The 55,054-nt window shown below is 74.6% G+C and carries 51 protein-coding genes, 2 tRNA genes and 1 riboswitch (1 of these 54 cut by a window edge); of the genes, 31 read left to right on the forward strand and 22 right to left on the reverse strand.

Features of this window, described 5'->3' with window-relative positions; translation table 11 throughout:
• Positions 1–165 precede the first annotated feature (165 nt).
• Entirely contained in the window at positions 166–2,304 is a 2,139-nt protein-coding gene (locus ACFWIS_RS23195; RefSeq protein ID WP_380463855.1) for an asparagine synthase-related protein, read from the reverse strand.
• Positions 2,305–3,041: 737 nt separating this feature from the next.
• On the opposite strand from ACFWIS_RS23195, the gene ACFWIS_RS23200 reads away from it, so the two are divergent.
• The 8 genes from ACFWIS_RS23200 to ACFWIS_RS23235 all read left to right on the forward strand — a co-directional run bounded on the left by ACFWIS_RS23200 (position 3,042) and on the right by ACFWIS_RS23235 (position 13,507).
• Positions 3,042–4,469, forward strand: a complete 1,428-nt coding sequence (locus tag ACFWIS_RS23200; RefSeq protein ID WP_380463857.1) for an MFS transporter — start codon at positions 3,042–3,044, stop codon at positions 4,467–4,469.
• Between the two features lie 577 nt (positions 4,470–5,046).
• Positions 5,047–6,633, forward strand: coding sequence for a TROVE domain-containing protein (locus tag ACFWIS_RS23205; protein ID WP_380463859.1), 1,587 nt, complete (start codon positions 5,047–5,049; stop codon positions 6,631–6,633).
• A gap of 567 nt (positions 6,634–7,200) precedes the next feature.
• Positions 7,201–8,439, forward strand: coding sequence for an L-2-hydroxyglutarate oxidase (gene lhgO / locus ACFWIS_RS23210; protein ID WP_380462397.1), 1,239 nt, complete (start codon positions 7,201–7,203; stop codon positions 8,437–8,439).
• A gap of 55 nt (positions 8,440–8,494) precedes the next feature.
• On the forward strand, positions 8,495–9,325 hold the full coding sequence (gene trmB, locus ACFWIS_RS23215; protein WP_380462396.1) for a tRNA (guanosine(46)-N7)-methyltransferase TrmB: 831 nt from the start codon (positions 8,495–8,497) through the stop codon (positions 9,323–9,325).
• Positions 9,326–9,440: 115 nt separating this feature from the next.
• A complete protein-coding gene (locus ACFWIS_RS23220; protein ID WP_380462395.1) occupies positions 9,441–10,757 on the forward strand; it encodes a PrsW family intramembrane metalloprotease in 1,317 nt (438 codons plus the stop codon).
• 77 nt (positions 10,758–10,834) lie between these two features.
• Positions 10,835–10,908: transfer RNA gene (locus ACFWIS_RS23225), tRNA-Met, on the forward strand.
• Positions 10,909–11,105: 197 nt separating this feature from the next.
• Positions 11,106–11,924, forward strand: coding sequence for a hypothetical protein (locus tag ACFWIS_RS23230; protein ID WP_380462394.1), 819 nt, complete (start codon positions 11,106–11,108; stop codon positions 11,922–11,924).
• A 431-nt stretch (positions 11,925–12,355) separates the two neighbouring features.
• Positions 12,356–13,507 carry a hypothetical protein gene (locus ACFWIS_RS23235; protein WP_380462393.1) on the forward strand — a complete coding sequence of 384 codons (1,152 nt, stop codon included), beginning with the start codon at positions 12,356–12,358 and terminating at the stop codon, positions 13,505–13,507.
• Here ACFWIS_RS23235 and ACFWIS_RS23240 read toward each other — a convergent pair.
• The 4 genes from ACFWIS_RS23240 to ACFWIS_RS23255 all read right to left on the reverse strand — a co-directional run bounded on the left by ACFWIS_RS23240 (position 13,504) and on the right by ACFWIS_RS23255 (position 16,448).
• The gene (locus tag ACFWIS_RS23240) at positions 13,504–13,950 is read right to left on the reverse strand and encodes a GNAT family N-acetyltransferase (protein ID WP_380462392.1); all 447 of its coding nucleotides are present in this window, start codon (positions 13,948–13,950) and stop codon (positions 13,504–13,506) included. The genes ACFWIS_RS23235 and ACFWIS_RS23240 overlap by 4 nt on opposite strands.
• Before the next feature lie 36 nt (positions 13,951–13,986).
• On the reverse strand, positions 13,987–14,754 hold the full coding sequence (locus ACFWIS_RS23245; protein ID WP_380462391.1) for a hypothetical protein: 768 nt from the start codon (positions 14,752–14,754) through the stop codon (positions 13,987–13,989).
• Positions 14,755–14,932: 178 nt separating this feature from the next.
• On the reverse strand, positions 14,933–15,676 hold the full coding sequence (locus ACFWIS_RS23250; protein WP_380462390.1) for a sensor domain-containing protein: 744 nt from the start codon (positions 15,674–15,676) through the stop codon (positions 14,933–14,935).
• A 202-nt stretch (positions 15,677–15,878) separates the two neighbouring features.
• A complete protein-coding gene (locus ACFWIS_RS23255) occupies positions 15,879–16,448 on the reverse strand; it encodes a GNAT family N-acetyltransferase (RefSeq protein ID WP_380462389.1) in 570 nt (189 codons plus the stop codon).
• A gap of 42 nt (positions 16,449–16,490) precedes the next feature.
• On the opposite strand from ACFWIS_RS23255, the gene ACFWIS_RS23260 reads away from it, so the two are divergent.
• Positions 16,491–17,363 (forward strand): hypothetical protein, encoded by an 873-nt coding sequence (locus ACFWIS_RS23260; RefSeq protein WP_380462388.1) that lies wholly within the window; start codon positions 16,491–16,493, stop codon positions 17,361–17,363.
• A 50-nt stretch (positions 17,364–17,413) separates the two neighbouring features.
• Here the strand turns inward: ACFWIS_RS23260 and ACFWIS_RS23265 are convergent, their stop codons facing one another.
• Complete coding sequence (locus ACFWIS_RS23265) at positions 17,414–18,247, reverse strand: M23 family metallopeptidase (RefSeq protein WP_380462387.1); 834 nt, start codon at positions 18,245–18,247, stop codon at positions 17,414–17,416.
• Between the two features lie 12 nt (positions 18,248–18,259).
• Positions 18,260–18,418: riboswitch (cyclic di-AMP (ydaO/yuaA leader) on the reverse strand.
• A 196-nt stretch (positions 18,419–18,614) separates the two neighbouring features.
• On the opposite strand from ACFWIS_RS23265, the gene ACFWIS_RS23270 reads away from it, so the two are divergent.
• From ACFWIS_RS23270 to ACFWIS_RS23320, 11 genes are all read left to right on the forward strand, one after another.
• On the forward strand, positions 18,615–18,905 hold the full coding sequence (locus ACFWIS_RS23270) for a YiaA/YiaB family inner membrane protein (protein ID WP_380462386.1): 291 nt from the start codon (positions 18,615–18,617) through the stop codon (positions 18,903–18,905).
• A gap of 105 nt (positions 18,906–19,010) precedes the next feature.
• On the forward strand, positions 19,011–19,835 hold the full coding sequence (locus tag ACFWIS_RS23275; protein ID WP_380462385.1) for an alpha/beta fold hydrolase: 825 nt from the start codon (positions 19,011–19,013) through the stop codon (positions 19,833–19,835).
• A 46-nt stretch (positions 19,836–19,881) separates the two neighbouring features.
• The gene (locus ACFWIS_RS23280; protein WP_380462384.1) at positions 19,882–20,454 is read left to right on the forward strand and encodes a TetR/AcrR family transcriptional regulator; all 573 of its coding nucleotides are present in this window, start codon (positions 19,882–19,884) and stop codon (positions 20,452–20,454) included.
• A 307-nt stretch (positions 20,455–20,761) separates the two neighbouring features.
• Positions 20,762–22,897 (forward strand): SpoIIE family protein phosphatase, encoded by a 2,136-nt coding sequence (locus tag ACFWIS_RS23285; RefSeq protein WP_380462383.1) that lies wholly within the window; start codon positions 20,762–20,764, stop codon positions 22,895–22,897.
• Between the two features lie 280 nt (positions 22,898–23,177).
• Positions 23,178–24,389 (forward strand): sensor histidine kinase, encoded by a 1,212-nt coding sequence (locus ACFWIS_RS23290; protein ID WP_380462398.1) that lies wholly within the window; start codon positions 23,178–23,180, stop codon positions 24,387–24,389.
• 49 nt (positions 24,390–24,438) lie between these two features.
• Entirely contained in the window at positions 24,439–24,852 is a 414-nt protein-coding gene (locus tag ACFWIS_RS23295; protein WP_380462382.1) for a roadblock/LC7 domain-containing protein, read from the forward strand.
• Entirely contained in the window at positions 24,849–25,214 is a 366-nt protein-coding gene (locus tag ACFWIS_RS23300) for a DUF742 domain-containing protein (protein WP_380462381.1), read from the forward strand. The genes ACFWIS_RS23295 and ACFWIS_RS23300 overlap by 4 nt, the downstream gene beginning before the upstream one ends.
• Positions 25,192–25,818 carry an ATP/GTP-binding protein gene (locus ACFWIS_RS23305; protein ID WP_380462380.1) on the forward strand — a complete coding sequence of 209 codons (627 nt, stop codon included), beginning with the start codon at positions 25,192–25,194 and terminating at the stop codon, positions 25,816–25,818. The genes ACFWIS_RS23300 and ACFWIS_RS23305 overlap by 23 nt, the downstream gene beginning before the upstream one ends.
• On the forward strand, positions 25,815–27,341 hold the full coding sequence (locus tag ACFWIS_RS23310) for a cytochrome P450 (protein WP_380462379.1): 1,527 nt from the start codon (positions 25,815–25,817) through the stop codon (positions 27,339–27,341). Before ACFWIS_RS23305 ends, ACFWIS_RS23310 begins: the two co-directional genes overlap by 4 nt.
• On the forward strand, positions 27,326–28,417 hold the full coding sequence (locus ACFWIS_RS23315) for a cytochrome P450 (protein ID WP_380523978.1): 1,092 nt from the start codon (positions 27,326–27,328) through the stop codon (positions 28,415–28,417). The genes ACFWIS_RS23310 and ACFWIS_RS23315 overlap by 16 nt, the downstream gene beginning before the upstream one ends.
• A 79-nt stretch (positions 28,418–28,496) precedes the next feature.
• Positions 28,497–28,754, forward strand: coding sequence for a hypothetical protein (locus ACFWIS_RS23320; protein WP_380460701.1), 258 nt, complete (start codon positions 28,497–28,499; stop codon positions 28,752–28,754).
• A gap of 69 nt (positions 28,755–28,823) precedes the next feature.
• Here the strand turns inward: ACFWIS_RS23320 and ACFWIS_RS23325 are convergent, their stop codons facing one another.
• Positions 28,824–29,633, reverse strand: a complete 810-nt coding sequence (locus ACFWIS_RS23325; protein WP_380460699.1) for an isocitrate lyase/phosphoenolpyruvate mutase family protein — start codon at positions 29,631–29,633, stop codon at positions 28,824–28,826.
• A gap of 11 nt (positions 29,634–29,644) precedes the next feature.
• The gene (locus tag ACFWIS_RS23330; protein ID WP_380460698.1) at positions 29,645–30,118 is read right to left on the reverse strand and encodes a carboxymuconolactone decarboxylase family protein; all 474 of its coding nucleotides are present in this window, start codon (positions 30,116–30,118) and stop codon (positions 29,645–29,647) included.
• Between the two features lie 228 nt (positions 30,119–30,346).
• Here ACFWIS_RS23330 and ACFWIS_RS23335 point away from each other — a divergent pair, with 228 nt between their 5' ends.
• The 3 genes from ACFWIS_RS23335 to ACFWIS_RS23345 all read left to right on the forward strand — a co-directional run bounded on the left by ACFWIS_RS23335 (position 30,347) and on the right by ACFWIS_RS23345 (position 32,630).
• Positions 30,347–31,147 (forward strand): NRDE family protein, encoded by an 801-nt coding sequence (locus ACFWIS_RS23335; RefSeq protein ID WP_380460696.1) that lies wholly within the window; start codon positions 30,347–30,349, stop codon positions 31,145–31,147.
• A gap of 271 nt (positions 31,148–31,418) precedes the next feature.
• On the forward strand, positions 31,419–31,613 hold the full coding sequence (locus tag ACFWIS_RS23340; protein WP_380460694.1) for a hypothetical protein: 195 nt from the start codon (positions 31,419–31,421) through the stop codon (positions 31,611–31,613).
• 99 nt (positions 31,614–31,712) lie between these two features.
• Positions 31,713–32,630 carry an undecaprenyl-diphosphate phosphatase gene (locus ACFWIS_RS23345; RefSeq protein WP_380460692.1) on the forward strand — a complete coding sequence of 306 codons (918 nt, stop codon included), beginning with the start codon at positions 31,713–31,715 and terminating at the stop codon, positions 32,628–32,630.
• A 136-nt stretch (positions 32,631–32,766) separates the two neighbouring features.
• Here the strand turns inward: ACFWIS_RS23345 and ACFWIS_RS23350 are convergent, their stop codons facing one another.
• The gene (locus ACFWIS_RS23350) at positions 32,767–33,663 is read right to left on the reverse strand and encodes a sigma-70 family RNA polymerase sigma factor (RefSeq protein WP_380460690.1); all 897 of its coding nucleotides are present in this window, start codon (positions 33,661–33,663) and stop codon (positions 32,767–32,769) included.
• A 327-nt stretch (positions 33,664–33,990) separates the two neighbouring features.
• Here ACFWIS_RS23350 and ACFWIS_RS23355 point away from each other — a divergent pair, with 327 nt between their 5' ends.
• The gene (locus ACFWIS_RS23355) at positions 33,991–35,412 is read left to right on the forward strand and encodes a PLP-dependent aminotransferase family protein (RefSeq protein ID WP_380460688.1); all 1,422 of its coding nucleotides are present in this window, start codon (positions 33,991–33,993) and stop codon (positions 35,410–35,412) included.
• A 64-nt stretch (positions 35,413–35,476) separates the two neighbouring features.
• Here the strand turns inward: ACFWIS_RS23355 and ACFWIS_RS23360 are convergent, their stop codons facing one another.
• The 8 genes from ACFWIS_RS23360 to ACFWIS_RS23395 form a co-directional block, all read right to left on the reverse strand.
• Complete coding sequence (locus ACFWIS_RS23360; protein ID WP_380460686.1) at positions 35,477–35,674, reverse strand: DUF6126 family protein; 198 nt, start codon at positions 35,672–35,674, stop codon at positions 35,477–35,479.
• A 30-nt stretch (positions 35,675–35,704) separates the two neighbouring features.
• On the reverse strand, positions 35,705–36,340 hold the full coding sequence (locus tag ACFWIS_RS23365) for a helix-turn-helix domain-containing protein (RefSeq protein WP_380460684.1): 636 nt from the start codon (positions 36,338–36,340) through the stop codon (positions 35,705–35,707).
• Positions 36,341–36,459: 119 nt separating this feature from the next.
• Positions 36,460–38,172 carry a pyruvate dehydrogenase gene (locus ACFWIS_RS23370; protein ID WP_380460709.1) on the reverse strand — a complete coding sequence of 571 codons (1,713 nt, stop codon included), beginning with the start codon at positions 38,170–38,172 and terminating at the stop codon, positions 36,460–36,462.
• 142 nt (positions 38,173–38,314) lie between these two features.
• The gene (locus ACFWIS_RS23375) at positions 38,315–40,720 is read right to left on the reverse strand and encodes a glycoside hydrolase family 65 protein (protein ID WP_380460682.1); all 2,406 of its coding nucleotides are present in this window, start codon (positions 40,718–40,720) and stop codon (positions 38,315–38,317) included.
• A 100-nt stretch (positions 40,721–40,820) separates the two neighbouring features.
• Positions 40,821–41,567 (reverse strand): HAD family hydrolase, encoded by a 747-nt coding sequence (locus tag ACFWIS_RS23380; RefSeq protein WP_380460680.1) that lies wholly within the window; start codon positions 41,565–41,567, stop codon positions 40,821–40,823.
• 89 nt (positions 41,568–41,656) lie between these two features.
• Entirely contained in the window at positions 41,657–42,457 is an 801-nt protein-coding gene (locus ACFWIS_RS23385) for a VOC family protein (RefSeq protein WP_380460678.1), read from the reverse strand.
• Positions 42,458–42,691: 234 nt separating this feature from the next.
• On the reverse strand, positions 42,692–43,141 hold the full coding sequence (locus ACFWIS_RS23390; RefSeq protein WP_380460676.1) for an SRPBCC domain-containing protein: 450 nt from the start codon (positions 43,139–43,141) through the stop codon (positions 42,692–42,694).
• Between the two features lie 106 nt (positions 43,142–43,247).
• Entirely contained in the window at positions 43,248–44,999 is a 1,752-nt protein-coding gene (locus ACFWIS_RS23395; RefSeq protein WP_380460674.1) for an LCP family protein, read from the reverse strand.
• 699 nt (positions 45,000–45,698) lie between these two features.
• On the opposite strand from ACFWIS_RS23395, the gene ACFWIS_RS23400 reads away from it, so the two are divergent.
• The 3 genes from ACFWIS_RS23400 to ACFWIS_RS23410 all read left to right on the forward strand — a co-directional run bounded on the left by ACFWIS_RS23400 (position 45,699) and on the right by ACFWIS_RS23410 (position 48,729).
• Entirely contained in the window at positions 45,699–46,418 is a 720-nt protein-coding gene (locus tag ACFWIS_RS23400; protein ID WP_380460672.1) for a G1 family glutamic endopeptidase, read from the forward strand.
• A 116-nt stretch (positions 46,419–46,534) separates the two neighbouring features.
• Positions 46,535–47,110: a TetR/AcrR family transcriptional regulator gene (locus ACFWIS_RS23405; protein ID WP_380460670.1), complete on the forward strand. Its 576-nt coding sequence runs from the start codon at positions 46,535–46,537 to the stop codon at positions 47,108–47,110.
• A gap of 134 nt (positions 47,111–47,244) precedes the next feature.
• Positions 47,245–48,729, forward strand: coding sequence for an MFS transporter (locus ACFWIS_RS23410; RefSeq protein WP_380460668.1), 1,485 nt, complete (start codon positions 47,245–47,247; stop codon positions 48,727–48,729).
• Between the two features lie 200 nt (positions 48,730–48,929).
• Here ACFWIS_RS23410 and ACFWIS_RS23415 read toward each other — a convergent pair whose 3' ends face one another.
• From ACFWIS_RS23415 to ACFWIS_RS23425, 3 genes are all read right to left on the reverse strand, one after another.
• Positions 48,930–49,439: a hypothetical protein gene (locus ACFWIS_RS23415; RefSeq protein ID WP_380460666.1), complete on the reverse strand. Its 510-nt coding sequence runs from the start codon at positions 49,437–49,439 to the stop codon at positions 48,930–48,932.
• 109 nt (positions 49,440–49,548) lie between these two features.
• A tRNA-Lys gene (locus ACFWIS_RS23420) sits at positions 49,549–49,621 on the reverse strand.
• Between the two features lie 48 nt (positions 49,622–49,669).
• Positions 49,670–50,422 carry a DNA polymerase beta superfamily protein gene (locus ACFWIS_RS23425; protein ID WP_380460664.1) on the reverse strand — a complete coding sequence of 251 codons (753 nt, stop codon included), beginning with the start codon at positions 50,420–50,422 and terminating at the stop codon, positions 49,670–49,672.
• 123 nt (positions 50,423–50,545) lie between these two features.
• Here ACFWIS_RS23425 and ACFWIS_RS23430 point away from each other — a divergent pair, with 123 nt between their 5' ends.
• The 3 genes from ACFWIS_RS23430 (at position 50,546) to ACFWIS_RS23440 (ending at position 53,359) form a co-directional block, all read left to right on the forward strand.
• Complete coding sequence (locus ACFWIS_RS23430; protein ID WP_380460662.1) at positions 50,546–51,766, forward strand: DNA glycosylase AlkZ-like family protein; 1,221 nt, start codon at positions 50,546–50,548, stop codon at positions 51,764–51,766.
• Positions 51,767–51,776: 10 nt separating this feature from the next.
• Positions 51,777–52,538 (forward strand): SDR family oxidoreductase, encoded by a 762-nt coding sequence (locus ACFWIS_RS23435; RefSeq protein ID WP_380460660.1) that lies wholly within the window; start codon positions 51,777–51,779, stop codon positions 52,536–52,538.
• A gap of 125 nt (positions 52,539–52,663) precedes the next feature.
• A complete protein-coding gene (locus ACFWIS_RS23440; RefSeq protein ID WP_380460658.1) occupies positions 52,664–53,359 on the forward strand; it encodes a tyrosine-protein phosphatase in 696 nt (231 codons plus the stop codon).
• Positions 53,360–53,381: 22 nt separating this feature from the next.
• Here the strand turns inward: ACFWIS_RS23440 and ACFWIS_RS23445 are convergent, their stop codons facing one another.
• Both ACFWIS_RS23445 and ACFWIS_RS23450 read right to left on the reverse strand, forming a co-directional pair.
• Positions 53,382–53,840, reverse strand: coding sequence for an RICIN domain-containing protein (locus tag ACFWIS_RS23445; protein WP_380460656.1), 459 nt, complete (start codon positions 53,838–53,840; stop codon positions 53,382–53,384).
• On the reverse strand, positions 53,837–54,076 hold the full coding sequence (locus tag ACFWIS_RS23450; RefSeq protein WP_380460654.1) for a hypothetical protein: 240 nt from the start codon (positions 54,074–54,076) through the stop codon (positions 53,837–53,839). Before ACFWIS_RS23450 ends, ACFWIS_RS23445 begins: the two co-directional genes overlap by 4 nt.
• Here ACFWIS_RS23450 and ACFWIS_RS23455 point away from each other — a divergent pair.
• Positions 54,069–55,054, forward strand: partial view of a hypothetical protein gene (locus tag ACFWIS_RS23455; RefSeq protein ID WP_380460652.1) — the 5' portion only. 109 nt of this gene lie beyond the right edge of the window; only the first 986 of its 1,095 coding nucleotides appear in the window; it begins with the start codon at positions 54,069–54,071; its stop codon lies off the right edge, out of view. The genes ACFWIS_RS23450 and ACFWIS_RS23455 overlap by 8 nt on opposite strands.

Consider the following 55,054-nt stretch of genomic DNA (forward strand, 5'->3'; position numbering starts at 1 on the left):
ATCACCCGTCACGCCCCTCTCCGCACCCACCCCCTCCACCGCCCCCTCCCGCAGCGCGTCCCTCTCGCCTGGGGCGGATGGGAGGGGGAGGTGGGGGGCGTGGGCGGGTGGGTGGGTGCGGGGTAGTGGGGGTGGGTGGGGGCGGGGAGGCGGTGTGGCTGGTGATCAGGAGGTGAGGGCCGGGGGGTGGGGGTGGGGGAGGCCGGTCCAGCAGGCGCCGTGGCGGCGGGCGCGGAGGCGGCGGAGCCAGAGTTCGGTGGAGACCAGGTCGGCGAGGCCGGCGAGGGCGGTCGGGGAGAGCGGGGCGGTGAGGCCCGCGCGGACGGCGGGGAGGTCGATGAGGCCGGCTTCGGCGAGGAGCGGGGCGTCGAAGAGTTCGGCGAGGCCGTCGGCGGCTAGGCGCAGGCCGGCTCGGGTGGGGGCGGTGCGGTCGGGGCGGGGGCCGCGGCCCCAGTCGGGGGGCAGGTCGGTGCGGCCGGCGCCGGTGAGGACGGCGTGCAGGAGGGCGTGCCGGGCGCCGGGTTGGAGGCGGACGTCGTCGGGGAGCAGTCGGGCGGCGCGGACCACCTGGTTGTCGAGGAAGGGCGCGTGCAGCCGTTGGCCGGGCCGTTCGGCGGCGTGCAGGAGCGTGCGGTAGGAGCGTGCCTGGCGGTAGAGGGCGTGGCGGGCACGGTGCGCGCCGGGGTGTTCCTCGGGCGCCGGTCTGCGCGCCGCCAGCCGAAGCCGGAGGGCGACCGAGGAGAGCGCCTCGTCGGAGAGCCAGCGGGCGGCCGGGCCGGGGACGCACCAGGCGAGGTCGACGGCCGAGCGGTCGCCCGCGGTGCCGACGCCGTCCGGGACGTGCCGGGCGGTGAGCTTGGCGGCCGCCTCGTCCAGCGCCTCGGCGTACCGGACCCGGGAGAGCCGGTGGGCGGCCCGGACCACGGTGAGCGGGGTGCGCAGCACGCCGGCCAGCACGCCCACGGCGGCCCGGTCGGCGCCGGCCAGGGCGGCGACCGGGGGCAGGAGTTCGCGCGGCCGGCCGGCCCGGATGAGGTCGGCGAGCCGCGCCGGGTGGCCGTCCAGGACCTGGCGGGCGCCGTAGCCGGTGAGATGGTCGGTGCCGCCGGCGTCGAAGCGGGCCGCGGCGCGGGCCGCGGCGACGAGTTCGGGGCCGGGCTCGTCGGTGAGCGGGCCGGACTGCGGGTCGGTGCGCAGGACCGCGTACGGGAGGGTGTCGGGGCCGGGGTCGAGCACGGTGTGCCGCAGCCGGGGGGTGTCGGGGGCGAGCGCGAGGGTGGTGGGCGGTTCGGTCTCGCCGAGCGTGACGGCAGCCAACTGCTCGGGGGCGGAGGGCTCCTGGGCGGTGTCCCGGACCCAGGAGCCCTTCACCGCGCCGCTCCTGACGCCGCCGCTGCCGGCCGCACCGGCGTCCCCGGCCCGGGGCGCGGGCAGCCCGGCCGCGGGGACCGGCGGCAGCGGTACGGCCGCGGCGAGCAGGGCGACGGTGGCGGAGGCCGTCCCGTACGAGAGGTCGACGCCGAGCCGGGCGCGTCCGGCGGGGTCGGTGGCCGGCGCGGGGGTACGGACCCGGGAGCGGACGGATTCCAGCAGCGCGCGGGTGAGTTCGCGGACGGCTGGGGCCTCGTCCCGCGGCTGTTCGGCGCCGGGCGGTTCGTCGTAGGGGTCGAGGTACGGGCGGCCGCCGCGGATGGCGAGCACATGGCCGGGCGGCACCCGCTGGACGCCCAGGTACGGGGTGCCGGTGCCGAGTGCCTCCGGGGATTCGGGGCAGGCGAGCCGGGCGGCGAGGTGGCCGGTGTCCAGGGCGGCGCCGACCAGGTCGGCGAGCGGGAGGGCGGCGGTGGCGTACGCGGTGCCGCCGGCCCAGGGGGTGTGGAAGACGGGCTGGGCGCCGGCCAGGTCGGTGAGCAGCAGGGTGGAGCGGGTACCGGTGCGGAGCACGACGGTGTAGCTGCCGGGCCAGGCGGTGAGGTGGCGGACGGCTCCGCCGCGGGCGGCGGCGAGGCCGGCGGCGAGTTCGGGGTCGGTGGCCCCGCAGTGGCCGAGGACGGCGAGCCGGGTGGTGGCGGGGGTGTCGGCGACCGGGTCGGGGGTGGTCGGGCCGGTGCTGACGGCCGCGGGGGCGCCGGGGCGGAGGGTGACCAGGCGGATCTCCTCGGGGCGCCAGTCGCCCACCGCCCAGAGCGGGTTGGGGCCGGTCCACAGGGGGCGGGCGGCGATGGGTGCGACCGTGGCGAGGGCCTCCTGGGCGGGCGCTCCCGACCCGGGCGCGCCCGTGCTCCAGCCCGTCAGCCACCGCATCGCGCCTCCACCGGACGAGGACCTGCACTCGCGCGGCGCGTCCGGCGCCGGGCGGGCGGCCGGGTGGGGTGCCGGGGCGGCCCCGGTTCCGGGCGGCCCGCACGCGCGTCCGGGCGTGCCCGCGTTCCGGCGCGCCGTCAGGAGACATCGTGCCACCACCGGCCGCCGTCGGGGCCGGTGTTGTCGGTTCCGCTTCCGTTTCGGCGGGCCCGGGGCACGAGTCGGGGCGGGAGTCGGGCGCGGGGTGGGCTCGGGCGGGCCGGGCCTCCCCCTCCCTGGCCCGGACCGCCCGGGCGGCGCCCTTGACATGGGCATCGCGAGATGGCCGAAAGGCGTCGCCCAGCCCGGGAGGGCATCCGCATGCCCTCCCGGACTCAACCGCCGCCCGCGGGGATTGAGGCGGCGGCGTCCCCCGGCCCGCCGGGTCCTCGACGGCGGGCCGACCCACGACCACCAGCGAATCGCCGCGCGGCCGGTCGGGCCAGGGAGCACGGCCGGGCGCACGTGAACACGGGACCGGAGCACGGCGCTCCGGCGCGCGGCGTGGCCGAACCGCTCCGGGTGGTCCGGACCAACTCCCGCGGCGGCCCGGCACGGCAGCGCCGGGTGCGCGATCCCGCCATCCGGAATGCGGCCTCTTAACCGTCGGAACGCGTCCGACTACTCTAGGTACAGCAGCTACGGCCCGGTGCCGCCCGGGCCCCGCGCACAAGGCCGCAGGAGGTGCCGCCGCCACCATGACCGTCAGCCCACGAGGACCGAACGAACGGCTCGGCACGCTCCTGACCCTCGCCCAGATCAGCAACGCGGGACTGGCCCGACGGGTCAACGACCTGGGCGCCCAGCGCGGTTTGACGCTGCGCTACGACAAGACCTCGGTGGCCCGCTGGGTGAGCAAGGGCATGGTCCCGCAGGGGCCCGTCCCACACCTGATCGCCACCGCGATCGGCGGCAAGCTCGGCCGGCCCGTCCCGCTGGAGGAGATCGGCCTGGGCGACACCGACCCGGCGCCCGAACTCGGCCTGGCCTTCCCGCGCGAGGTCTCCGACGCGGTGCGCTCGGCCACCGACCTGTTCCGGGTCGACCTCGACCTGCGACGCGGGCCCGGTGGCGGCCGCTGGAGCGACAGCCTGGCGGGCACCTTCTCGGTGGCCGCCTACGCGACGCCCGTCTCCCGCTGGCTGATCAACCCGGCGGACGGCTCGGTGGCCCGCGAGGTGCCGCGCTCCCCGAGCGAGAACTCCTCGTACCGGGTCGGCCACTCGGACGCCGTCAAGCTCCGCGAGGCCGCCCAGGAGGCCCGCCGCTGGGACTCCAAGTACGGCGGCGGGGACTGGCGTTCGTCGATGGTGCCGGAGTGCCTGCGGGTGGAGGCGGCGCCGCTGCTGCTGGCCTCGTACAGCGACGCGGTCGGCCGGGCGCTGTTCGGCGCGACGGCCGAACTGACCAGGCTGGCCGGCTGGATGGCCTTCGACACCGGGCAGCACGAGGCGGCCCAGCGGTACTACATCCAGGCCCTGCGGCTCGCCCGGGCCGCCGCCGACGTGCCGCTCGGCGGGTACGTACTGGCCTCGATGAGCCTGCAGGCCGGCTACCGGGGCTTCGCCGAGGAGGCCGTCGACCTCGCCCAGGCCGCGCTGGAGCGCAACCGGAGCCTGGCCACCGCCCGGACCATGAGCTTCTTCCACCTGGTGGAGGCGCGGGCCCAGGCCAAGGCCCGCAACGCGGCGGCGTGCGCGACGGCGCTCGGCGCGGCGGAGAGCGCACTCGAACGGGCACGCGCCGGGGATCCCGATCCGGCCTGGATCGACTTCTACGCCTACGACCGGCTCGCCGCCGACGCCGCCGAGTGCTTCCGGGACCTCGGAGTGCCCTCCAAGGTCCGCCAGTTCACCCGCGAGGCACTGGCCAAGCCCACCGAGGGCTACGTCCGCTCGCACGGCCTGCGGCTGGTGGTCTCGGCGATGGCCGAGGCCGAGGCGGGCAACCTGGACGCCGCGGTCGCCGCCGGCGAACGCGCCGTCGAGGTGGCCGGCCGGATCTCCTCGCAGCGCAGCCGGGAGTACGTGGTGGAGATGCTGCGGCGGCTGGAGCCCTTCCAGGGGGAACGCCGGGTACGGGAGTTGACCGAGCGGGCGCGGGCGGTGATCGTCGCTCCGGCGTGAGCCGCCGGAGCCGACGGAATGCCCGGCGATAAATGGGATGCACCTGCGGGAGGGGCCTGGATAAGGTCTCTCTCGTCCAGGTGCGCAGGCAGAGGTTACTTCCATTCCTAATGGGCGGGTCGCGGGTTCGAGTCCCGCCACCGGTACTTTTCGTGCCGGTGTAGCTCAGTTGGTAGAGCAGCTTCGTCACCTCAGCCGACCTCGAACTCTGGACACCCATACGTGAATAGAATTCCGCACCTCCCGGTGCGACGGCAGCGGTTACTTCTGGTGGACGCCGGTATTCCGGCGCAGCGGTTCGAGCCCGCTAAACACCGCCGCCGACCTGATCTCGGGAGGCAGCTGCGCTTCGGAGTGCCCGGTGCGCAGGCGGGGGTTACTTCGGATCTTGCGGTTCCGGGTTCAAATCCCGGGCGTGCCGTGCGCGAGTGCGGCCGCTAGCTCAATCCGGTAGAGCACAAGGCATATACCTCCGCCGATGTCGGCCGTTCGACGGCCGGCACGATCTCGGGCACCCCCAGCCGCAGCATGCCTCCCTCCCGTACACACGACCAAGCACGCCGAGGGGGGCTGCAGCATGTCCAGGTTCAACATCCGCAAGGCCAAGGCGACTCCGACGTCACCGGTGACCACGACCGGCAAGCGCACGGCCAACCACAACGGCGGCGTGGGGTTCGTCCGGGACGCCAAGTCCGAGCTGTTCCTGCTGGCCGTCGCCAATCTGGTCGGCCAGGACACCTTCTACGAGCGCGGCGGCGCCCGCGACGACCGCTACACCGCGCTGGTGCGCGAACTCGCCGTCAGCGACCCGGAATGGACCCTCGGGCTGCTGCGCTGGCTGCGGTACGGGGCGCAGCTGCGCACCGCCGCGCTGGTCGGCGCCGCCGAGTTCACCCGGGCCCGGCTGGACGCCGGTGCCCACGGGTACTCCCGGCAGGCCGTCGACGCCGTGCTGCGGCGCGCCGACGAGCCCGGCGAGCTGCTCGCCTACTGGACCTCGCGCTACGGCCGGGCGCTGCCCAAGCCGCTCAAGCGCGGTGTCGCGGACGCGGTGCGGCGGCTGTACGACGCCCGTGCGCTGCTCAAGTACGACACCGCGAGCAAGGGCTACCGCTTCGGTGACGTGCTGGAGCTGACCCACCCGTCGCCGGACCCGGCGAAGCCCTGGCAGGGCGCGCTGTTCGGCTACGCGCTGGACCGCCGGCACCGGCCGGAGGAGGCCGTCCCGCCGGCCGTCGACCGGATGCTGACCGCCAACCGCGAGCTGCTGGCGCTGCCGGTCGAGCAGCGCCGGGCCGCCGTGACGGCGAAGGACGGCGCGGAGCGGCTGGCCGCCGCCGGGCTGACCTGGGAGGCGCTGGCGGGCTGGTTGCAGGGCCCGTTGGACGCGCCGGTCTGGGAGGCGGTCATCCCCTCCATGGGCCCGATGGCGCTGGTGCGGAACCTGCGCAACTTCGACCAGGCCGGGGTGTCGGACGCGGTCGCGACCGAGGTGGCCCGGCGGATCTCCGACCAGGGCGAGGTACGGCGCTCGCGCCAGTTCCCGTTCCGCTACCTGGCGGCGTACCGGCACGCGCCCTCGCTGCGGTGGGGGCACGCGCTGGAGACGGCGCTCGGCCACTCGCTCGCCAACGTGCCCGAGCTGCCCGGCCGGACGCTGATCCTGGTGGACCGCTCCGGCTCGATGTTCGACCGGCCCAGCGCGCAGACCCAGCTCAACCGGGCGGACTCGGCGGCGATCTTCGGCACCGCGCTGAAGGTGCGGGCGGCCCGGGCGGACCTGGTCGAGTTCGGCTCCAGCAGCCGGGTGATCGAGGTCCGCCGCGGGGAGGCGGTGCTGCGGGTGCTGGAACGGTTCTCCGACCTCGGCGGCACCAACACCGCCCAGGCCGTCCGCACCCACTACCGGGGCCACGACCGGGTGGTGATCGTCACCGACGAGCAGCCCGGCTTCGGTTACCGGGGCAGCGACCCGCTCGACGCGATCCCGGCGCACGTGCCCGTCTACACCTGGAACCTGGCCGGTTACGCCACCGGTCACGGCCCGAGCGGTGTCGCCAACCGGCACACCTTCGGCGGCCTCAGCGACGCGGCCTTCCGGCTGATCCCCCTCCTGGAGGCGGGGGCCGACGCCGGCTGGCCCTGGGAGGTCCAGGACCGTTGACCACGACGGTGGGGGGGCGGGGCGGGGGGCGGGCCGCCCCCCCCCCCCGGGCGGCCGGGGGGGCCGCGCGGCGGCGGCCCGGGTGCTCCCCCCCCGGGGGGGGGGGGGGCCGGGCGGGGGCGGGGGGGGGGTGCCCCCGGCCGTTCCCCGCGGGGGGGGGGGGGGGGGGGGGGGCCCCCCCCCCCACCACCACGCGGCCGGACGGGGGGAACGGCGGTGGACGCGCGGGGCCGGGGGGCCTTGCGCGCGACCGCACCGGCCGCACGGGGGGTGGAGCCGCTGGGGAGCGGCTCCGCACGGCGAGGTGGGCGGCAGAACACTGCCGCCCACCTCGGCATGCCGGTGGCAGCACGACGGACCACGCACGACGGACCACGCACGACGGACCACGGACCACGGACCACGCACCCGAGCGGCGGAGCCTTGACGGGCCGACCGACGCGCGGGGAGACGCATGGGCGACGTCGCCCGGAGGCCGCCGGTGCAACCTGCGCGAAACCGGCGCCCGCGGCCGACTCCCGTGGCACCATCGGCCGCAGGGTTCGGGCGGCGGACGAGGAGTACAGGGTGGCGGACGGCGGGTTCGATGTCGTGGTGGTCGGCGGCGGCATCGTCGGCCTGGCCACCGCGTACGCCCTGACCAGGGGCGGATCCGGGCTGCGGGTCGCGGTGCTGGAGAAGGAGAAGGGCTTCGCGGCGCACCAGACCGGGCGCAACAGCGGGGTGATCCACAGTGGCGTCTACTACCGCCCCGGCTCGTACAAGGCCCGGTTCGCCGTCGCGGGCGCCGCCGAGATGGTGGCGTTCTGCCGCGAGCACGGCATCCCGCACGAGGTCACCGGCAAGCTGATCGTGGCGACCGGCGACGCCGAACTGCCCCGGCTGGCGGCGCTGGCCGAGCGCGGCCGGGCGAACGGCATCCCGGTCACCGAGCTGGACCGGGCCGGGATCGCCCGCTACGAGCCGGCGGTCCGCGGGCGGGCCGGGCTGCACGTCGGCACCACCGGCATCTGCGACTTCCCGGCCGTCGCGACGACGTACGCCCGGCTGGCCCGGGAGGCGGGCGCCGAACTGCGGCCGGGCACCGAGGTCCGGACGGTCGCCCGGCGCCGGGACGGCGTGACCGTCGGCACCGCCGACGGGGAGCTGCGCTGCCGGGTGCTGGTGAACTGCGCCGGGCTGCACAGCGACCGGATCGCCCGGCTGGCCGGGGACGACCCGGGGGTGCGGATCGTGCCGTTCCGCGGCGAGTACTACGAACTGGCCGAGCAGCGCCGGGAGTTGGTGCGCGGATTGGTGTACCCGGTGCCCGACCCGGCCTTCCCCTTCCTCGGGGTGCACCTCACCCGGGGCATCCACGGGGACGTCCACGTCGGCCCGAACGCGGTGCCCGCGCTGGCCCGCGAGGGCTACGACTGGCGCACCGTCCACCCGCGCGACCTGGCCGGGACCCTCGCCTTCCCCGGCACCTGGCGGATCCTGCGGCGGCACTGGCGGTACGAGGTCGGCGAGTTGCACCGCTCGCTGTCCAAGCGGGCGTTCACCACGGCCGTCCGCCGCCTGCTGCCGGCCGTGACCGCCGCCGACCTGGTGCCGGCCCCGGCCGGGGTACGGGCCCAGGCGGTGGCCCGGGACGGCTCGCTGCTGGACGACTTCGCCTTCGCCGGCTTCGACCCCGAGGACCCGCGCTCCCCGCGCCGCACGGTGCACGTGCTGAACGCCCCCTCCCCCGCCGCGACGGCCTCGCTGCCGATCGGCCGGGAGGTGGCCCGCCGGGCCCTGGCCGCGTTGGAGGCCGGCGGATGAGCCCCGTCACACACCCCTCCGGGCGCCCGGCGAGGCCCCGTAGACTCAGGTGATTGTGACTGCCACCGCCCCGATCCCCCAGCAATCGCCGTCCGCCCGGCTGTCTGCGGCGCCGGCCGCCTACCCCGCGCCGATGTACCCGCACAAGGCCACCGAGGAACAGCACCGGGAGCGGCGCATCCGCAGCTTCCAGCCGCGCCGGGGCCGGATGACCAACGCCCAGGCGGGCGCCCTAGACCGGAGCTGGGAGACCTACGGCGTCCCGATCGACGGCACCCCGCTCGACCTGCCGGAGCTGTTCGGCGGCCTGCCGGTCACCCTGGAGATCGGCTTCGGGATGGGCGAGACCACCGCCGCGATGGCCGCCGCCGACCCGTCGACCGGCATCCTGGCCGCCGACGTGCACACCCCCGGCCACGGCAACCTGCTCGGCATGCTGGAGCGGGACGGTTCGCGGAACGTCCGGCTGGCCGCCGGCGACGCCGTCATCCTGCTGCGCGACATGCTGCCGGACGCCTCGCTGGCCGGCCTGCGGGTCTACTTCGCCGACCCGTGGCCCAAGCCCAAGCACCACAAGCGCCGGCTGGTCCAGCCGTCCTTCCTCGACCTGGTGCTGCCCCGGCTCGCCCCGGGCGCCCTGGTGCACTGCGCGACCGACTGGGAGCCGTACGCGGAGCAGATGCTGGCCGTGCTGTCCGCCTCGCCGGAGCTGGAGAACCTGCACCCCGAGGGTGACGGCACCGGCTGGCTGGAGCCCGCGGACCACCCGGACGGCAGCGTCCCCGGCTACGCGCCGCGGCCCGACTGGCGCCCGGTCACCAAGTTCGAGCGGGCCGGGATCGCCAAGGGCCACGTGGTGCACGACCTGCTGTTCCGCCGCCGCTGACGGCCCGCGGCCGTTCGAACGGGCCCCGCCGGGCCGTACGGACGGTCCGGCCCGGGACGAACGGTTCGTCCCGACTCCTCCCGACGGGCCGCCACCGTGGCCTACCCTGTGCCGCATGGGCAGCCCGTCCGGCGGCGGCCGTGGCGTCCGGTCGGGACGGGTCACCGTCCGCACCGCCGCCGAGGCACCGGGTACGGGCCCGCGCCCCGGCGACACCCGGACCATCCCGGGGCCCCGGAGGCGCCGGGCCGACCGGCTGCTGCCCCGGCCCGGCGGCGCCCCGCCGTCCACCGCTGCCACCGTGCCGGGCACCCCGGAACGGCTCCCGGGACGTCGCCGCTCACCGGCGCTCCCCCCGGTCACCGCGGCCGCCGTCCTGACCCTGAGCTGCTGCGGGCTGCTGATCCTGCACCTGGTCCAGCGGCAGACCGGCACCGCCGGGCTGCTGGTGGGCCTGGGCCTGGCGACGGTGCCGCTGCCCTTCGTGCTGGGCGGCCTGGCCTGGCTCAACCTGACCGCCCGGGTACCGCTGCGGCACACCGTGTTCTGCCTCGGCTGGGGCGCCTGCGCGGCCACCACGATCGCGATCCTCGCCAACAACTGGACCGCCGACTACCTGACCACCCACCAGGGCGCCCTCGGCGGGCTGCTCGGCACCGGGATCGCCACCCCGGTGATCGAGGAGAGCGCCAAGGCCACCGCCCTCCTGGTGCTGCTCCTGCCGCTCGGCCAGCGGCTGCGCTGCCACGGCCGCCGCTCCGGCCGCCCCTGCGCGCCGCTGCTGCACCGGTCGCCCGCGCCCCGGCGCGCCCGCCCGTACCAGCGCCGCCCCGCCGGGCCGCACGCCCGGAGCCGGCTGCGGCTCCGCCCCTACCTGCGGCCGCTGCCGTACCTCTGCCCGGCTCTCTCCTCCCCCGGCGCGCCGCACCGCCGCTCCCGACCGCGCACCCTGGCCGCCGGGGTGGTGCTCGGCGGGATGACGGCGTGCGGCTTCGCCTTCACCGAGAACGCCCTCTACCTGGGCCGGGCCTTCAGCACCGACCAGCGCAACCGGCTGGACAGCATCGGCCTGGGCGATCCGCCCAGCCTGCGCGATTTCGACGGCACCGTGCAGACCTTCGTGCTGCGCGCCCTGCTCTCCCCGTTCGCCCACCCGCTGTTCACCGCGCTCACCGGGATCGGCCTTGCCGTCACCCTCACCACCGGGCGGCGCTGGCTGGCCCGGCTGGCCGCGCCCGCCGGACTGCTGCTGGCGATGGCGCTGCACGGCACCTGGAACGCCGCCGCCGACCTGGGGACGGACGGCTTCCTGGTGGTCTACGGGGTGCTGATGGTGCCCTGCTTCGTGGCACTGGTCTGCTTCGCGCTCTGGGCCAGAGCCCGCGCCGCCAGGCACGCCGAGCGGCGCGGCAGACGGGCGGCGCGGGGGTAGTCGCGGGCCGGTGCCAAGGCGGCCCGAAGAACCGATTTCCCATCTCGGCGACTTCCCCGTATTGTTGTGTTCACCGACGCGGGGTGGAGCAGCTCGGTAGCTCGCTGGGCTCATAACCCAGAGGTCGCAGGTTCAAATCCTGTCCCCGCTACTCAGTAGCCGTAAGGCCCGGAGGATTTTTCCTCCGGGCCTTACGCATTCCCCGGCACGGCCACAGCACGGTCCCGCCACGAAGCGGTAACGGCACCCCGTTTCAAGATCTCCGGTCAGAGCGCTCCCCCATACTGAGGAAAAAATTCATCCAAGTGGGGGACGGCGGGGCCGTGCCCTGGATAAGGAACGACCTCGATGCTGTCGAAGCGCCTGGTGAGCACCGCCGCGATCTGCCTCCTCCTGGGAGCCGGCACGGCCGCCTGCGGTGACAACAAGGACTCGGACAAGGCCGCCGCGCCCGCGACCACCGCAGCCGCGGCCGCGACTCCGACCGCCACGGCGACGCCGACCGTGGCGAAGCTGGACACCGACAACCTGACCGCCCAGGAGATCGAGAAGAAGGCCAAGGACGCGCTGGCCGGCGCCACCTCGCTCAAGATCGCCGGCAAGATGGCCAGCGACGACGGCGAGATGACCATCGACATGGTGATGGACTCCACGGGCCAGTGCCAGGGCAGCATGGCGATGCCCGGGATGGGCTCCTTCGAGATTATCAGCGACGGCAAGCAGTACTTCCTCAAGCCGGACACCCAGTTCTGGAAGACCTTCGGCGGGCCGAAGGGCGACGCCGTCGCCGAGCTGTTCAAGGGCCGCTACCTGACCGGCTTCCAGAACGACCCGAAGATGAAGGACCTGACCGACTTCTGCAAGCTCTCCGACGCGAGCAAGCAGATGCTCGACGACGGCTCCAGCACCCCCACCAAGGGCAGCGCCGGCACCGTCAACGGGCTGAAGACCTTCAGCCTCAAGGAGAAGGACGACAAGGGCGAGGAGTCGCTCCTCCACATCGCCACCGAGGGCAAGTTCTACCCGGTGCGGCTGGAGAAGACCACCGGCTCCGACAAGGGCCGGATCGACTTCAGCGACTTCGACAAGCCGGTCACCATCCAGGCCCCGTCGGCCGACAACGTGATCGACTACACCAAGTTCCAGGACAAGGTGAAGAGCGCCTGAGCGGCGTCCGCGAATAATCCGTTGCCCTCTCCGCAGAGGCCTGCCTACAGTGGCGGCACACTGAAGGGAGGTGATCCTGAATTGAGTTCCATCAGGATGCGTGAGGTGGCTGCTCGCTAGAGCCGCCCCTGCCTGCGCAGGGTGAGGCCCCTGGCCTCCGGCAGGCGAAATCCACAGCAGTCACCCGGTCCGCGGGCTCACCGGAACATCCCCGGTGCCGCGACGCCAGGCCAGTGCACGGGCCGGCGTCGCGGAGCAGCCCGCGGGCCGTCTGCGTTTTCCGGGGCCGGCCTCCTCAGCGGGGCCACCCCCGTCGTAGCGACGGCGCCCCCGGGTCGTTCCCGTGGTGGGGCCACGGCGCTAGAGTCGGCGCGGCCCCACCACGGGAACGACGGGGCGCGGCCGAGCGGCGCGGACACAGGGGGTGGGCGATGACCAAGTCGCGGCGACGGGCCGGTGCGTCGGCACTGCGGACGGCGCAGTGGACGGCGGCCGGGGTGCTGACCGGCACCGGACTGCTCGGACTGCTGATGTTCTCGCTCGGCCGGGAGCACGCCTGGCAGGCGCTCGGCGGCGGCCTGGTGGTCGCCGGGGCCTCGACGGTGCTCGGCGGTGCGCTGGGCTTCCTGTTCGGGGTGCCCCGGGTGAAGAGCGGCTCCGGCGAGCCGCAGGGCTCGTACGCGCCGAACACCAATCTGGAGCAGGTCTCCGACTGGCTGACCAAGGTGCTGCTGGGCGTCGGGCTCACCCAGCTCGGCTCGCTCGGCGAGCGGCTGCACCAGCTCGGCACGGCGCTGGCGCCCGTGCTGGGCGGCGCGGACGCCGCGGCGCCGTTCGCGGCCGCGCTGGTGCTGTACTTCCTGGTCCTCGGCTTCCTGGCCGGCTGGCTGGTCACCCGGCTGGCGCTGCCGCGGGTGCTGACCGAGACCGACGAGGCACTGGACCTCTTCCTGGCCGGGCAGGACCGCGACCGGCGGGGCGACAAGGTGGGCGCGGACGACCTCCGGGTGCGCGCGATGCAGCAGCTCGGGCTGCTCGGCGGCAGCGCCGACCAACCCGCCGCGCTGGCCGCGCAGTTGCCGCCCGCCTCGGGCTCCCCCACCGGGCCGGAGGGCGTGGTGGCGGAGGTCCGCTCGACCGCGAAGCGCTCGGCGCTCACCGCCGACCAGGTGCGGGACCTCTACGCGGACGGCTCCGAGGGCCGCCGGATCCAGGCACTGGCGCTGATGCAGGGCGACCCTTCGCTGGCGGACCTGCCGAGCGTGCTGGACGCGATCGAGCACCCGCGCTCGGGTTTCGAGCAGTACCACGCGCTGCTGGCCGCCCGGGGCCTGCTCTCCCGGCTGCCCGGCACCGAGGCGCAGCGGCTGCGGGACGCGGTGGCGGCGCAGTTGGTCGACCCGCGGGGCATCCCGTACGGGTCGGACCGCAGTTGGCTGGCGGAGAAGATACTGTCCCGGCTGCAGGCGGCGGCCTTCGTCCCGGCCCAGTCGGCGGCGGCGCCGGGCCCCGGGCCCGTCCCGACGCAGCCGGCGGCCGCGCCGGATCCCGCACAGGGCGGCGGCCCGCAAGCGAACTCCTAGACGGTGAAGCGCAGTTCTGGCTGTTCCCAAGGGGTCTTGGGCCGCGGCGGGCGGGTGCCGGTGCGCTCGGCGCCCACCTGGCGGTAGAAGCCCTCGGCGGGTGGGTGCGAGACGACCTTGACCGCGGCGATCCCGGCCGCCCGGGCCCGGGCCAGCATGTCCGCGATCAACGCCCGCCCGATGCCCCGCCCCTGGGCCTCGTCGGCGACGAACATCAGGTCCAGTTCGGCCGGTTCGTGGATCAGCGCGTAGAAGCCGAGCAGTCGGCCGTCGGTGCCGTCCACGGCCATCCGCACCTCGTGGCGCTCGATGTAGTCGGGCCTCACGACGTAGCCGTCGATCATCGCGAAGTAGGCGCCGCGGTAGGCGGTGGAGGCCTGGATCAGTGCGGTGAGCCGGTCGGCGTCGGCCGGCCGGGCGGGCCGGATCGTGGTCTCGCTCATGCGGGTGAGTATAGGGGCAAAGTCGGGTAGTGACCATTACAGGACGGTCGTCGGGGACGACCGGCGGAGGCGTCGGTCGACGGCCCGCAGGACCATGACCCTCCCGGCGCGGCCGTCCCCGAGCGGCACCCGGCGGACCTCGCTGGCTATCCGGCGCTCGCCGAGCGCGTACCGCACCCGGTCCAGGTGCCCGCAGCGGCGGCCGTGGCCGTCGTTCAGCGGCTGGACCCGCACCTCGCCTCCCGGGGCCGTCACCCGGACCAGCTCGGCGAGAGCGGCCAACTGGTGCTCCGGCCCGAACAGTTCGGGGTAGGCGAAGATCAGGTAGCCGCTCAGGGTGAGGGCGAAGGCGCCGTCCGCGAAGGGCAGCCGGGGCAGCACCGCGGCCAGATAGCTCTGCGGGTGGGCGGCCGAGTCGGCGGCGAACAGCAGGCGGGCGCGGTCCCAGCTGCGCAGGTAGCGCTCGGGGCGGGGCGGCCGGTGCGGGCGGGACGAGGGGTAGAGGTGGGGCCGCGCGGCCATCGCGAGGGCCATCGAGGCCCGGGCGGCCAGTGCCCGGGCCTGGATCTCGGGCAGCGGCAGCGCGTACGCCGGGTCGACGGCGATCACCCGGCAGCCCAGCTCGCGCGCCTCGGCGGTCAGGCCGGACGCGCCGCCCGGGCAGTCCAGCAGCGGGCCCGGCAGGGCGGCGAGCCGGGCGCGGGTGAGGCCGAACAGGGCGCAGTACTCGTCCAGCGGGCGGGAGGTGACCAGGACGGCCTGGTCCGGGGCGCGGGCCCGGTCCGGATCGGGGGCGGTGATCACCCGGTCATCCGAACACGGGCCCGCCCCGCCCGCATCCGGAACACGGACGGGGACGGGGCGGGGCTGGGCTGGGCTGGGCGGGGCTGGGCTGGGCTGGGCGGGGCTGGGCTGGGCTGGGCTGGGCTGGGCGGAACGCGAGGCGGGGGCGGAGCGGAGTGGCGAGGACGGGCGCCGGGGCTCAGCGGCCGAGCAGGCCCTGGGCGGCGGCCCGGTTGACGCCGGTCAGGCCGTGGACCATCCGCGCGGTGAGGAAGATCAGCAGCACCCCGATCGCCGAGAAGGCGGCGATCTGCCCGGTGCCCTCGACGTAGTAGGCGTGCCGGACGTGGTGGCTGTCGGTGAAGTCGAACAGCTGGTAGCCGCGCCAGGAGGTGTAGCGCGGGAAGACCCAGTGGTAGAGCGGGTAGAGCGCCATCGCCCAGCCGAGCACCAGGAACGTCAGCGTCATGCAGAAGCTGAACACCGCCCAGGGGAACATCACCAGCTGGTACAGCACGGCCTTCCAGCCCGGGCCGTCGGCCAGCCGCGCGGTGATCGCGCCCCAGTTGCCCGGGCGCACCTGGCGCACCGGCGCCGGGCCGGGCACGTCCAGGGCGAGCATCCCGCGCACCCGGGCCCGCTCCGCCCGACCCAGGCCCCGGGAGGCGCTGGTCAGGCCCGCCAGCACCGGCAGGCCGAGGACGGTGACGAAGGTGCCGATCCCGACCGAGAACAGGGCGATCGCGACGGTGAAGCCGACGATCGCCACCGGCAGACCGGTGAGTGCGTAGCCGACCTCCCGGTAGTAGTGGCCGGAGAACGGCGCCCGCCAGAAGCCCGGCGGCTGCTCGGTGCGACGGGCCCCGGCCGGGCGCGCACCGCCGTCGCCGTAACCGCCAGGGGCGTCCCACTCCTGACCCAGCGTGCTTCGGCTACTGCTCATCCCCGGCCCCCGGCCCCTCGTTCGTGCTCGCGTTCGTACCTGCTGACGTGTTCAAGTCTGGCCGGGGCGCGGCCCGGCAAACATCCGGAGCACCGGCGGATCGGGGGTGGGGTTAACCCCCCGGCCCCTGCCCCGGCCCCACCCCCAGGCCGCCACTTCCGGCCCCCAGACCCCCACTACCGGCCCCCTGCCGCCGCCCCCGCTACTGCCGGCCGGGCCACTCGTCGGCGAGCAGCGAGTACTGGTACGAGTCGCACCAGACCCCGCCCTTGAACAGGTCGTGCCGGACCCGCCCCTCCAACCGGAAGCCGAGCCGGGCGAGCACCCTGGCGGAGGCGGTGTTGTCCACGTCGACCCGGGCGGCCAGCCGGTGCAGGCCGAGCGGGCCGAAGGAGAGCTCGCAGAGCAGTCCGGCGATCTCGCCCGCGTAGCCGAGGCCCCACACCGGGCGGCTCAGCACGTAGCCGAGGTAGGCGGAGCTGGACCTGCCGAGGGTGAGGCTGGCGTGTGCGACCGGCACCGCGTCGGCCGGGTCCTCGGCGTCCTCGCGCCGGACGACGGCGAGCCGGTAGGTGTCCCGCTCCTCCGCCAGCGCCTCCTCCAGGTAGAGCTCGATCTGGTCGGCGCAGGTCTCCCGGTCACGCGGCTCGAAGGGGAGGTAGCGGGTCACCTCCGGGTCGCCGAACAGCGCGTGCAGCGCGTCCACCTCCTCCGGGGTGTGGTGGTACTCGCGGACGGCGAGCCGGGGGCCGGTGAGGCGTACGGGGACCATGGCTGCCGACCCTATCCCCGTCCGGCGGCTACCGTTCGGAACATGAACGACGAAGACCTGCGACTCGCCCCGCGCACCAGGGCCGCCGACCTGCTCGCCTGGGCGGCCGGGCAGGACCGGGCGCCGGTGGCCGAGACGCCGCTGCGCACGGTGCTGGCGCTGCTGGAGCTGGGCGAGGGCAGGATGCACGACGGCTGGCCCGAACTGACCTCCGACGCGGTGGAGCACCTGCTGTACGAACGGCTCCACCTCTACGTCCAACCCGACCCGGAACAGGACCCGTTCGCCTACGGCGAAGCCGTCCGGCTGCTGGTCGACCACCAGCGGGCGGCGAAGCGGCTCAACGCCAAGCGCCAGGAGCGGCTGCACGCCGAGGCCGAGTGGCAGGGCGAGGTCGCCGTCGGGCTGCTGCGCCGCGCCGACCTGGTGACCTGGCCCCGGCTGTACGCGGTGCTGCTGCACGCCCACGGGGTGGACGTCGCGGACCCGGCGGCCGTCCGGGGCTGGCTGGCCGGCTTCGCCGGGCTGGGCGAGGAGGAGCGGCTCGCCGGGTACGAGGCACTGACGCCGACCGGCTGGCTGGACGAACCGGACGAGCAGGGCTGGGGGCCGGGCCGGGTGCTGTCGGTCGGCATGGCCACCGACGGCGCCCGGCGGCTGCTGGAGCAGGGCCTGATGCGGCGCAGCTACCGAAACCTGGCCGAGCTGAACGCGCTGGGGCGGCCGATGCCGGACGAACTGGCCGGAGACTTCGAGGACTTCGAGGCGGCCGCGGCCGAGGTGGCGCTCGACCTGCTCGGCGACTGGACGGTGCCCGGGCTGCCGCGGCTGCTGGTGGAGGAGTTCCCCGAACTCGCGCCGGAGCCGGGACCGGCCGAGATCGACGCGTACCTGGCGCAGCTGCCGCCGGAGTGAGCTGCCGCGAAGGCTCCGGACGCGGGTGCGTCCGGAGCCTTCGGCGGTGGCTACGGGGTGAGGCCGCGCTGCTGGAGCCAGGTCTCCGGGTCGACCGGGGCGCCGCCGTCGGGGCGGACCTCCAGGTGCAGGTGCGGGCCGGTGACGTTGCCGGTCGCGCCGACCTTGCCGATCTGCTGGCCGGAGGTCACCTTGCCGGAGCCCTTGATGATCGAGGAGAGGTGGCAGTACCAGATCTCGGTGCCGTCGGGCAGGGTCTCGACGATCCGGTAGCCGTACGAACCGGACCAGCCGGCCGAGGTGATGGTGCCCTGGCCGACCGCGAAGACCGCGGTGCCGGTGTCGGCGGCGAAGTCCAGGCCGGTGTGCAGGTGGGCCCAGTAGCGGGCGCTCTGGCCGTAGTGGGCGGAGAGGTTGTAGTCCTTCACCGGCAGGGTGAGGGCGGCGGCCTTGGCCCGCTCGGCCTCGTCGGCGGCGCGCTTGGCCTCCGCCTCCTTGGCGGCGGCCTTGGCCTCGGCCTCCTGGGCGGCCTGCAGCCGGGCGCCCTCCTCGGCGGCGGTGCGCTGGCTGTCGGCCTGCTGCTGGATGCGGGCGGCGAGCGCGAGGCCGGGGTCGGCGGCCAGGGCGACCGGCGACTCGTCCGGGGCCTCGACGGCGGGCGCGGCGGCCGGGGTCGCGGAGGCGAAGCCGGTGGCGCCCAGGGTGGCGGCGACGGCGGTGACGCCGAGCAGCGGGGAGGCTCCGCGGGTCTGACGCGGCATCCGGTGGCGGTTGGCCTCGGCCTCCGGGGCGAATGCCTCCGGGCCGTCCGGGCCGGGGTGGTCGAGGAGCTGGGTACCGGCTGCGGGGCCGGCCGGGTGTGCCGGGGTGTGCGTCGACGCCACGGAGGCGCGCTCCTTTCCTTCCTTCGCGCCTACCGGGTTAGCTGACGGGTTCGGAGCAGGAAGGTCTCCTACGGCCGGGCCGGGGCCCCGCCGATTCACCCCAAGGAACGTGGTTCCCCGGCTCCCTGACCTGCCCGGAGGCCGGCCGGTGGGATTAGGCGACGGCGCACGGTGCCGTCTGGGTACGGCGTTGACGACCGCGCTGCGTTATCAAACGTTAATCCTAGGACGCCCTGATTCCAAGCCATCCGTCCGGGACGGCTGGGGAACAGGTGATCGGTCGTCAACGAACGGCCCTTCGTTCGCCAGGCCCATCTGAGTACTCCTACTCATGTGCAAGCGGTCCGCCCCGCCGCATCCTGGCGCCATGAACGCACCGATGCAGTCACGGACCACGGCCGCGTACTACGTCCAGGCCGTCCTCTCCTTCGCCGTCTCCGGCACCGCCCTCGCCGCCGGGATCGCCTACCTGCCCGTCGGCGGCTGGACCCGGGCCTTCCTCGGGATCGGCCTCCTCTACACCGTCACCTCGACCTTCACGCTCGCCAAGGTGATCCGGGACCGGCAGGAGTCCTCGGACACCGTCGCCCGGGTCGACCAGGCCCGCCTGGAGAAGCTGCTCAGCGAGCACGACCCGTTCAGGGTCGAGGGGGTCTGAGCGGAGCGGATCCGGGAAGGGCCCTTGACGGCTAAGGCTATTAGCCTTAGCTTTATGGCTATCGGAAGCAATCGCCAGCACCGAGCGAGCCAGCGGAGGCCCACCATGACCGGCACCACCACCCCGAGCACCCAGTACCTCGACGTCCCCGGCGGCCGCCTCGCGTACGACGACACCCGGCAGGGCGACGGCACCCCCGTCGTCCTGCTCCCCGGGATGCTCGACTCCCGCCGCGCCTACCGGCACCTGCACCCGCTGCTCGCCGCCGCCGGCCACCGGGTCATCACCATGGACCTGCGCGGCTTCGGCGAGTCCTCCATCGTCTGGGACGACTACGGCCCGGCCGCCGTCGCCACCGACGTCCTCGCCCTGCTCGACCACCTCGGCATCGAACGAGCCGTCCTGGTCGGCCAGTCCTACACCGGCGCGACCGTCGTCAAGGCTGCCGGGGACGCCCCCCAGCGGGTCGCCGGGATCGCCCTGATCGACGCCTTCGTCGAACACCGGACCAACGCCCTCATGCGGGGCGTCATGGTCGCGATGGGCGCCGCCATGGTCCAGTGGCCCGGGGTCTGGGGCTTCTACCTGCGCAAGATGGCCTTCCCCGGCCCCCGCCCCGCCGACCTCGACGGCTACGTGGACGGACTGGTCGCCGCCCTGCGCACCCCCGGCCGCAAGACCGCCACCCGTGGCCACGTCGGCGGCGACTCCGCGCCGATCGGCTGGACCGCGGCCGTCCGCTGCCCCGCCCTCGTCCTGATGGGCAGCAAGGACCCCGACTTCCCGAAGCCGGAAGCCGTCGCCGAACTCCAGGCCGAGAAGCTCGGCGCGCGGAAGGTCATGATCGAGGGCTCCGGGCACTACCCGATGGCCGACAACCCCCGGGCCGTCGCCGACGCCCTGCTGCCCTTCCTGGCCGAACTCGCCTGACCCCCCGCCTGCCCCGCCCCCACCGCCGCACGGAGAACCCGAAGCCATGCCCCGCGTAGGACTGACCCCCGACCAGGTCGTCGACCACGCCCTCGCCCTCATCGACGACCAGGGCGCCGAAGCCCTCACCCTCGCCTCCGTCGCCACCCGCGCCGGAGTCGCCACCCCCTCGCTGTACAAGCACGTCAGCGGCGGCCTCGCCGAACTGCGGCGGCTCGTCGCCGTCCGGGTCACCGAGGAACTCGCCGACCGGCTCGCGGAAGCCGCCGTCGGCCGCAGCGGGGACGACGCGGTCACCGCCGTCCTGCGCGCCTACCAGGCCTACGCCACCGAACACCCCCACCGCTACGCCGCCCTTCCCCAGGCCCCCCAGCCCGACGGCGACCTCACCCGCGCGGCCACCCGGCTCGTCGGCGTCATCGTCGCCGTCCTCCGCGGGTACGGCCTCGACGACTCCGAGGTGATCCACGCCGCCCGCACCGTCCGCTCCCTCGCCCACGGCTTCGCCGCCCTCTCCATCGGCGGTGCCTTCCAACTCTCCGAAGACCTCACCACCACCCACGACCGCCTCGTCACCACCCTCACCACCGGCCTCCGCACCTGGCCCCAGTCCCGGTGACCGAGCCGGCCCGGCCGGCTTCCTCCGCGCCGCCGGCGGGAGCGCCGCGCGCTGGGCGGCGGGTTCGGGCGTGCACGGGAAGTCGGGCCCGCCGACTTCCGGTGCAGCCGACCTGCCCTGCAGCCGACCTGCCCTGCAGCTGACCTCCCCCGCGGCGGACTTCCCGTGCAGCGGGCGGGTGGCGCAGGACGGCGCGGACGACCGGCCCCCGGTGCTGGTGCGGCGGCTGGGGCGAGAGGCCCGCCCTGAGCCGGACGGGGCCGAAATGGGGTATGAAGATTCAGTGCCCACTCCCGCCCGTAGTCCGATGCGCTGTGTGCGCCTGCTGCTCGGCTGCACCAGTGCCGCCGAACTGCTCGGCACCGTGCTCGCCGAGGGCCCGGGCTGGATCACCGGTGAGGGCTCCGCGCTCTACCTGCTGGACTCCGCCGGATCGCTCCGGCTGACCGCCTCGCACGGGCTGCCGGACTGGGCGCTCGAGCGCTACGGCCTGGTCGACCCGGCCGGTGAACTGCCCGCCGCGATGGCGTTGAAGCTGCGCCGCCCGTACCTGATCAGCCCGGAGCACACCAGCGTCGACTACCCGAACCGGAACGCCGGCCTGGGCACCGGGATGGTCGCCGTGGTGAGCCTGCCGCTGGTGGTGGACGAGCAGGCGATCGGTGTGCTGGCCCTCGCGCTGGCGCACCGGGGCACCGTCCCGGGGCGCGACCTGGACGTGCTGGAGACGATCGCCGGGGCCTGCGCCCACCGGCTGCACCACCTGCTGGACCACGTGCTGGAGCACACCGCCGCCCCGCCCCCGCGGCCGGCCGGTCCGGGCCCCGCGCCGACCCATCCGCTGCTGTCGCTCGCGGTACGGGCCGCCGGGCACGGCGCCTTCGAGCGGGACCTGGTCACCGGGGAGAGCCACTGGGACGCCGCCGCCTTCGCGCTCACCGGCCGGCCCGTCGACCCGGAGGGGACGGCCCCGCCGCTGGAGCGGATCGTCCACCCGGAGGACCTGCCGGACGTGCAGGCCGCGCTGGCGGAGGCGCTGGCGAGCGGCGGGCGCTACCGGATCGGCTACCGGGTGCTGCGCGCGGGCGGGAAGGTCGCGCGGGTCGAGGAGTCCGGCGAGGTGATGCTGGACGTGCACGGCCGCCCGGTGCGGATGGCCGGGCTGCTGGCCGACGTGGACCACCGCCCGGCCCGGGACACCGGGCCGCCGAACGACCAGGCCGGGGCCCGGACGGCGCTGCTGCTGTCGCTCACCCGGGCGCTGTCCCGCGCGGTGACCGTACGGGACGTCACCACCGCCGTCACCGACGTCGCCCGCCCGGCCTTCGGCGCCGCCGGCATCGTGCTCGACCTGGTGGACGAGGGCCGGCTGCTGCCGGTCTCGCACACCGTGTACGGCGGTCCGCGCCGGGCCGAGCTGACCCGGCTGGCGGACCTCTCCGAGCCGGTGATGCAGCACTCGCTGGCCCGCTCCGCCCCGCTGTTCAGCCAGCCTGGCAGCACGCCGCGCAGCCCGGACGCCCCGGCCGCCTGGGCCGTGCTGCCGCTGGTGGCCTCCGGCCGACAGGTCGGCTCCTGCCTGATCACCTTCGCCGCCGAGCGCGCCTTCAGCCGCGAGGACCGCACCCTGTACTCGGCCTTCGCCGGCATCCTGGCGCAGTCCCTGGAGCGGGCCCGGCTGTACGACATCCACCACCACCGGGCCGGCGAGCTGCAGCGCGCGATGCTGCCGCGCACCCTGCCCCGGCTGCCCGGGATCGCCAGCGCCGCCCGCTACCTGCCGAGCACCGAGGGCATGCAGATCGGCGGTGACTGGTACGACCTGCTGAAGCTGCCGGACGGCCGGATCGGGCTGGTGATCGGCGACGTGCAGGGCCACAACGCCGAGGCGACCGCCGTGATGGGCCAGCTGCGCAGCGGCCTGCGGGCGTACGCCACGGACGGGCACGACCCGGCCGCCACCCTGGCCCGGACCAGCCGGCTGCTGGCCGAGCTGGACACCGAGCTGTTCGCGACCTGCCTCTACCTGACCCTGGACCCGGCCGACGGCCGGCTGACCGCGGCCCGGGCCGGGCACCCGGCGCCGGTGCGGATCACCGCCGACGCCGCCGCCGTGGAGCTGGAGCTGCCGGGCGGCCCACCGCTGGGGGTGGCCCCGGAGCAGCCCTACCCGCTGGTGGTCGACCGGCTGGCGGGCGGCGAGACGCTGCTGGCGTACACCGACGGGCTGGTGGAGGACCGCGAGGAGGACTACGACGAGTCGGTGCAGCGGATGCTCGGCGGGCTGGAGCTGTGGGCCCGGCAGGCCGGTCCGGGGCGGATCGGGCCGGCGGCGGCGCTGGAGCGGCTGGCCGATCTGCTCACCCTGAACGTGACGGAGCGCAGGCACCGGCCGGACGACGTGGCGCTGCTGCTCCTGCACCGGGTGGCGTCCGTTCCGTAGCACCCGCGGAATGGTTCACCTGCACCGAATGTCGCACGTTCAACAACGCGGTGCACACAAGTCCCCCACATCCCGGGATGCGAACCGGCCACCACCCGTCACACCGAAGGGGGCCGGAAACCCCTGGACGAACGACCGGACACCTCGTCAGCAACCCGCGATCGCGTCCGAACGACGGGGGAATGACGGCGTATTGACTCGATATTGACGAGATCCGGTCACTTGGCGGGATCCGTTCACACCTTCGTAGGATCATCGCCCTAGAATTCGCCGCGTGACGATGACTCAGTGGTGCGCAACGGCTACCGGCGTGCTCGCCGTCCTCGCCCTCGTGGCCGCCGCGCGGTACCGCGCCGTGTCCGTCACCCAGCGCGGCCGGGCCGACCGGCTGGACGGCGAACTCGCCCGGCTCCAGGAGCAGCTGACCACCGAACTCTCCCGCCGGGGCGCCGACCTGGCCGCCGTCCAGCAGGAGCAGGAGCACACCGCCTCCACCCAGCGGGCGTTCCTCAGCGTCGCCCGCCGGATCCTCGTCATGGCCCACGACCAGCAGGCCCTGCTCGACGAGATGGAACGCACCCACGACGACCCGGCGCTGCTGGAGGGCCTACTCAAGGCCGACCATGCCGCCGCCCAACAGGCCCGGCTGGCCCAGACCCTGGCCGTGCTGTGCGGCGCCCGGGCCGGCCGGCACTGGCCGGAACCGGTCTCGCTGGAGGACGTGGTGCGCGGCGCCCAGTCGCGCATCCTGCCGTTCCAGCGGGTGGTCGTGCGCAGCCGGATCGAGACGGCGGTGGTCGGCGCCGCCGCCGAGGCCCTGATCCACGCCATCGCCGAGCTGCTGGACAACGCCACCCGCTACTCCCCGCCCAGCACCCAGGTGTTCGTCACCCTGATGCCGGTGCACAACGGCGCCGTCATCGAGATCGACGACGGTGGGGTCGGCATGCCGGAACAGGCCGTCGCCAAGGCCGCCGACGCGCTCGCCGGGGGCAGCAGCCTGGAGGTCTCCCGGCTCGGCGAGCTGCCGCAGCTGGGCCTGGCCGCGGTCGGCCGGCTCGCCGAGAGCTACGGCTTCCGGGTCACCCTCAGCTCGGCGCCCTCGCCGTACGGCGGGGTGCGGGTCGTGGTGCTGCTGCCGAACGCCCTGCTCACCGAGCCGCTGCCGCCCACCGTCCCCGGACTCGGGCCGGACGACCGGGCGTTCAGCCCCGGCCCGCGACCGGCCGCCGGCTTCGACCGGCCCGCCGCCGGCCACCCCCTGGTGGACACCCCGCCCGGGCCCCCCGCCGCCGACACCCCGCCGCCGCTGCCCCGCCGGAGCCACCGGCGCGACCGCGCGACCCGCCCCGCCCAGCACGCCGCTCCCCCGCCGCCCGAGCCGCCGTACCGCTCGGCCCGGGACGCCCAGGCGTTCATGGCGATGTTCCAGGCCGGGACCGCCAGCGGCCGCTCCGCCGCCCGCGGCCAGCACCCGCCCGGCCCCCACTGACCTACCCGCTCCCCGTCTCCCCGACTTCCCCAGCGCTCCGGAGAGTTCCATGACCACCACCCCCGATCTCGGCTGGCTGCTCGCCGACATCATCGCCGTCCCCCACGTCCAGCACGCCGTCGTCGTCTCCAACGACGGCCTGGAGATCGGCCGCAGCTCCGACATCGCCCGGGAGGACGCCGAACGGCTCGCCGCCGCCTGCTCCGGTCTGCAGTCGCTGGCCCGCGGCGTCGCGGCCGGCTTCGGCGGCCCCGGCAGCGCCACCCGCCAGATCATCATCGAGTACGGCGGCGGCTACCTGTTCATCGTCGCCGCCGGGGCCGGCGCCCACCTGGCCGTGGTGACCAACGAGGCGGTCGACGCGGGACTGGTCGCCTACCAGATGCAGGTCCTGGTCGAGCGGATCGGCACCCACCTCACCAGCCCGCCGCGCGTCGACCACGCGGCGGGGGGCCACCGGTGAACGGGCCGGTCCGGCCCTACGTCATCACCGGCGGGCGCAGCCGCCCCACCCGCACCGACCTCGCCGTCGAGAGCCTGGTCAGCGCCCTGCCCGGACCATTAGGGCAGGCCGAACCCCCGGCACTGCCCGAGCACGTCCTGCTCAACCGGGAGCACCGGCGCATCCTCGGGCTCTGCCACAGCCTGCTGTCCGTCGCCGAGGTGGCGGCCCACCTGGGGCTGCCGCTCGGCGTCGTCAAGGTGCTGGTCGGCGACCTCTGGGACCTCGGCGCCGTGCAGGTGCTCCCGCCCGTCCCGCAGGCCGAACGCCTGCCCACAACCCTTCTGGAAGAGGTGCTCGTTGGCCTCCGCCAACTCCGCTGAAGCCCCCGCCGCCCGGCCGACCGGACCGCAGTACCTGCCGTCCTCGGTGCAGGGCGCGGTCAAGATCCTGGTCACCGGCCCGTTCGGGGTCGGCAAGACCACCCTGGTCGGCTCGCTCAGTGAGATCACCCCGCTGCGCACCGAGGAGACCATGACCGCCGCCAGCAGCGGCGTGGACGACCTCACCGGGCACAGCGGCAAGACCACCACCACGGTCGCCCTGGACTTCGGCCGGATCACGCTCAACTCCCGGCTGGCGCTCTACCTGTTCGGCACGCCCGGGCAGCAGCGGTTCTGGCCGCTCTGGGACGACCTGTCGCGCGGCGCGCTCGGCGCCATCGCGATGGTCGACCTGCGCCGGCCGGACGAGAGCTTCGACGTGCTCGGCCGCCTGGAGGAGCAGCGCATCCCGTTCGCGGTCGCCGTCAACACCTTCCCGGACACGCCGAGTTACCCGGAGGAGGAGCTGCGCTCGGCGCTGGACCTGCTGCCGGACGTGCCGATCCTCCACTGCGACGCCCGGGACCGGCGGCAGTCCTACGACCTGCTGATCGACTTCGTCGACCACCTGCACCGCAGCTCGCTCCTGGAGCTCCAGCCGTGACCGCGCCCGAACCGCCCCGGGGGTCCGGCTGCCCGGTCGCGCACGGCGCCCCGACCGGCCCCTCGTACGGACCCCCGACCGGACCGCCGTACGGCCCCTCGCACGGTCCCCCGCACGGCAGCGGACTGCCCGTCGGCGTCCCGCTCACCCCGCTCTACGGGCAGGCCGTCGCCGACGACCCGCACGGCCTGTACGCCCGGCTGCGCGAGCGCTACGGGCCGGTCGCGCCGATCGAGCTGGAACCCGGGGTGGAGGCCTGGCTCGTCCTCGGCTACGCAGAACTGCTCGAACTCACCCGCAACGAGGCCCTGTTCTCCAAGGACTCGCGGCACTGGAGGGTCCCCTCCGAGGGGCGGCTCGCCCCCGACTCCCGGCTGCAGCCGATGACCGCCTGGCGGCCCACCCTGCTCAACCTGGACGGCGCCGAGCACCAGCGGCTGCGCGCCGCCGTCTCGGACACCCTGTCCCAGATCGACCACCGGCAGCTGCGCGAGACCACCGAGGCCGCCGCCGACGGTCTGATCGACAGCTGGGGCCCGGACGGCACCGCCGACCTGATCGGCCAGTACGCCCGGGCACTGCCGCTGCTGGTCTCCACCCAACTGGTCGGCCTGCCCACCGGCAGCGGGCCGCGGATGATCGAACTGATCAGCCACTTCGTCGACAGCGGGCCCGAATCGGTGCGCGCCGCCGGGGAGTTCCAGAGCACCCTGGCCGAACTCGTCCGGCACCGGCGCACCGCGCCCGGCGCCGACCTCACCTCCTGGCTGCTCGCCCACCCGGCCGCGCTGACCGACGAGGAGGCGGTGCACCACCTGGTCGTGATGATGGTCGCGGGCAACGAGACCTGCATCAACTGGATCGGCAACACCCTGCGACTGCTGCTCACCGACCGGCGCTTCCGGGCCACCCTGACCGGCGGGCGGCTCACCGTCTCCGACGCGCTGGAGGAGGTGCTCTGGCGTGACCCGCCGACCCAGAACTTCCCCGGCCGCTGGGCCACCGGCGACACCGTGTTCGGCGGCCAGTACGTCAGCGCCGGCGACATGCTGGTGCTCGGCCTGGCCGCGGCCAACGCCGACCCGGCCGCCCAGGGCGCCGCCTCCGCCACCCAGGGCTCGCTCGGCGGCAACCGGGCCCACCTCGCCTGGGGCGCGGGCAGGCACGTCTGCCCGGCCCAGCACCCGGCCCGGATCATCGTCGAGACCGCGATCGAGACCCTGCTGCACCGACTGCCGGACCTCCAACTGGCCGTACCACCCGGCGAGTTGACCTGGCGGCCGTCCCCCTGGTCGCGGGCCCTGGTCGCCCTGCCAGTGCTGTACAGCGCCTTCACCCCGCCCCGCCCGCCAGCCCCCGAGAGGCCCGCATGGACACCGCCGACGACTCCCGCGGCTCCCGCCCCGAGCCCGTCCGGCTCGACCCCTTCGGACGCGACCAGCACGGAGAGAACGCCCGCCTCCGGGCCGCCGGACCGGCCGTCCTGGTGGAACTCCCTGGTGGGGTGGTGGTCTGGGCGGTAACCCACCACGACACCCTCCAGGCGCTGCTGGCCGACCCCCGGGTCGGCAAGAACCCCCAGCTGTGGACGACCTTCCGGGAGGGCCGACTGCCGTACGGCTGGCCGCTGCTCAACTTCGTCGTGGTGCCCGGCATGATCACCGCCGACGGCGAGGACCACAAGCGGCTGCGCGGGCTGGTCAGCCAGGCCTTCACCCCGCGCCGAATAGCCGCGCTGGCCCCCGCGATCGAGTCCCGGACCATCGCCCTGCTGGACCGGGTCGAGGAGTTGGCGGGCGAGTTCGACCTGCGCGAGCACTTCGCCTACCCGCTGCCGATGCAGGTGATCGGCGAGCTGCTGGGCCTGGCCGCGGCGCAGCAGGACGCCCTGCACGCCCTGTCCGACACCATGGTCTCCAGCTCCGCCACCCCGGACGCGGCCCTCGCCGCCCAGCGCGACCTCAACGCGCTGCTGGCCTCGGTGGTCGCCGCCAAGCGGGCCGAACCCGGCGACGACCTGACCACCGACCTGATCGCCGCCCGCGAGGCCGGCGACGGGCTCAGCGAGGCCGAACTCGTCGGCACCCTGCTGCTGATGCTGGTCGCCGGGCACGAGACCACGCTCAACCTGATCACCAACGCCGTCCGGGCCCTGCTCGCCCACCCCGACCAGCTGCGGCTGGTGCTGGACGGCGCCCTGCCGTGGTCGGCGGTGGTGGAGGAGACCCTGCGCTACGACTCGCCGGTCGGCCAGTTCCCGCTGCGCTACGCGAGCGAGGACATCGAGGTCGGCGAGGTGGTCATCCGGCGCGGCGAGGCGCTGCTCGCCTCCTACGCCGCGGCCGGCCGGGACGCCGGGCACTACCCGGACGCCGACCGCTTCGACCTCACCCGGCAGCCCGCCCGGCACCTGTCGCTCGGCCACGGCCCGCACTTCTGCCTCGGCTCGGGGCTGGCCCGGCTGGAGGCCGAGACGGCGCTGCGGCACCTGTTCGGGCGGTTCCCGGAGCTGGCCCTGGCGGAGGGTGAACGGCCGGAGCCGATCGGCTCGTTCGTGAGCAACAGCGTGCGGACCCTGCGGGTGCGGACCCGGAAGTGATGTGGCGCCACCGGGCCGTTCGAGGGTGACGGTCGGCGTCCCCCGGTTACCTGAGGGCGGCCCGGTCGTTCGGCAGGGCATGAAGAAACTCGCCACCCTGGCCGCCCTCACCATGGCGGGCCTCGCCCTCGCCGTCCCGGCGGCCTCCGCCACCAGCCAGACCGCCAGCTCGCCGGACGCCACCGGCGGCCTCACCGACGGTCTCAACCTCTCTCCCGCCGACATCGCCCTGCAGACCGCGGGCAAGCTCCCGGTGGTCGGGCACACCGCCGACGAGGTGGAGGCCATCGGCACCAACCAGATGAGCCACCCGGGCATCAGCGGGCAGATCGGCTGACCGACCCCCGTCCGGTCAGCCGATCCGCCCGGGGACGGGCCCGTCCGGGCCCGTCCCCGCCCGGCGCCCTCAGCCCTGGAAGAGGCCGTTGAGCTCCGGGTAGGTCAGCCCGCCGTCCAGGGAGGTGTACGTGCCGCTCGCGTACACCTCCTCGGCCGCACGGCGGACCGCCGCATAGGCCACCCTGGCCAGGCCCGGGCCCAGGCTGATCCGGGCCACGCCGAGCTTCGCCAGTTCGGCCACCGACGGGGAACCGGGGCCGGCCAGCAGGTTCAGCGGGGCCGGGACGGCCTCGACCAGCGCGGCCACGGTCTCCGGGTCGGCGACGCCGGGGACGAACACGCCGTCCGCGCCCGCCTCGACGTACGCCCGCAGCCGACGGACCGCCTCGTCCAGCCGGCCCTCGGGCTCGCCCAGGGCGTGCAGGAAGACGTCGGTGCGGCCGTTGACGAAGAGCGGCACGCCCGCCGCGTCCGCCGCCGCCCGGGCCGCCGCGATCCGCTCGGCGGCCTGCTCGGGAGTGTGGTCGGCGTCCTCCAGGTTCACCCCGACGGCGCCGGTGGCGAGCAGCGCGGTGACGGTCTCGCCGACCCCGGCCGGGGTGTCCGCGTAGCCGCTCTCCAGGTCCGCGGTGACCGGCAGGTCGACCGAGCGGACCACCTCCGCGGTGCGGGCCAGCACCTGGTCACGGTCGGCGCCGCCGCCGTCCGGGCTGCCGAGCGACCAGGAGACGCTGGCGCTGGCCGTCGCCACCGCCCGCGCCCCGGCGCCGGCCACCAGCCGGGCGCTCGCCGCGTCCCACACGTTGGCCAGCACCAGCGGCTCGCCCGGGCGGTGCAGCTCCCGGAGCAGCCGGGCCTTCTCCCGCTGAGTGGTCATCAGGGGCCCGCTCACTTCGCGGCCGGGCTCATGCGGGTGGACACGCCGATCCGGTTCCACGCGTTGATGGTGGTGATCAGCGCGATCAGCTGGGCCAGCTCGGCCTGCTCGAACTGCGCGGCGGCCTCGTCGTACACGGCGTCCGGCACGTGGCCCTGGGTCAGCAGGGTGATCGACTCGGTGAGGGCGAGGGCGGCGCGCTCACGGGCGGTGAACCAGGGGGTCTCGCGCCAGGCGGGGAGGGAGAGCAGGCGGTGGTCCTGCTCGCCGTTCTTGCGGGCGTCGGTGGCGTGCATGTCGATGCAGAAGGCGCAGCCGTTGATCATCGAGGCGTGTACCTTGACCAGCTCGGCGAGGGTCGGGTCCAGGCCCTCCCGAGAGGCCCGGTCCACGGCGATCATGGCCTGGTAGAAGGCGGGGGCGAGCTTCGGCATCGGGAGGCGCTGCTCGGGGGCGGGCACGTGGGGCGCGGTCTCGTTCGTCATGGTCCCGTCCTGGGTCGCGTTCATCGGCTCGGCGGTCGGCTCGGCCACGGCGCTGCGGTCGGCTCGGCCGTCGGCTCTGCGGTCGTCACGGGAGCCAGCCTAGAAGCCCACTGGCCCCCGGCACTGGTGCATTCGACACCTGCTTCCTTGGGCCACTTCCGGTGCGCGAACAGGCGTGCGAGGATCGCTGGTGGATCTTCGGGACGACCAGGTCAGGGGGACGGGACCGTGTGCACGGCGTTCATCAGCATCGAACCCGACGCGGCGGTACCGGTGCTGCTGCTGTCCGTCCGGGACGAGTACCTCGGCCGCGCCTGGCAGCCCCCGGGCCACCACTGGCCGCAGCGACCCGGACTCGTCGGCGGACTGGACCTCGCGGCCGGCGGGACCTGGCTGGCCGTCGACCCCGACCGGCGCACCGCCGCCTGCCTGCTCAACGGCTTCGGCCCGCTCGCCCCCGCCGCCAGCCGGCTCAGCCGCGGCGAACTGCCGCTCACCGCCGTGCGCGAGGGCGGGATCGGACACCTCGACCTCGCCCCGTACGACCCCTTCCACCTCGTCCAGGTCCACCCGGACGGCGCCGAGGTCACCAGCTGGGGCGGCGACGGACGGCCGACCGAGCACCAACTGCCCACCGGGCTCAGCGTGGTGGTCAACGACGGCTTGGAGGGGACGGCCGCCAACCGTACCGCCTCCGAGCGGATCCGCTCCCTGATGGCCGCCCGCGCCGACCACTTCCGGGCCCGCCTGCTGGCCGAGCCCCGGCCCGAACCGACCGCCGGCGGGCCGGCCGAAGCGGCCTGGGGCAGCTGGCTGCCGATCGTCACCGGCGACGGACTGGCCCTGGACGACGACGCCGCGCTGATCCAGCGCCGGGACTTCGGCGACGGACGGATCTGGGGCTCCTCCTCGATCTCGCTGCTGGCACTCGGCCCGGAACTGCTGCGCTACGACTTCGCGCCGGTGCCGGTGCCGGTGCCGGTGCCGGTGCCGGCCGACGGTTCGGGCTGGCGGCGGGTGGACGTCTGACCCGGACGGACGCCCCGTCCGGGTCGTACGTCCGCTCAAGACGGACGTACGACCGATACGGACGTCCGTCCCAGTCGAACGCCTGAGACGAAAGCCTGAGACGGACGTACGAGTCAGACGGACGTACGCCTGAGACGGACGTACGACCGGTTCGGACGCCCGAGCCAGGCCGACGTCCGAACCGGCCCCTCCCGAAAAGGACTTGAACCTGACGCTGCGGCAGGCCGCATCGTGGGCGGGTATCGACCCCCTGCCCCGATGGAGGCCCCCGATGGACCGTCGGCCGCGGCTGTACGCCGCACTGACCGTCGCCCTGCTACTCGGCGGCACCCCGCTCGCGGCGACCGCCGGGGTGCTGCTCGGCCAGGCGGTCCAGCAGGCGGTGCCCGCCGGACTGCCGGGCACCGTCGCCGAGTTGCTGGTCCACCGGCTCGGAGGCGGTGACACCCGGACATACGCTCGATGAACTTCTGGCGGCGGGGCTGCCGGGCGTCTACATGCCCGTAGTAGCTTCGCGGAGGCCACCGGAACCCACCGGCCGCAGACCCCAGAGCGAAGGTGCGCGATGTCCACCCTGACCTACCCGGAAGCGATAGGCGTCGGCCTGCTGCAGGGTGTGACGGAACTCTTCCCGGTGTCCAGCCTGGGCCACAGCATCCTGGTCCCGGCCGTGATCGGCGGGAAGATCCAGCAGGACCTCGACATGACCGCCGACGGCTCCTCCTACCTCGCCGCGCTGGTCGCCCTGCACCTGGCCACCGCGCTGGCCCTGGTGGTGTTCTTCTGGCGGGACTGGGTCCGGGTGGTCAGCGGACTGGTCGGCTCGATCCGGCACCGCCGGATACAGACCCGGGACGAGAAGCTCGCCTGGCTGCTCATCATCTCCACCATCCCGGTCGGCGTGGCCGGCCTCGTCCTGGAGAAGGCCCTGCGGCACGCGCTCGGCAAGCCGCTGCCGGCCGCCGTCTTCCTCGCGCTCAACGGGCTGGTGCTGCTCGGCGCCGAACGGCTCAAGCGCGGCGGCAGCGGCCGCCGCCGGGCCGGACACGCCGCCCCCGCCGACGAGCCCGGGCTGGACCCGGCGGTCGCCTCCGACGTCCGGCTGACCAGGCTCAACTTCGTCCAGGGCGCCTGGATCGGCTCCGCCCAGATCCTCGCGCTGTTCCCGGGCATCAGCCGCTCCGGCGTCACCATGAGCGCCGGCATCCTGCGCGGACTCCACCACGAGGACGCCGCCCGGTTCTCCTTCCTGCTCGCCACCCCGGTCATCCTGGCCGCCTCGGCGCTGAAGGTCCCCGAGCTGTTCAAGCCGGAGAACTCCGCCGTGCTCGGCCCGGTGGCGGCCGGCAGCGTCGCCGCCTTCGTGGCCGGCTACATCTCGGTGCGCTTCCTCACCAAGTACTTCGAGACCCGCAGCCTGACGCCGTTCGCGGTGTACTGCTTCCTGGCCGGCCTCGGCAGCGCGATCTACCTGTCGGTCTGACCCCTCCCGAACCCGCCACGGGCCGTCCGGCAGCTCGCCGGACGGCCCGTCCGCGTTCCGTGCCGCGCGGTTCCCGTACGGCGCAGTTCCCGTGCCGCGCGGTTCCCGTACCGCGCGGTTCCCGTACCGCGTACGGCTACGCGGTGAGGCCCAGCGCCGCCAGCCGGACCGGGTCGGTGAGGATGTCCAGACCGGTGATCCGGCCCTGGTGGATGGTGAACGACATGACCGACAGCGCACGGCCGTCGGCGAAGGACACCACCCCGGGCGAGCCGTTGACCAGCACCAGGCGCCCGTCCGCGGCGAACCGGGCGAAGGTGATCGCCTGGGAGGCCACGTCGGCCGCGCCCCGGCGCAGCACGCTCGGCACCAGCGTGCCGCCGTCGGACCGGGCCACCACCTCCGGGTCCAGCACCGTCATCAGGGCGTCGAAGTCACCGCCCCGGGCCGCGGTCAGGAAGGCCTCCACCACCTGGCGCTTGCGGACCTCGTCCCCGTCGGCGGCCGGGGTCGCGCCCTGCACCCGGCGGCGGGCGCGGCTCGCCAACTGGCGGGTCGAGGCGGCGGTGCGGCCGAGCACCTCGGCGATCCCGTCGAAGGGCACCTCGAACATGTCGTGCAGCACGAAGGCCACCCGCTCCGCCGGGGAGAGCGTCTCCAGCACGACCATCAGCGCGATCCCCACCGAGTCCGCGACCAGGATCTCGTGCACCGGGTCCAGTGCCGTCAGCCCGCTCACCACCGGGTCCGGCAGCCGCACCTGCCCCTCCTGCTCGGGCAGCGGGTCCTCCCGGCGGGAGGCCCGGGAGCGCAGCTGGTCCAGGCAGACCCGGCCGACCACGGTGGTCAGCCAGGCCCCGAGGTTGCGCACCTCGCCCACGTCGCTGCGGCTCAGCTTCAGCCACGCCTCCTGGACGGCGTCCTCGGCCTCGGCGACCGAACCGAGCATCCGGTAGGCCACGGAGCGCAGTTGGGGGCGCTCCGCCTCGAACTGCGTGGCCAGAAGATCGGTTCGGGAGGTTTCCTCGCTCATCTGTCACATCCTCGCGTCGGTATCCGTCGGTCCGGTGACGGACGCTAACCGACCCGGAGGACTGGCGGGAGGCGCCGTTCTTCACCGACGAGGAGCGCACCGCCCTCGAACTCACCGAGGCCGCCACCCGGATCGCGGACCGCACCGGCACGGCCGTCCCGGACCGGATCCGGGACGCGGCCGCCGACCGCTTCGAGCAGCAACGGCTCTCCGCGATCACCGATCATCCCGCTGATCGGCCTGACCGACTTCTCAACCGCGTCATCACCGCGACCGCGGAGCCCGCCGGCGCCACCCGGTGACCACCGGGCACGCGAGAATGGATCCGTGAACGGCTCCTGGACCTCCTTCGGCGGCGACCTGCACCTGGACCTCAGCGAGCGGCGCGCCGCCGGCGCCGGGCTGCGGGCCGCCCTGGAGGACGCCCTGCGCGAGGCCGTCCAGGACGGGCGGCTCGCGCCCGGCACCCGGCTGCCGTCCTCCCGGGCCCTCGGCGAGGACCTCGGCATCGCCCGCAACACCGTGGTCGAGGCGTACGGGCAGCTCGCCGCCGAGGGCTGGCTCAGCTCCCGGCAGGGCTCCGGCACCACCGTCGCCCGGCGGGCCGTGCCCGTGCGCGGCGAACGGCCCGTCCCGGCCCGGGAATTGCTGCGCGCCCCCCGGCACGACCTGCGGTCCGGGCGCCCCGACCTCTCGCTCTTCCCCCGCACCGCCTGGCTGGCCGCCGCCCGCCGCGCCCTCGCCACCGCCCCGCACGAGGCGCTCGGCTACGGCAGCCCGCTCGGCCGGATCGAACTGCGCGAGGCGCTCACCCACTACCTGGCCCGGGTCCGCGGCGTCCGCACCGACCCGGACCACCTGCTCATCTGCGGTGGCGTCCAGCAGGGCCTCGGCCTGCTCTGCGCGGCCCTGCGGGAGCGCGGCGCCCGCTCGCTCGCGGTCGAGGCGTACGGGCTGCCGCCGCAGCACGCCGTGGTGCGGGCCGCCGGGCTGTCCACCGTCCCGCTGCCGCTGGACTGCGAGGGCGCCGTCGTCGACCGGCTCGACGCCCACTGCGGCGCCGCCCTGCTGACCCCCGCCCACCAGTACCCCACCGGCGCACCGCTGTCCGCCGACCGGCGGGCCGCCACGGTGCGGTGGGCGCGCGAACACGACCGGTACGTGGTCGAGGACGACTACGACGGCGAGTTCCGCTACGACCGGCAGCCGCTCGGCGCGATGCAGGCGCTCGACCCGGAACGGGTGGTGTACGCCGGCACCGCCGCCAAGAGCCTCGCCCCGGGCCTGCGACTGGCCTGGCTCGCCCTGCCGGACGCGCTGGTCGAGCCGGTCGCCCGGCTGAAGGCGCTGGCCGACACCATGTCCCCCGTGCTCGACCAGCTGACCCTGGCCGAGCTGATCACCTCGGGGACGTACGACCGCCACGTGCGGCGCTGCCGGCTGCACTACCGGCGCCGGCGCGACCGGCTGGCCGCCGCGGTCGCCGAGCACGCCCCGCGGGTCGAGGTCACCGGCATCGCGGCCGGCCTGCACGCCGTGCTCCAACTCCCGCCCGGGTCCACGCCGGAGGCCGAACTGATCGCCCGCGCCGAGGCCGCCGGCCTGGCCCTCAGCGGTCTCGACTGGCACCGTGCCGACCCGACCGCCGAGGCGGGCGACCCCGCCCTGGTGATCGGCTACGCGACCCCGCCGGAACACGCCTTCCCGGCGGCCCTGGACGCCCTCTGCCGGGTGCTCCGCACGGCGTGACCGGCCCGCCCCGGGGCGGGCCGGGGCGAGCCGGGGCGAGCGCTCGTCAGCCGGGGCGGCCGAACTACTTGTTCCGGCTGCCCAGTTCGAACAGCAGCATGATGAAGCCGGCGAAGGCGTGGATGCCCGCGGTGTAGATGACCAGGCGGAGGTAGACCCGCTTGTTGGCCCACTTCCCGGCGTCCATGGTCTTCGGGCCGGTGGCGGTGTCGGCGGCGCCGGCCGGGACGGCGGTGGCGGCGGGGGTGGTGGGATCGGCCATCGGGATCTCCTCCAAGGGTCTGGCGGCTGGTCAGTGGGTCGGGGCGGGGCCGCCGCCGAGGCAGAGCTCGCCGCCGGGGCTCTGCAACAGGGTGTGGACGAAGAGCAGTTCGACGCCGGTGCCGGATTCGGCGGCGATGCAGTGCGGGGTGAGCGAGTCGTAGTGGGCGGAGTCGCCGGGCGCGAGGTGGTGGACGCGGTCGCCGAGGGTCACCCGCAGCTGCCCGCGCAGGACGTAGATCCACTCCTCGCCGGGGTGGACCCGGACCACGGCGTCCTGGACGCCCGGCGGCACGTGCACCCGCAGGGCCTGCATGGCGCGGCCGGGGGCGCCGGCCCGCCGGTAGCCCCAGCCACCGGCGCGGCCGGGATCGATGGCGCCGCCGCGGACCACCGGGTCGGGTTCGACCATGGCCTCGCCGAGCAGTCCGGAGACGGTGGTGCCGTAGGCGCGGGCGAGGCCGAGCAGGACGGGCAGCGAGGGCTGGCGGCGGCCGGTCTCCAGCCGGGACAGATAGGCTGGGGAGAGGCCGACCCGGCCCGCGGCGACCTCCAGCGTGAGCCGGCTGCTGTGCCGGTGCTCGCGGAGGCGGGCGGCGAGGCCGGCGACCTCCTGGTCGTCGAGCTGGTCGCCGTCGCCGGGGGTGCCGGTGGAGCTGGTGGTCATGGGTCCAGTGGACACCCGGCCTGCCGCAGGGGCAAGAAAGTTGCCTCAGGGGCAAAGCCGCAGGGGTCGAGGCCGACAGAGGCCGAGGCGGCGGCAAAGCCGCCCGCGACAAGGGCCGCTCACGGCCTGGGGACGTTGCGCAGGTTGCTGCGCGCCAGGTCGACCATCCGCCCGACGCCGCCCGACAACACCGTCTTCCCGGCCGCCAGCGCGAAGCCCTTCAGCTGGGCGGCGGTGATCCGCGGCGGGATGGACAGCGCGTTCGGGTCGGTGACCACGTCCACCAGGGCCGGACCGGGCCGCTCCAGCGCCTCCGCCAGCACCTCCCGGACCCTCGCCGGTTCGGCGACCCGCTTGGCCGGGACGCCCATCGCCCGGGCGATGCCGGCGTAGTCCACGTCCCCGTTGTCGATCTCGTACTCCGGGTAGCCGGAGACCAGCATCTCCAGCTTGATCATGCCGAGGGCGCCGTTGTTGAAGACCACCGTCTTCACCGGCAGCCGGTGCTTGGCCACCGTGAGCAGTTCGCCGAGCAGCATGCCGATCCCGCCGTCGCCCGCCATCGCGATCACCTGCCGCCCGGGGCAGGCGAGTTGGGCGCCGATCGCGTGCGGGAGGGCGTTCGCCATGGACCCGTGCAGGAAGGAGCCGATCACCCGGCGGCGGCCGTTCGGCTGGAGGTAGCGGGCGGCCCAGACGTTGTTCATCCCGGTGTCCACGGTGAACACCGCGTCGTCGGCGGCGACGTCGTCCAGCACCGAGGCGACGTACTCGGGGTGGATCGGCAGGTGCTTCTCGATGTCCCGGGTGTAGGCGCCGATGACGTCCTCCAGCGACTTGCAGTGCTTGCGCAGCATGCCGTCCAGGAAGGTCCGGTCGGGCTTGGCGTCCAGCAGCGGCAGCACGGCCCGCAGGGTGGCCGCGACGTCGCCGTGCACGGCCAGTTCCAGCGCGGTGCGGCGGCCCAGCCGGGTGGCGTCGTGGTCGACCTGGACGGTGTGCGCCTGCGGCAGGAAGGAGTCGTACGGGAAGTCGGTGCCGAGCAGCAGCACCAGGTCCGCGGAGTGCAGCGCCTCGTGGCAGGCGCCGTAGCCGAGCAGCCCGCTCATGCCGACGTCGTACGGGCTGTCGAACTGGATCCACTCCTTGCCGCGCAGCGAGTGCCCGATCGGCGCGTTCAGCGCCTCGGCGACGGCCATCACCTCGGCATGCGCCCCGCGCACCCCGGCGCCGCAGAACAGGGTGACCCGGCGGGCCGCGTTGAGCAGCCGGGCCAGCTCCTGCACCTGGGACCAGGGCGGCGCTGCGACGGCCTGCTCGGTGAGGAAGTGGCTGCTGCCGGTCGGCCCGGCGGCCGGCAGGGCGGCGACGTCCCCGGGGAAGGCCAGCACCGAGACGCCGCGCGAGCCGAGCGCGTGCTGGACGCCGACCCGCAGCAGCCGGGGCAGCTGGGCGGGGGTGGAGAGCATCTCGCACCAGTTGCTGCAGTCGGTGAACACCCGCTCGGGGTGGGTCTCCTGGAAGAACCCGGTGCCGATCTGCCCGGACGGGATGTGCGAGGCGAGCGCGAGCACCGGCAGGCCGCTGCGCTGGGCGTCGTACAGGCCCTGGATGAGGTGGGTGTTGCCGGGGCCGCAGGAGCCCGCGCAGACCGCCAGCCGGCCGCTGAGTTCGGCCTCGGCGGCGGCCGCGAAGGCGCCGGCCTCCTCGTTGCGCACGTGCACCCAGCCGATGCCCTCCGCCCGCCGGATCGCGTCGACGACGGGGTTGAGGCTGTCGCCGACCACGCCGTACACCCGCTCCACCCCGGCCTGCCGGAGCACCTCCACCATCTGTTCGGCCACGGTCGCCACGGGGACTTCCCTTCGCTCGCCACAGGACACCTGCAGCCTCCGACGGGTCGGCGCCGGCCGCACACGGGGCCGGGCGAACGAGTGAGCGGGTACGGGGCCGCCGCGGGGCCCGGCGCCGCGGCTACTCCGCGGCCAGGTGGTCGTGCTGGCCGAGCTTGCCGGCCACCAGCCCCGCCTGGGGCTGGCGGCGGGCCGGCTCGCGGCCGGGGGGCTGGGCGCAGCGCTCCTGGGCGGGCGGGGCGGTGGTGGGCACGGTGACCGGGGAGCCGGCCTTGACCTGGACCAGCTCGCCGTCGTGCCGCAGGTGCATCACCTCGCCGCGGCGCAGCGTGTAGGTGGTGCCCCCATGGGTGATCCGGACGCCGAGCAGGTGGCCGCGGACCAGCAGGGAGAAGCTCAGCTTCATCAGCCCGGAGGGCAGCCGGGGCCGGAAGTCGAGGGTCTCGCCGTGGTCGCGCAGGCCGCCGAAGCCGGCCACCAGGGCGACGCAGGCGCCGGCCAGGGAGGCCATGTGGAGGCCGTCGCGGGTGTTGCCGCCGAGGTCGTGGAGGTCCATCAGGGCGGCTTCGGCGGTGTAGTCGTACGCGAGGTCGAGCTGGCCGACCTCGGCGGCCATGACGGCCTGGGTGCAGGCGGAGAGCGAGGAGTCGCGGACGGTCAGGCGCTCGTAGTAGGCGAAGTTGCGGGCCTTCTGCTCGTCGGTGAAGGCGTCGCCGCGGACCTGCATGGCGAGCACCAGGTCGGCCTGCTTGACGACCTGCTTGCGGTACAGGTCGAAGTACGGGTAGTGCAGCAGCAGCGGGTAGTTCTCCGGCGGGGTGTTCTCGAAGTCCCAGACCTGGTGGTGGGTGAAGCCGTCGGCCTGCGGGTGGACGCCGAGGTCCTCGTCGTAGGGCACGTACATGGCGGTGGCGGCGTCCCGCCAGGCCGCGGTCTCCTCGGTGTCGACGCCGAGTTCGGCGGCCTCGCGGGGGTGCCGGACGGCGGCCTCGGCGGCGGCGCGCAGGTTCGTCTGCGCCATCAGGTTGGTGTAGACGTTGTTGTCGGCGACGGCGCTGTACTCGTCGGGGCCGGTGACGCCCTCGATGCGGAACTTCCCGGCGGTGTCGTGGTGGCCGAGCGAGCGCCACATCCGGGCGGTCTCGACGAGCAGTTCCAGGCCGTACGCGCGCTCGAAGTCCTCGTCCCCGGTGGCCCGGACGTAGCGGGCGACGGCGGTGGCGATGTCGGCGCCGATGTGGAAGGCCGCGGTGCCGGCCGGCCAGTACCCGGAGCACTCCTCGCCGCGGATCGTCCGCCAGGGGAACACCGCGCCGGCCAGGCCGAGTTGGGCCGCCCGTTCGCGGGCGAGCGGCAGGGTGGTGTGCCGCCAGCGCAGGGCCTGGTTGACGGCCCCGGGCAGGCAGTAGGTGAGCACCGGCAGGACGAAGGTCTCGGTGTCCCAGAAGCTGTGCCCGTCGTAGCCGGGGCCGGTCAACCCCTTGGCGGGGATGGCGCGTTCCTCGCTGCGGGCGCCGGCCTGCAGGACGTGGAAGACGGCGAACCGGACGGCCTGCTGGAGTTCGACGTCGCCCTCGATCTCGACGTCGCTGGTCTCCCAGAACTCCTTGAGGAATTCGGCCTGTTCGTCGACCAGGCCGTCCCAGCCGGTGTACCGGGCGGCGGTCAGCGCGGCCTCGACCTGGTCCCGGACGGCGGGCAGCGAGCGGGTGGCGGACCAGCCGTAGGACATGAACTTGACCAGCCGCAGCCGCTGTCCGGGCTCCAGCACGGTGGTGACGCTGATCCGGCAGTGGTCGGCCTCGGCCTCGGCGACGGTGTCCAGCCGCTCCGGTCCCTCGATGAGGTGGTCCATCCCGGCGGCGACCCGGATGCCGCTGAAGCGGGTGCGGTGCACCAGGACGGCCTTGGTGCCGCTCGCGTGGTGCGCTTCCGGCTGCAGCGGCGCTTCGAGGACGGCGGCCGCGCGCGGGTCGCCCTCGGGGCCGCCGGGCAGCTGCTCGTTGGCGACCAGCTCGGACTGGAGCACGATCCGCACCGGCCCGTCCACCGCCTCGACGCTGTACGCCACCGCGGCGATGGCGCGCTGGGTCAGCGAGACAAGCCGGGAGGAGCGCACCCGGATGGTCCGCCCTGCCGGGGAGGTCCACTCGCACTCGCGGTGCAGCAGGCCCTCGCGGAAGTCCAACCAGCGGGTGTGGTTGACCAGTTCGCCGTAGCGCAGGTCGAAGGGCTCGTCGTCCACCAGCAGCCGGATGATCTTGCCGTTGGTGACGTTGATGACGCTCTGGCTGGACTCCGGGTAGCCGTAGCCGCCCTCGCCGTAGGGCAGCGGGCGCAGTTCGAAGACCCCGTTGAGGTAGGTGCCGGGCAGCCCGTGCGGCTCGCCCTCGTCCAGGTTGGCACGCAGCCCGATGTGGCCGTTGGAGAGCGCGAGGACGGACTCGGCGCGGGCCATCGAGGCCGGGTCGACGCCGTGTTCGGTGATCTGCCAGGGGTCGATGGTGAAGTTGTCCGCAGGACTCATGCGCCCACCTCGCTGCGCTCGGTAGGGGCATTCGCCCACACGCGCCCCTCGATGATTCTCCCCCAGCCTTCGGCCGGGGGGACCCCCGTGCTCCGCTCGCTCATGCGCCCTCCCCCAGTAGCTCGGAGAGGTCGTCGACGACCACGGTGGCGCCGTCGCGGCGCAGTTCGGCGGCCTGCCCGGTGCGGTTGACCCCGACCACCGCGCCGAAGCCGCCGGCCCGGCCGGAGGCGACCCCGGCGAGCGCGTCCTCGAAGACGGCGGCGTGCGCGGGTTCGACGCCCAGCTCGCGGGCGGCGTACAGGTAGGTGTCCGGGGCGGGCTTGCCGGGCAGGGACCGCTGCTTGGCGACCACGCCGTCCACGATCACGTCGAAGAGGTCCAGGATGCCCGCCGAGCGCAGCACGTCCCGGCAGTTGGCGCTGGAGGAGACCACCGCCCGGGGCAGCCCGAGCGCGCGCAGCCGGTGCACGTAGGCGACCGAGCCGTCGTACGGCGCGACGCCCCGCTCGTGGATCAGCCGCAGCACGGTGTCGTTCTTGGCCCGGCTGACGCCCTGCACGGTGCGGGCGTTCGGCGGATCCTCCTCGGCGCCCTCGGGCAGGTCGATGCCCCGGCTCTGCAGGAAGGCCCGGGTGCCGTCCAGGCGCGGGCGGCCGTCCACGTAGGTGTCGTAGTCGGTGACGGCGTCAAAGGGGACGAACTGCCCGCCGGTGCGGGCCGCTTCGGCACGCAGGAAGGCGTCGAAGGTGTCCTTCCAGGCCGCGGCGTGCACCGTGGCGGTCTGGGTGAGGACCCCGTCGAGGTCGAAGAGGAAAGCGCGGATGTCGTCCGGTAGCCCCAGCATGGGTGCAGTCTGCCCCGGGAACGCGGGGGATGCCGCCCATTCCCGGCGGCGCGTCGCGGGAAGGGCGGCTTCCGGTTGCCGCCGCCGGATCAGGGCGAGTCGGGCATCTGCGCCTCGGGCGACTGGATCACCGCGAAGACCGCGCCCTGCGGGTCGTTGACCACGGCCATCCGGCCGGCCTGCATGTCGAACGGCGGCTGGATCACCGAGCCGCCGGCCTTGACCAGGGCGTCCACCACCGAGTCGGCGTCGTCCACCAGGAAGTACGTCATCCAGTGTGACGGCGTGCCCGGCGCGAGGTACTTCGGGATCTCCTGGAGGCCGCCCACCGTACGGTCGCCGACGTTCAACGAGAAGTAGCCGTCCATGCCCTGGATGGTGGCCGGGCGCAGCCCGAGGGCCGGCTGGTAGAAGCGGCCGGCGGCCGCGGTGTCGGCGGTGTTGAGCTCGTTCCAGACCAGCGCGCCGGGCTCGTTGACCACGCCCGCGCCGATGAAGTCCATCGCCTGCCAGACGCCGAACACCGCGCCGGTCGGGTCAGCGGCGACCAGCATCCGGCCGATCGTGCCGACGTCCATCGGGTCGTAGAGGACCGTGCCGCCGGCCCCGACGATGGCGGCCCGGGCCGCGTCGGCGTCGTCCGAGGCCAGGTAGGTGGTCCAGGCGACCGGCGGCAGCGGCTGGCCCTCGGGCGCGGACTGCGCCATGATCCCGGCGACCGGGCGGCCGTTGAGGGTGCACACGGCGTAACCGCCGAACTCGGCCGGGCCGACCTCGCCCTGCCAGCCGAACAGGTCGCGGTAGAAGTCGAGCGCGGCCTGCTGGTCGCTCGCCATCAGGTCGATCCAGCACGGGGTGCCGGGCTGGTACGGATCGGTCACTACGGGCATCGCTGGGCCTCCCGGAGGCGGTGGTGGCCGGCTGTCGGTCGTGGGGCTGCTGTCGTGGGGCTGGAGTCGTGGGCTGCTGGACTTGTGGGACTGCTTGTCGTGGGGCCGCTGATCGCCGGGTCGTGGCCGTCGGAGGGCGGGGCCCGGTGCGACGGCGCCATACCGCCCACCTTCGGTCCGCCGCCGCGTTCCCGCCACCGGACGGCGCCCTGGCGGGCGACCGGTCGCCGCGCGTCACTCCTCGTCGTGGCGCAGCGTGGTGACGAAGTACGGCTGCGCCTTGCCGCTCTGCGCGTAGTCCTTGAGCCGGACCAGCAGTTCGGCCCAGGTGCCGGCCACCATCGGGACGCCTTCCTCGCTGCCCGGCTGCCAGCCGCCGTGCCGGAACAGCAGCCGGGTGCGCTCAGGGGCGTCGGGCTGGTCGGAGAGGTCCCAGCTGATCCAGGTGCCGGCCCAGTGCGGCGGGAACGCCCCGGCGTTGGCCCACAGCACCCGGTCCAGGTCGGCCCGCTCCCGGCGCAGCCGGAACGGCTCGGGCACCCCGGGGAAGTCGAACAGCAGCACCTCGCCCTCGCGGTCCACCCCGGTGGTCCACCAGCTGGTCAGCCCGCCGTGCGTGTTGAGCGCGTCGAGCACGGCGGCACGGGGTGCGGCGATGTCGATCTGCATGGCGATCTCGGGCATGGGGTCCGCCTTTCGGTGACCGGTGGGCCGTCCCCTCCACGGCCACGATGGCACGACCCCGGGGCGTACGCGCTCCGGGGTCGTGCGGTCGGTCGGGCGGGTGCGGTCAGCCGCCGCTGCCGTAGGTGGTGTTCGCGCAGATGTCGTCGTCCGCCGAGCGGGCGTCGTTGGTGACGGTGGTGGGCAGCGGCTGCGCGGGCGTCTGGGCGCCGGGGGTGGAGCCCGCGGTGGGCGCGCCGACCCCCATGCCGTTGGCCGCGGCGAAGTCCTGGCCGACGATCACCGAGATGCCGCGCGAGCTGCCCGGTTCCAGGCTGGCGCCCGGGAACAGCGCGGCGACCTTCTCGGCGTTCGCCTTCTGGCTGGAGCTGTACTCGATGGTGGTGGTCTTGTACTTGGTGCTCGCCGCCTGGCCCGCCGTGCTGGCCGAGAACTTGGCGCCCTTGAGCAGCTCGGTCCCCTTGCCGGCCAGGCCGTTGGCGAGGGTGCCGTTGTAGACGGCGACCTTGATCGAGGCGTTGGAGGCGTCCCCGGCCGCCGCAGCGGTCGTGCTGGGCGCGGCCTGCTGCCCGCCGGCGCTCGGGCTGGCAGTGGCGTCCGGCTGCTGGCCGGTGGCGTTCTGGCCGTCGATGGTCTGGTCGGCCTTGAGGGCGTCCCAGAGCTTGTTGGCGTCCGGCTGGACGAGGTCGATGTTGGCGTCCTGGGTGCGGTAACGCCAGGGCGCCGTCACGAACTTGAGGTCGTGCATGTCGATGTTCTTCAGCGACAGGCCGAAGGAGAGCAGCTTGTCCGCGGAGTCCAGTCCCGGGTCGACGGTCAGCGACTTGGTCGCCGCGTCGGCCAGCGGCAGCAGGTTGGTGGGGCTCAGCCCGTCCTTCTTCATCTTGGTGGCGAGCGAGCTCATGAACGCCTGCTGGCGCTTCATCCGGCCGATGTCGGAGCCGTCGCCGATGCCGTGCCGCAGCCGTACGTAGTCCAGCGCCTGCTGGCCTTCGACGGTCTGCTTGCCCTGCGGGAGGACGAGGTTGCCCTTCTTGTGCAGGTTGGGGTTGATGTCGCCCTCGTAGATCGGCTTCGGCAGGCAGATGTCCACGCCGTTGACGGCCTTGGTCATCGAGGAGAAGCCGTTGAAGTCGACCACGATGGTGTGGTCGACCCGGATGCCGGTGACCTTCTCCACCGTGTTCTGGGTGCAGGCCGGGTTTCCGCCGTCGCTGCCGCCGGTCGAGAAGGCGGCGTTGAACAGGTCGTTGCCGCCCTTGGTCCACTTTCCGTTGGGCAGCTTGCAGGACGGGATCGGCACGATCGTGTTGCGCGGGATCGAGATGCCGACGGCGTGCTTGTGGTCGGCGTAGACGTGCAACAGGATCGTGGTGTCCGAGCGGGCGCCACCGTCCTCGCCGCCGCCGAGGTCGGAGTTGCTGCCGCCCCGGCTGTCGGAGCCGATCAGCAGCACGTTGACCGGCTTGTTGCCGTCCGCGTCGGCCTTGGCCTCGGGCGGGCGGTCGGTGGCTATCGCGTCGGCGTCGAAGGACTTGATGTTGGCGTTCAGCTTGTAGTAGATCGCGCCGCCGGCGCCCGCGATCAGCACCAGCACGCCGGCCGCCGACCAGGCGACGATCTTCTTCACGTTCTTCTTGGGCTTGGCGCCGCGCCGCGCCGCCGCCCGTCCGCCTGAGGCGCCGGGGGCGCCGGATCCACCCTCGCCCCGGTTCCCGCCCTTGGACTGGGCGGCACGGCGGGCCTCGGCCCGGCCTCCGGAGCGCGGGGCGGGCACGCCGCCCGCCGCCCCTTCCGCCGGGACTGCCTCGGGCGCGCCCTCGCCCTGAGCCGGGCTCTCGCCCCTGCGACCTGCCATGCGCGTACCTTTCACCGACGGAAGCGACGCCCCGGACGATCTGGCGCACCGCACAGAGGAAGACGGCCCCAACCGCTCCCTGGTTGTACGTACGAAGGTCAGTACAGAATGACCATCGTGGCTTCCGATCATATTGAGACCAAAGGTGATCACTGACCTCCGGTACACCAACGACCTCATCGACACCGGGGACATCTCGCCACGGACCGTCTGAAAACGCCTGATTCGGACAGGCGGTGACCGGCCCGTCCAGGGCGCCGGCGGCGAGGGGTGGCGCCCCGGAGGTGACGCCCGTCTCGTCGGCCCGGCCCGGCCCGACTCCCGGGCGCCGGCGGCCATCACCCCACAGCGGGACGCGAACCGGCCGCCCGCGTCCTCAGCGCCCTGCCGCGCCCGGCGCACCCCGCCGCACCCTGCCGCAGTCGTCGCACGGGCTTCCCGGTGGCACACCGGAGCGGATCCGGCGGAACCGGTTCGACGTCAATCTGCCGTCCCTGCAGACGATTTGGCGGCAATTGCACCCGCCGGTGCAGTCAAGTCGCCCACCTGACACGGCAATGCCTTGGCCAACCTTCCCCCTGGACCTCTTGCCCCGCTCATGACAGCCCGGTCATCCTGTACTGCCACCCGCCAACGTCCGCCCCCACGGCTCGGGTTGGCGTATGGACCTCCTGTTCGTCCCCTCACGAAGGAGCCAGCATGCGCAGATTCCTGATACGCGTCGCCACTCTCGCGGCAGCGGCCACGACCCTGGCCGCCCCCGCCGCGCCGACCACCGCGGCGGCCGCACAGGGACTGTCCTTCCGCCCCCTGCAGTACAACACCAACGGCTACAACTGGGGTGGCTACGCAGCCACGGGCAGCGGCTTCAGCTCGGTCGCGGCGTCCTGGACCGAGCCGGACGCGGTCTGCAACTCCACCAACGACCTGTACGCTCCCTGGGTCGGCATCGACGGCTACGGCTCGTCGAGCGTGGAGCAGACCGGGGTGGCGACCGACTGCTCCAGCGGCAGCCCGGTGAACCAGGCCTGGTACGAGATGTACCCGGCGGCCCCCGTGTACCTGAGCCTCAGCTCGTACCCGGTGTCGGCCGGGGACCACATCTCCGCCTCGGTGACCTACGCGGGCAGCAGCCGGTACACCCTCAAGCTGACCGACTCCACGCGGGGCTGGACGTACACCACGACCAAGTCCACCTCCGCGCAGCGGACCAGCGCCGAGGTGATCATCGAGTCGCCGACCGGGGCCTACCCCGACTTCGGGACGCTCAACTTCACTTCGGCCACGGTCAACGGCAAGTCGCTCGGCTCCACCAACCCGGTCGCCCTGGACCCCAGCTCCAACGGCACCTACGAGGCCACCACCGGCGGGCTCGGCTCCAACGGCACCAGCTTCTCCGAGACCTTCCTGCAGGAGTAGCCACCCCGGCGGGGCCAGCTCCCCGCGCGAAGCGGCTCGCCCTCTGCCCGCAGGGGGCGAGCCGTTCTCGGCCAGAGTTTTTGACAAGGCGGCCAATAACTGACACGATCCCACCCATGGCACGCCCGAGGAAGTTCGACACCGAGGCCGCGATCGACGCGGCCATGAACACCTTCTGGACCAAGGGGTACACCGCGACCTCGACCGACGACCTGGCCGAGAGCACCGGCATGCTGCGCGGCAGCCTGTACAACGCCTTCGGCGGCAAGCGGCAGCTGTTCGAGCTGGCACTGCGCCGCTACCGCGAGAGCGGCGCCGCCGGAGCCAACCCCGCACCGGGCGACCTGCCGCCGCTGGAGCGCGTCCGCCGACTGCTGCTGACCGGGGTGGACCAGGCCGCGGCCGACCACCGGGGCTGCCTCGCGGTCAACACCGTCACCGAACTCGCCGTCCGCGAGCCGGAGTTGGCCCAGCAGGCCCGGCAGGCGTTCGTCCCGCTGGAGAACGCGCTGACCGCCGCCGTCGAGGACGGCCGGCTCCGCGGCGAGATCCGCGCCGACCGCGCCCCCAGGGTGCTCGCCCGCCAGACGATGGCCGGCTTCCACGGGCTGCTGCTGCAGGCCAAGGCGGGCTTCGAACCGGAGTCCCTGCACGCGGTCGTCGACGCGATCGTGGACGACCTGCGCGCCTGAACCCCCGGGCGCCCGCCCCCTCGCTCCCCCGGGCCCGGCCGCACCTCGCCCGCACCCGGGTCCTTCGCGCCCGAGTTTTTGGCAGTCCAACCAATAATTTCACCGGCAACCATTCCCACCGGAGGCCACGCCCCATGCCCCGCCCCCAGCTCCGCCCACCGCTGCTCCCCGTCATCCTGGCGGCCTTCTTCATGTACGGCTTCGACGGCAACGTCGTGAACGTCGCCCTGCCCGCCATCCGCGCCGACCTCGGCGCCGGCCAGGCCGCCCTGGAACTGGTCGTCGCCGGCTACGTGTTCAGCTACGCCACCGGGCTCGTCCTCGGCGGCCGGCTCGGCGACATCCTCGGCCACCGGCGGATGTTCCTCGGCGGCATGGCCGCCTTCACCCTCGCCTCGGTGCTGTGCGGACTCGCCCAGTCCCCTGCCCAACTGGTGCTCGCCCGGCTGCTCCAGGGCCTCACCGCCGCCGCGATGGTCCCCCAGGTGCTCGCCCTGATCACCACCGTCGTCCCCGCCGAGGGCCGGCCGCGCGCGCTCGCCTGGTTCGGGGTCACCGGCGGACTCAGCGGCGTCTGCGGCCAGTTGCTCGGCGGCATCCTGCTCGACGGCGACCTCCTCGGCCTCGGCTGGCGCGCCGTCTTCCTGGTCAACCTGCCGGTCGGCCTGGTCGTCCTCGCCGTCGCCACCGCCGTCCTGCCCCGCACCGGCAGCGGCCGCCGCCCCGCCCTGGACGGCATCGGCGTCCTCGCGATCGCCGGCTCGCTGGCCCTCGCCCTCGTCCCCCTGGTCCTCGGCCGGGAGGCCGGCTGGCCGCTCTGGGCCTGGGCGATGCTCGCCGCCGCCGTCCCCGCCGCACTGGCCGCGCTGCGCTGGGAGCGCCGGCTCGCCACCCGCGGCGGACAGCCGCTGCTCGACCCCGAGCTGCTCCGCGGCCGGGTCTTCCGCACCGGGCTCGCCGTCAACGCCGCCTTCATGGCCTTCTTCGCCGGATTCGTGTTCGTGATCAGCCTGACCGTCCAGACCGGCTTCGGCTACAGCCCGCTGCGCTCCGGCCTGGTCTTCACGCCCATGGCCGTCCTCGCCATGGCCGGCTCCCTGACCGGCAAGCGCCTGCTCCCCCGCCACGGGCTGCGCGTCCCGGTCGTCGGCGGGGCGATCACCGCCCTCAGCCTGCTGCTCACCGCCCTCGCCCTGCAGACCACCGGCGCCCGGCACGCCCTGCCCGTCCTGCTGGCCACCATGGGCCTGATGGGCATCGGCAACGGCCTGGTGCTGCCCTCCCTGATCGGCGCACCGATGGCCGGCATCGCCCCCGAGCGGGCCGGTACGGCCTCCGGGACCCTCTCCACCACCCAGCAGTTCGCCGCCGTCACCGGCGTGGCCGTCATCGGCGGCGGCTACTTCGCCGTCCTCGACCACCACGACCCGGCCACCGCGGCGGCCGTCGCGGTCTGGCTCGCCCTGGCCGCCGTCCTCGCCATGATCGGCCTCACCCTCCGCCTCTCCCAGGCCACCACCGCCCCCGCAGCCGCTCCGGCTCCGGCCCCGGCCCCGGCGACCACCGAGGCCCCGGCCACCCCGGCCCCTGCGGCCACCCGGGGCCCGGTCCGGCCGTGACCCTCCGGGGTCAGCCGGCCCGCCGGACCCCGACGCCGCCGACCAGCGAGTACGAGCGGACCTTCACCACCGGTCCGCCGACCGGGGCCGTGATCACCGGTGCCCGGGCACGGAACGGCCCGGGCCCCGGCCGGTGGCTGAACCACCGACCGGGACCCGGGCCGTCGAAGCGTTCCAAGGGGAAGTACGAGCAGGGGGGGTCAGGCGTCGGCGCCCGTCTTGGCGTCGTGCGCGGCGAAGAACTCGTCGGCGATCGCACGGGTGCGCGGCAGCTCGGCGACCGGCTCGCCGATCACCCGGCCCGCCAGCTCGCCGGCCAGCCGGACCACGTCCTCCCGCAGCGCGGCCTCGGCCAGCACCCGGTCCGCCGCCAGCTGCACCTGCGCCTCCGCGAGCATCCCGTCCCGCAGCTGCTGCCCCTCGGCCCGCAGCCGCGCGATCAGCGCCGCCCCCTCCTCGGTGGCCGTCTGCCGGATCTCCGCCGCCTCGTGCCGCGCCGCGGTGAGCTCCGTCTGGAACTCCTCGTACACCCGCAGGGCCTCCGCCCGCACCGCCTCGGCCCGCTCGACACCCCCCTCGGTGGCGTCCCGGCGTTCCGCCAGCAGCTTCTCGATCCGCGGCAGCACCACCACTCCGAGGATCCCGAAGATCAGGAAGAAGCAGACGAGTCCGACCACGAGTTCTGCAAGATCAGGCTGCAAAGGTCCCATGACACCAAGATAGTTGAGCCCTTGTCACTCACCTCCGCCGCCCCCGGACACGACGATGGGCGCCCTCCCCGACGGGGAGAACGCCCTGGTCCTGAACGGATCGTTCGTGTGGGCCGCCAGGGGCTCGAACCCTGAACCTACGGATTAAAAGTCCGCAGCTCTGCCAATTGAGCTAGCGGCCCGCGGCCCTCCGTGCGGGGTGGTCCCGAGTGGGGAGGGCCACGGTGATCCTACCCGGTGGGCCCCAGGGCTCCGCCAGTGGATTGGATGGGCGCGCCGGGGGCGGGGGGTGGGGCTTGCGGCGGGCTGTAGTGGGCGGCGCGGACGCGGCGGAGCCAGGCCTCGGCGGGGCGGGGGTCGGGGGTGTCGGGCAGGACGCCGGGGCGGGCGAGCCGGTCGGCGGCGTCGGCGATCAGGCGCTCGGCGGCGGCGGGGCGGTCGGCGATGCGTTCGCCTAGGTCGCGGACGCGCTCCGGGTCGGGCAGCCGGATCAGGTTGCGGCCGGTGCGGTGCAGCCGGACGGCCTGCTCGACCAGCCGGACGAGGTGCCGGGCGTGCTTGGCGGCCCGGCGGCGGGTGGCCGGCTCGCTGGTGTCGCGAGTCAGCAGCTTGCGGAACTGCTGGTCCGCGTAACCGAGATAGGCCTTGCGGACGGCCGGTGCGCTGAGGAAGCTCGACCGGATCCCGACCAGCTCGCGACCGAGCGGGGTGGTGGTCTCGTACAGGTCCTCGGGCAGCCAGACCAGTTCGGAGGCGGTCGGGTTGCACGACAGCGCCAGCCGGCACCACTTGGCGGCCTCGTGCAGGGTGACGTCCGGCTCGGCGGTGACGTGCGACTCGGCCGGGCGGTGCAGGCCGTGCAACTCCTCGGTGGGGACGGCGAACAGGCCCAGCCGGTCGAGGTCGGAGCCGGCGTGGGCGAAGCCGTAGGCGGTGGAGCCGACGATGCCGGAGAGCAGCACGGTGCCGGGTGCGGCGGGCATGCGTTCTCCTCTCGATCACCAGTGGCGGCGGGACCGCGGCGGGTACCGCATCATCTCCGGAGCGGGCCGCGCCGGGCGAGCGATTTCCGGTCCGGGGCCCACCCGGGCGCCGATACTGGGCGCATGGAGCACAGCCACGGGATCGACACCGAGAAGCTGCGGGCCTGGTGGTCGCACCGGCAGTGGCTGGACCGCCCGCACCCCGGGGCGTCCGCCGCCGAGGTGCTGGCCGCCACCGGCTGGGCCCGCTCGGTCGGCGGCGCGGCCCCGTACCTGGGCCTGTTCGCCCGGGCCGGGCTGGGCCGGGCGGCGGTGGACGCGGCGGTGGCTGGGCTGGAGGTGCACGAGCTGCCGTCCGCGCGCGGCTGCACCTACGTGCTGCCCGCCGCCGACTTCGCGCTCGGCCTGGCGGCGGGCGCGGCCGCCCCGGAGGGTGAACTGGCCGCCGCGGCGAAGCACCTGGGCGTCGGCCGGGACGAGGTGGAGCAGCTCTGTCTGGCCATCGAGCGGGCGCTGTCCGGCGGTGGGCCACTGGACCCGACCACCATCCGGGAGGCGGTCGGCGACGCCGTCCGGCCGCTCGGCGAGGCCGGCAAGAAGCGCGGCCTGTCGACCACCCTGCCGCTCGCCCTCGGGCTGCTCCAGTCCCGCGGCCGGATCCGCCGGGTGCCGGTCAACGGCCGCCTGGACCAACAGCGTTACGGCTACGTCGGCTGGGACCAGCCGGTCGCGGGGGACGCCGTCGACCTCGCCCGCCGCTACTTCTCCTGGGCCGGTCCGGCCACCCTCGGGCACTTCCGCTGGTTCTCCGGCTTCTCCGCGGCCACCGCCCGCCGGGCCGTCACCGAGCTCGGCGCCGCCCCGCTCGCCCCCGGCTCGGACCTCCTGATGCCACCCGAACTCGCCGACGATTTCGCCGAGTTCGAGGCACCGGCCGAGCCGCACTACACCCTGCTGGCCGGCATCGACGGCATCCACCTGCTGCACCGCGACCTGTCCCGGCTGCTCGACCCGGCCGACGCCGCCCGCCCGCTGCCGGCCGGCCGGGCCGGGCGCACCTTCGGAAGCGAGGCCGACCCGCAGACCCACCTGGTGCTGGACCGCGGCCGGATCGTCGGCCTGTGGGAGTACGACACCGGTCGGGCCGAGATCGTCCACCAGCCCTTCGTCCCGCCGGACGACGCGCTGCGCGCGGCGGTGGCCCGCACCGAGGCGTTCGTCCGGGACGAACTGGGCGACGCCCGCGGCTTCGGCCTCGACTCGCCGAAGAGCCGCGCACCGAAGGTCGCCGCGCTGCGCCGGGCCGCCGCGCAGGGGCAGCGGCCCGGACAGCGGGCCGGGTAGCGTACTCGGCATGTCGACCTCCAGCACCGACGAAGTCCTGATCGTCACCGGCGCCGGCCGCGGCATCGGCGCCGCCATCGCCCTGCTGGCCGCCCGCCGCGGCCACCGGGTCTGCGTCAACTACCGTACGGACGAAGCCTCGGCCACCGCCGTCGTGGACGCCGTCCGGGCCGACGGCGGCACCGCGATCGCCGTCCGGGCGGACGTCAGCCGCAGCGCCGAGGTGGAGCGGCTGTTCGCCACCGTGGACGCCGAACTCGGGCCGCTCACCGGGCTGGTGAACAACGCGGGCACGCTGGAGCGGCAGTGCCGGCTGGAGGAGATCGACGAGGACCGGCTGAACCGGATCTGGGCCGCCAACATCACCGGCCCGTTCCTGTGCGCGGCCCAGGCCGTCCGCCGGATGTCCACCCGGCACGGCGGGCGCGGCGGCGCGATCGTCAACGTCGGCTCGGCCGCCTCCCGGATCGGCTCGCCGAACGAGTACGTCGACTACGCGGCCGCCAAGGGCGCGGTGGACTCGATGACCCGCGGGCTCGCCCTGGAGGTGGCGGCCGAGGGGATCCGGGTCAACTGCGTCCGCCCGGGCCTGATCCGGACCGGCATCCACGCGCTCGGCGGCGAGCCGGGCCGGGTCGACCGGGTCGCGCCGAACCTGCCGATGGGGCGCGGCGGGGAGCCGGAGGAGGTCGCCGAGGCGGTGCTGTTCCTGCTGTCCCCGGCCGCCTCGTACACGACGGGGGCGTTCCTGGAGGTCTCCGGCGGGCGCTGAGGCCTCCGGTGGGCGGCCGGGCCCCGGCGGGCGCCGAGGACTCCTGCCGGGGGCGGCGGGGCTTCAACGGACAGCCCCTCCGGCTTCCTTCCCCCCGGCCCGTCCGCACCCCTACGGTGGACGCCATGACCGATGCCTTCATCGACATCCCCGGTGTGCGCAACTTCCGTGACGCGGGCGGGATCGGCGCCCTGCGCCGGGGCGTCCTGTACCGCTCCGGCTCCCTCCACACGCTCACCGAGGAGGGCGCCCGGAAGCTCAAGGACCTCGGCCTGCGCACGGTGATCGACCTGCGCAGCCCGTTCGAGCTGGAGGTCTGGCCGGACCAGCGGCACGGCCTCGACCACGAGTCCCTCAACCTGCCGACCCTGCCCGCCGACCGCGGCGACCTCGACCGGCCCTGGCCCGAGGGGCAGGCCGAGCTCTACACCTTCATGCCGGAGACCGCCGGGCCCTCGCTCGCCGCGGTGATCCGCCGGCTCGCCGCCCCGGACGCGCTGCCGGTGATCGTGCACTGCGCGGTCGGCAAGGACCGCACCGGCCTCACCGTCGCCGTCCTGCAGTCCCTGCTGGGCGCCTCGGACGCGGACATCACGGCCGACTTCCTGCGCTCCAACACCGGCCTCGGCCTGGACGACGGCCCGATCCCGTACATCGACGAGACCGGCAGCGAGCGGATCTCCCGCCCGATCAGCGCCGAACTCATCGCCTCCTCCCTCGGCTGGATCCGCACCCACCACGGCACCGTCCCCGCCTACCTCCACTCCCACGGCGTCACCGAGGCCGAACTGGCCGCCCTCCGGGCCAACCTCTCGGCCTAGGAACCGCCCGGGAGCCGCCCGGCTAGGGCTGCCGCTCGAAGCGCCACCACTGGGTGGGCGAGTCGGTGTCCTCCCACTGCTGGACGCCCGCGTCCGGGGCCTGCGTCGCGGTGAGCGGCTTGCCGCTGATGAAGCTGGTGACGGTGTACGTCCCCGGGGCGTCGACGTGGGCCTCCAGCAGCCATTCCTGGGCGCCGAAGGCGTTGGCGGACCACTGCTGGATCGGGACGCCGTCCTCCGGGGAGGCACCGGTGACGTCGAGGCGCTTGCCGCTGCCGGCGTTCTCGATGTGGAAGAGGGCGCCGCCGGGGTGGACGGCGGCGAGCCGCCAGAGCTGGGCGTCGGTGCCGTCGTCCGCGCCCAGGCGGATCCGGGCGCCGCTGCGCCGGGAGGCCTCGGCGACCTCCAGCAGCAGGCCGCTGCCGACGTTGCGGATCCGGTAGCGGCCGTCGGTGATCGCCCTGCTCGCGTCGTCAGTCACGCCGGGAGTCTCCCATCCGGGACCGACAGCAGGCCTCGTGGCCGCAGGCCGAAGAAGCGCCGGACGGCGGTGTTGACCACCAGGTACAGGGTGATGCCGCCGGACGGCGCGACGGCCTGCGGCGCGGTGATGGCGGCGGCCGGGTCGGCGGCGCCCGTACTCCTGCGGACCGTGCCCCGGCGGACCGTGCCCCAACGGACCACGCCCCGGCGAACTATGCTGCGGCGAATGTCCACCCAGAACACCTCGCCGAACCGTCAGCAGCCCGCCCTCCTCGAAGCGGTGGCCGAACTGGAGGCGGTGGTCGCGGCCGGCGACGACGAGGGCTTCGGCTCCGCGCTGGGCCTGGTCGGCGGGCTTTTCGGCCCGGCCGAACCGGCCGAGCGGCGGGCGGCCGGGCCCCGGCTGGCCGCGCTGCTGCCGGACGCGCCGCCGTTCCCCCGGGCGCACCTGGCGATGGTGGTGGGCGCCTGCGTGGAGTCCGGTGCCGATCCGGTGGCCTGCGCCGGGCCGGTGCTGGCCGGGCTGCGCGGGGCGCTGACCGGCGCCCAGCGGCTGGTCGAGCACTGGGCGCGGACCGGCGGCGGGCCGCTGCCCGACCAGGAGGCGGACGATCCGGCCGAGGCGCACGCCCGGATCGAGAGCCCGGAGCACCTCGACGCCCGGCACGCCCACCTGGCCGTGGTCGCCTGGTGGACGCTGCACCTGTGGCAGCAGGCCGCCTGGGCGGTGTACGCCCACCCGCCGGTCCGGGCCGAGGCCCGCGCCTCGGGCGTCACCGGAGTGCTGCTGGAGCTGTTCGACCGGTACGAGGGCGAGCGGCACGACTTCAAGGGCCTGAGGCACCTGGCGCTGGTGCTCGACGACGAGCCGCTGCTGGTCCTGGACCGCCCCACCGGCACCGGCTACCTGCTGCGGATGAGCGGCCTGAGCGACACCTTCCAACTGCACACCCTGCTCGCCGACGTCCTGATCGGCGGCGGCCACCTGCCCGGCGCCCCGCAGGACCCGGAGGTGGTGGCGCTGGCCCGGACGGAGTTCCTGGAGGGCCGCCGGCTGATCGCCACCGGGGCCTTCAACCTGGTCGCGCCGGACGGCTCCTGGCTCTGGAACGAGGGCACGCCCAGCGACGTCCCGGTGCTGGACGGCGTGCGCACCCTGGTGCTGGAACCGCTGCCGTACGAGCGCAGTTGGTCGGCCGGGCGGTTCATCCA

Origin of the sequence: Kitasatospora sp. NPDC127060 (genome assembly GCF_042724935.1) — a bacterium.
In the GTDB taxonomy this organism is placed as follows: domain Bacteria; phylum Actinomycetota; class Actinomycetes; order Streptomycetales; family Streptomycetaceae; genus Kitasatospora.

Coding starts and splice junctions, on each gene's coding strand:
- ACFWIS_RS23195 (WP_380463855.1), bottom strand. CDS start 2,304: ATGCGGTGGCTGACGGGCTGGAGCACGGGCGCGCCCGGGTCGGGAGCG.
- ACFWIS_RS23200 (WP_380463857.1), top strand. CDS start 3,042: ATGACCGTCAGCCCACGAGGACCGAACGAACGGCTCGGCACGCTCCTG.
- ACFWIS_RS23205 (WP_380463859.1), top strand. CDS start 5,047: ATGTCCAGGTTCAACATCCGCAAGGCCAAGGCGACTCCGACGTCACCG.
- ACFWIS_RS23220 (WP_380462395.1), top strand. CDS start 9,441: ATGGGCAGCCCGTCCGGCGGCGGCCGTGGCGTCCGGTCGGGACGGGTC.
- ACFWIS_RS23230 (WP_380462394.1), top strand. CDS start 11,106: ATGCTGTCGAAGCGCCTGGTGAGCACCGCCGCGATCTGCCTCCTCCTG.
- ACFWIS_RS23235 (WP_380462393.1), top strand. CDS start 12,356: ATGACCAAGTCGCGGCGACGGGCCGGTGCGTCGGCACTGCGGACGGCG.
- ACFWIS_RS23240 (WP_380462392.1), bottom strand. CDS start 13,950: ATGAGCGAGACCACGATCCGGCCCGCCCGGCCGGCCGACGCCGACCGG.
- ACFWIS_RS23250 (WP_380462390.1), bottom strand. CDS start 15,676: ATGAGCAGTAGCCGAAGCACGCTGGGTCAGGAGTGGGACGCCCCTGGC.
- ACFWIS_RS23255 (WP_380462389.1), bottom strand. CDS start 16,448: ATGGTCCCCGTACGCCTCACCGGCCCCCGGCTCGCCGTCCGCGAGTAC.
- ACFWIS_RS23260 (WP_380462388.1), top strand. CDS start 16,491: ATGAACGACGAAGACCTGCGACTCGCCCCGCGCACCAGGGCCGCCGAC.
- ACFWIS_RS23270 (WP_380462386.1), top strand. CDS start 18,615: ATGAACGCACCGATGCAGTCACGGACCACGGCCGCGTACTACGTCCAG.
- ACFWIS_RS23275 (WP_380462385.1), top strand. CDS start 19,011: ATGACCGGCACCACCACCCCGAGCACCCAGTACCTCGACGTCCCCGGC.
- ACFWIS_RS23280 (WP_380462384.1), top strand. CDS start 19,882: ATGCCCCGCGTAGGACTGACCCCCGACCAGGTCGTCGACCACGCCCTC.
- ACFWIS_RS23285 (WP_380462383.1), top strand. CDS start 20,762: ATGCGCTGTGTGCGCCTGCTGCTCGGCTGCACCAGTGCCGCCGAACTG.
- ACFWIS_RS23290 (WP_380462398.1), top strand. CDS start 23,178: ATGACTCAGTGGTGCGCAACGGCTACCGGCGTGCTCGCCGTCCTCGCC.
- ACFWIS_RS23295 (WP_380462382.1), top strand. CDS start 24,439: ATGACCACCACCCCCGATCTCGGCTGGCTGCTCGCCGACATCATCGCC.
- ACFWIS_RS23320 (WP_380460701.1), top strand. CDS start 28,497: ATGAAGAAACTCGCCACCCTGGCCGCCCTCACCATGGCGGGCCTCGCC.
- ACFWIS_RS23325 (WP_380460699.1), bottom strand. CDS start 29,633: ATGACCACTCAGCGGGAGAAGGCCCGGCTGCTCCGGGAGCTGCACCGC.
- ACFWIS_RS23330 (WP_380460698.1), bottom strand. CDS start 30,118: ATGACGAACGAGACCGCGCCCCACGTGCCCGCCCCCGAGCAGCGCCTC.
- ACFWIS_RS23340 (WP_380460694.1), top strand. CDS start 31,419: ATGGACCGTCGGCCGCGGCTGTACGCCGCACTGACCGTCGCCCTGCTA.
- ACFWIS_RS23345 (WP_380460692.1), top strand. CDS start 31,713: ATGTCCACCCTGACCTACCCGGAAGCGATAGGCGTCGGCCTGCTGCAG.
- ACFWIS_RS23350 (WP_380460690.1), bottom strand. CDS start 33,663: ATGAGCGAGGAAACCTCCCGAACCGATCTTCTGGCCACGCAGTTCGAG.
- ACFWIS_RS23360 (WP_380460686.1), bottom strand. CDS start 35,674: ATGGCCGATCCCACCACCCCCGCCGCCACCGCCGTCCCGGCCGGCGCC.
- ACFWIS_RS23365 (WP_380460684.1), bottom strand. CDS start 36,340: ATGACCACCAGCTCCACCGGCACCCCCGGCGACGGCGACCAGCTCGAC.
- ACFWIS_RS23370 (WP_380460709.1), bottom strand. CDS start 38,172: ATGGTGGAGGTGCTCCGGCAGGCCGGGGTGGAGCGGGTGTACGGCGTG.
- ACFWIS_RS23375 (WP_380460682.1), bottom strand. CDS start 40,720: ATGAGTCCTGCGGACAACTTCACCATCGACCCCTGGCAGATCACCGAA.
- ACFWIS_RS23380 (WP_380460680.1), bottom strand. CDS start 41,567: ATGCTGGGGCTACCGGACGACATCCGCGCTTTCCTCTTCGACCTCGAC.
- ACFWIS_RS23385 (WP_380460678.1), bottom strand. CDS start 42,457: ATGCCCGTAGTGACCGATCCGTACCAGCCCGGCACCCCGTGCTGGATC.
- ACFWIS_RS23390 (WP_380460676.1), bottom strand. CDS start 43,141: ATGCCCGAGATCGCCATGCAGATCGACATCGCCGCACCCCGTGCCGCC.
- ACFWIS_RS23395 (WP_380460674.1), bottom strand. CDS start 44,999: ATGGCAGGTCGCAGGGGCGAGAGCCCGGCTCAGGGCGAGGGCGCGCCC.
- ACFWIS_RS23400 (WP_380460672.1), top strand. CDS start 45,699: ATGCGCAGATTCCTGATACGCGTCGCCACTCTCGCGGCAGCGGCCACG.
- ACFWIS_RS23405 (WP_380460670.1), top strand. CDS start 46,535: ATGGCACGCCCGAGGAAGTTCGACACCGAGGCCGCGATCGACGCGGCC.
- ACFWIS_RS23410 (WP_380460668.1), top strand. CDS start 47,245: ATGCCCCGCCCCCAGCTCCGCCCACCGCTGCTCCCCGTCATCCTGGCG.
- ACFWIS_RS23415 (WP_380460666.1), bottom strand. CDS start 49,439: ATGGGACCTTTGCAGCCTGATCTTGCAGAACTCGTGGTCGGACTCGTC.
- ACFWIS_RS23425 (WP_380460664.1), bottom strand. CDS start 50,422: ATGCCCGCCGCACCCGGCACCGTGCTGCTCTCCGGCATCGTCGGCTCC.
- ACFWIS_RS23430 (WP_380460662.1), top strand. CDS start 50,546: ATGGAGCACAGCCACGGGATCGACACCGAGAAGCTGCGGGCCTGGTGG.
- ACFWIS_RS23435 (WP_380460660.1), top strand. CDS start 51,777: ATGTCGACCTCCAGCACCGACGAAGTCCTGATCGTCACCGGCGCCGGC.
- ACFWIS_RS23440 (WP_380460658.1), top strand. CDS start 52,664: ATGACCGATGCCTTCATCGACATCCCCGGTGTGCGCAACTTCCGTGAC.